Source organism: Modestobacter sp. VKM Ac-2984 (assembly GCF_026967985.1).
In the GTDB taxonomy this organism is placed as follows: Bacteria; Actinomycetota; Actinomycetes; order Mycobacteriales; family Geodermatophilaceae; genus Modestobacter.
Genome location: NZ_JAPVBJ010000001.1, coordinates 427,493 through 484,312, shown reverse-complemented (window position 1 = coordinate 484,312; position 56,820 = coordinate 427,493). Strand labels below are relative to the sequence as shown.

Sequence of the window (56,820 nt, the reverse complement as noted above, 5' to 3'; positions counted from 1 at the left end):
ACCACTGTTTTGGTTGTGGGGTCGGTGGCGACGTCATTCGGTTCGTGCAGGAGATCGACCACCTGTCCTTCGCCGAGTCCGTCGAGCTGCTCGCCGGCCGCGCCGGGGTGCAACTGCAGTACGAGGACGACGGCGGCCGGGCCACCGCCGGGCCGAGCCGGGCGCAGGCCGGGCAGCGCGCCCGGCTGGTGGCGGCAAACACCGCGGCCGCCGAGTTCTACGCCGCCCAGCTGATGACGCCGGAGGCTGGACCGGCACGCTCGTTCCTCGCCGACCGTGGCTTCGACCGGCAGGTGGCCCTGGACTTCGGCTGCGGCTACGCCCCCGGCGGCTGGGACACCCTGACCCGGCACCTGCGCGGCCTGGGGTACACCCAAGACGAGCTGGTCACCGGCGGGCTGGCCAAGGAGTCCTCCCGCGGCACGCTGATCGACCGGTTCCACCGCCGGCTGCTCTGGCCGATCCGCGACCTGACCGGCGACGTCATCGGCTTCGGCGCCCGCAAGCTGATGGACGACGACCCCGGCCCCAAGTACCTGAACACCCCGGACACCCCGCTCTACAAGAAGAGCTCGGTGCTCTACGGGGTGGAGCGGGCCAAGCGCGACATCGCCCGCAACCACCAGGCCGTCGTCGTCGAGGGCTACACCGACGTGATGGCCTGCCACGTCGCCGGCGTGACCACGGCGGTGGCCTCCTGCGGCACCGCCTTCGGGCCGGAGCACATCAACGTGCTGCGCCGGCTGCTGATGGACCAGGACGAGTTCCGCGGGGAGGTCGTCTACACCTTCGACGGTGACGCGGCCGGCCAGGCGGCGGCGATGAAGTCCTTCAAGGAGGACCAGCGCTTCGTCGCGCAGACCTTCGTCGCCGTCGAGCAGGAGGGCCGCGACCCGTGCGAGCTGCGCCAGGCCCACGGGGACGCCGCCGTCCGTGACCTGATCGGCCGGCGCACGCCGCTGATCGAGTTCGTGCTGCGGACGCACCTGGCCGACTACGACCTAGACACCGTGGAGGGCCGGCTCGCCGCGCTGGACAAGACCGCACCGTTGCTCGCCCAGATCAAGGACCACGCGCTGCGACCGGCCTACGCCCGGCGGCTGGCCGGCCTGCTCGGCCTGCCCGACGAGAGCGAGGTCGTGGCGCGGGTGCGTCAGCTGGCCGGGGAGAACGGCGGCGAGCGCCCGAGGTCGCGCCCGCGCACGCCGCAGCGGACGCCGGACGACGCGGCGATCGAGGTCGAGCGGGAGGCGGTGAAGGCGGCGCTGCAGTGCCCGGAGATCGCCGGCCCGCAGTTCGACGCGGTCGAGCCGAGCTCGTACACGCACCCGGACTACGCCGCGGTCGCCGCCGCCGTGTCGGCGGCCGGGGGAGCGGCGGGGGCGACGACGAGCGGGGCGGCGTGGTTGGAGGAGGTGACGGCGCACTGCGACCGGGACACAGCCAAGGCGATGCTGACCGCGCTGGCCGTCGAGCCGCTGCATGCGGTGGGGGAGAACGATCCGACCTACGTCAACGCGCTGATGGCCCGGCTGCACGAGATGGCCACCGTCCGGGAGATCGCCGCGCTCAAGGGCAAACTGCAGCGGACCAACCCGATCGAGGCTCAGGACGAGTACATGCGGGCGTTCAAGAAGCTGATGGACCTCGAGCAGCTGGCGATCTCGCTGCGCAAGCGCGCCGCCGGCGGGCTGACCCCGTGAGCCTGTTGGCACGGGTGCGCGCGAAGTTCGCCCGCCCGCCGGAGCCGGTGCGCGCCGCCCTCGCCGGGGACGCCGACGAGCAGGTCCTGGCGTGGGGGGAGCGGGTCGACGGCGGGTGGACCGTGGCCACCTCGCGCGGGCTGCGCGTCGTCCCCGCCGGGTCTGGCGAGGCCACGCCCCCGCTGGCCTGGCACCAGATCGGCACCGCGCGGTGGGGCGCGGCCGGCGCGGGCGGCACGTTCGTGATCACGCCGCTGGTCGAGGTCGAGCCGGGAGTCCAGGCGCGCGAGGCGCCCCAGCGGCACGTGCTGCGCGAGGCCGGGGGGCTGCCGGGCGTGCTGCGGGCCCGGGTCGACCGGACGGTGGTCACCAGCAAGCGGCACCCGCTGCCCACCGGGGGCGGGGTGCTGCTGGTGGCCCGCCGGGTGCCCGGGCAGCCGGCGCGGGAGTGGACCGTCGTGTTCGACGACGACGCCGACCGGGACGACCCGGTGGCGCGTCAGGTCGCCCGCGAACGCCTGGCCGCAGCGGTGGACGCCGAGGACCCCAGCCGCTGACCCGGGGTCAGTTGCTGCCGGTCTCGTTCCCGAGCCGGTTCTTCACCGAGTCGACGGCGGCGTCGGCGCGGGCCTGGGCCATGCCGGCCGCGGTCTGCAGGCGCGGGTCGTCCTTGGCGTGGTTGTAGAAGCGGCGGATCTGCTCGTAGCGCTCGCGACCGGCCTTGGCGCCGAGGATGTAGCCGGCGCCGAAGCCGGCGATGAAGGACAGCTTGGCCACGGGGGACCTCCTGGGTTGGGCGGAAGTGATCACGCTACCGGCACCGACCGGTTCCGACCCGTCGAGCTCAGGACGCCGGGCTCAGCGCGCGCGGGTGGCCCGGCGCGTAGGCGATCCGGTCGCGGCCGGCCCGCTTGGCCTCGTACAGCGCGCGGTCGGCGGTGCTGAGCAGGGAGAGCACGGCTGCCACCGGGTCCTGGTCGGGCGCCGGTTCCGCGGTCACGACCCCGATGCTGACGGTCACCGGAGGCAGGTCGGGAACCGACCGGTCACGCACGGCCGCGTGCAGCCGCTCGGCAGCCCGGGTGACCTCCTCCGGTCCGGGGAAGTGGGCCACCCAGCCCAGCTCCTCCCCGCCGAGGCGCACGAGCAGGTCGTCGGCGCGGGCGATCCGGGTCATCGCGTCGGCCACCCCAGTCAGCACCCGGTCGCCGACGGCGTGCCCGTGGGTGTCGTTCACCGTCTTGAAGTGGTCGAGGTCCAGCACCATCACGGTCACCTGCTCGCCCGCCGCAGCGGCGGACGCCACGATCGACCCGGCCCGGGCTTCGATGCCGCGGCGGTTGGACAGCCCGGTCAGGGGGTCGGTGACCGCCAGGGTGCGGGCAAGGTCGCGGGCGGCCTGCATGCGGCGGACCAGCAGCGTGACCACCGTGATCGGGGCCAGGACCGCGACGACCATCGTGAGCGCGGCGTACACCCGGAGCAGCGGCGGGGTGGGCAGCGTGAGGCTGATCGCGACCACACCCGCCAGCGCGACCGCCGTGGTGGCGGCGACGCCCCGGCTCCGGAGCAGCATCGCGGCGGCCACCGGCACGACGACCAGCGCTGCAGCGCACAGCCAGCGGATGGTGATCTCCTGCTGGCAGAGGCCCTCGACGATCATCACCGTGCTGGCCGCGCCGATGATGACGGCGCCGTCCCGGGGCCCCAGCCGGCGGCGGACGGCGACGTAGCCGGCCATGCACCCCCAGATGGAGGCGCCGAGAGCGGCGAGCCGGGCGTCGGCGTGCGCGCCGACCGAGCGTTGGAAGCCGCTCACAACGAACAGCGGGATGCTGCCGGTCAGGCAGATGGCGAGGAGCGTGACGGCGCGCCACTCGATGTGGCGGCCCACGCGCGCCACCGCTCGCTCGCCCAGTTCCCGCATGCAGACAGCGTCGGCACCGGCTCCGCCTGCCTTGAGCGGCTTCACCCGGGTGGGTGGCCGAGGACGCGACCCGCCGGATGCCACCCCCGGCCCATCGCCGGGTCGGGGGTGGGGTAATCTCTGTGGGCGCGCGGGCACCACCCGCCGATCCCCCGTAGCTCAATTGGCAGAGCATGCGACTGTTAATCGCAGGGTTATAGGTTCAAGTCCTATCGGGGGAGCTCTGACCAGGGCTTATGGCTCTGGAGCTTCGAAGCAGGCATCATCAACTCATCGGAAACCGATGAGGGCAGGTGCCGCATGGGACGACCACCGCTGCCGGTGGGCACGTTCGGCAGGATCGGCTTCCTGCTCATGGCCAGCGGTGAGGTCCAGGCCCGCGCCCGGTTCCGGGACTTCGACGGCCGTACCCGGCTGGTGTCCAAGACCGGCATCAGCCGCGCTGCCGCCGAGCGGGCGCTGAAGACCGAGCTGGCCGCCCGCCGCGGCCCCGGGGGAGCCGGGGTGATCACCGCGAGTTCCCGGGTGTCCGCACTGGTGGAGGCGTGGCTGGACGCCGACCACGGCTGGTCGACCGGCACCGAGCGCACCTACCGCTCGGTGATCCGCACCTCTGTGCTTCCCGCCTTCGGCCAGCTGACGCTGCAGGAGGTCACCCCCGGCCGGGTCGGCCGAGCGCTCACTGCGATCGCCAAGAGCAGTGGGCCGGGTGCTGCCAAGACCGCCCGCGCCTGTCTGTCGGGCATGTTCTCTCTCGCCATCGACGACGGCGCGATTGCTGCCAACCCCGTGCGCGACGCCACCGTCCGGATCGACACCACCGCCAAGAAGGCACCCCGGGCGCTGACCGTCGAGCAGACCACCCGGCTGGTCGAGCTGTTCCGGGGGAGTGCCCGGGCGAACGAATTGGACGTCGTGGACCTGGTCGACTGGATGCTGGCCACCGGCGCCCGGATCGGCGAGGCAGTGGCCCTGCGGACGGGGGAGACCGCAGGCCGGCCGCTGCTGGACCTGGACGCCGGCACGTGGGAGGTCAACGCCACCGCGGTGCGGGTGCCCAAGCAGGGGATGGTCGTCCAGTCGCGGACCAAGACCGCCGCCGGCTGGCGGATCATTGCGGTGCCGGAGTTCGCGGTCGACATGGTGCGTCGCAGGCTTGCGTCACCCCACCGGCCGAATACCGAGCTGGTGTTCCCGGCGCCGTTCGCCGGGACGCTGCGCGACCCGAACAGCGTCTCGGGAGACCTACGCCAGCTGCTGGACTCCTTTGAGTGCGAGGCCTGCGACGGGACCGGCCTCCAGCCGGCGACGAGGACGTCGGCGACCGGCCGTCCCGTTCGCTGCACCGAGGGCCCGTGGTCGTGGGTCACCTCGCACACCTTCCGTAAGACCGTGGCCACCCGCCTGGACGAGGCCGGCTTCACCCCGCGCCAGGTGGCCGACCAGCTCGGCCACGCCAACCCCTCGATGACCTTGGACGTCTACTTCGGCCGCCAGGTGGTCAGCGCCGAGGCCGCCCGAGTGCTCGGCCGGTGACCGGTTGCCTGCCGGGCGGGGTCTTTGGTCGACACCGACCAGTACCGCGACAGCCACCCTTGGGCCCCCGCCGCTGCAGGTCGAGCAGGGCCTCAGCGTGTCCCTAAGCAGCCCACTCAGGGACACGCGAGGTCAAAGCCCGCCGGCCTCGATACTGTCCCCACGCCTCAGTGGTACGTCGCCGTCTCGATCCGCGCCCCGGGGCCGATGACCGACTCCGTCCTGGACCGCTTCATGGAATTCGGCCGCCCGATGACGAGCAGTGCGTCTGGGTAGATGACGAAGACAAGACCGTCCTCCACGCCACGATCGATCCCCGCCCGTGACTCAAACGCTGCTGTTCACGTGGGACGTGACATGGCCCAGGCCGCCATTCTGGTCCTCGGCTCTGCCGCCGATGTGGTGGACGTAGTGACTGTGGACGTCGACGACGAGAGCTGAGCCAATTTCCGCTGGACTCCCACGGCTCCCGAGATGTAGCAGGCCCTGAATCCGCCCTCCGGGCGGTGTCCCAGAGCGGCCCCTTAGGGACAGACCTTCTGAGGCGGTCAGGAGTCATCGCGCGGTGGCGAAGGTTGACGGCTCCTCGATCAACCGGTTCGTCTTCCGATCGCCCACTCGTCCGGGTCCATTCAGCGGGGGTCCCATGTCGACCGACCGCGAGACGTAGCGCTAAGCGCCGAACCGGCTGTCGCCTGCTGCACGCAGCCTGGGATGACCGGTAAGCCGGCCGGCACGTTAGAATGTCAGACAATTGCCAACTTACCAGTAGATGGCGACAATCTCTGTGTCGAGCAGTATCTCATGCGCTGGAAGACCCGTCGGCGTGGCGCTTGGCATGCCATCCGTGCGAACGAGGATCGTCTGACCTCTACTATCAAAACCGGCCACTCCTAAGGCCGTGCGACGCATCTCGACCGCCTCCTCCGGGGTGGCGGCGGGCTGACCTTCGGCCATGAGCGAATCGACTTGTCTGAAGACTCGACGGCGCGATTCAAGTGAGCCTATCCAACCGACGGAAGTGCCGGAGATCCGGTCAATCTCCTCTGCCTCGGCAACAGAGATCTCTCGATCGCGAGCCTTCGCTAGTAGCGATGCGTAAGCCCGCAGGGCCGCTGACTCATCGGTGCCGACGCCTGCCTGTGTTCCACCAGCATGGCGAGATTGGCCCAGCGCCGCCAGAGCCACCACGGAGAAATTTTGCAACTGCTCAGCGAGCTCTGGCGCGGCCTCCCTGAGGACATCGATCAACTTGACCGGCGTCCAGGACTGCACAAATCCTGACTGGGCAACCCTGCAAAGAAGACGATATTCCGCTCCCGTGAAGGCAATCCGCCGGATATCCTTCCAGAACAAACTTTCGTCCGCAACGCCTACAATATAGAGAGGGCTTAGCCCACCTTCGGCTGACGCGTCCGGCAACTGCGCCGAGATGCTGCGATGGATAATGAAGGGCTCCCCGTTGATCGTTAGCGCCTCGTAGTCAACGACTCTGCCCTTCAAAGGCACCAGTCCGGAGAGCAACTTCTGCAGGATGCGATTCACGGTCAACGCGTCGCTGAAGGCTGTCGGACTTACCTGTGGGAAGGCATCCAGTTCGCCGTCCAACAGGTCCGAGAACGCCGACACCAGCGCGCTCAAGCGAAACAGCGGATCCGCCTGGAGTTCAACGACCGCCTCAAGCAACCGCCCTCGGACCAGGTGCGTCGAGCTGGCTGGGGTAAGCCACCCTTCATCGATGAGGGAATCCCTGTGGTCCAAAATTGCCTGCCGGGTCGCGACCGCAGGAATGATGTCCCCGAGCTCCCGCGACCCAAGAAGAAAGCCATCCCTCTCCAGTCGAAAAAGATCTCGGAAGTTGGTCTGCACCGATGCTTGGCGGAGGACTTGGTTGCCAATGGAGTCGGTGGACTCCATTCGTGAACCGAGTTCCCCCTTGATTACCTTCAAATCCCCCTTGATCCCACCGGTTAGTCCGTAGGCCCTTGTAGACGACTGTGTGTCAGTGATCTCTGAAGCCAGCGGACCTAGCCTCGACGCAAGTAGGCTGTAGACACTGACTTCGTCAACGTAGACGAACTCGCGGAGAGGAGAATCCTCATGCTCCGCCGCCCTCGCGATTCTTCGGTCGCGACGACCACGCCCAAACAAGCGACTCCATAGACTCACCGCTTTTCAACCTGCCCCTCAGAGACTCGTCGACGCTGCGCCGCAGCTTCGAAACCGGCTAAATAGTCTTCGTCAACAATCGATGCGCGCCCGTCCGCGACCGCGAAAAGTGCAGCTTCGCTCCAAATAACCGACAACTCCGCAGGGGACCATCCCTCTGTCTCGCCGGCCACCACATGGTGCGAGAGAGGTCCGCGAGTTTCGAGACGGGACGACGAGACCCTCAATATTGCTTCGCGGGCCGACTTGTCCGGAAGAGGAAAGCGCATCTCCCAGTCGAACCGCCCCGGTCTCCTGAGAGCCTCGTCGAGGTCTTGGGGCCGATTTGTGGCTGCAATGACGACCACGTTGTTCGCAGCGTTAAAGCCGTCCATAAGCGTGAGAAGCTGAGCCACCACCCGCCGAGACGCCTCATGCGCCTCGCTGGTACGCCTTCCCGCCACCGAGTCGATCTCATCAAAGAAAATGATTGCTCGCTCCTGCTTCGCTGCGTCGGCGAACAGCACGCGGAGTATGCGCTCACTCTCTCCGTACCACTTGCTGAAAACCTGTGGACCACTCACCTCGTAGAATGTCGCCTCCGCGCGACTCGCTATTATGCGCGCCAGCATAGTCTTTCCTGTTCCCGGTGAGCCGACGAACAACACTCCCTTGATGGGCCGCGCTCCGATTGTCGCAAGAGCTTCCCGGTGGAGCAGAGGAAACTCGACCAACTGGCGGGCTCGTCGAACCACGTCCGACAGTCCCCCGAAATCGTCAAAGTCCAGGTCGGAGGAGACGTCCTGCTTGAACAGTTCGACGATCACTTCGTCCGAAACCGAGTCGTCGACGATGCGGAGCGGTTCTTCGGACAGTACATCAACCACACCTGCACGGTCAGATACTTCAACAGTCTGACCGACGCGCCAGTTTCCGCCCTTGTCCTTATCGTCAATCAATTGCCAACGGCCGCCAGTGTCCAGGACCGTCTTACCTTTGGCTCGCAACTTGACAACACCGACCCATGAGTCGTTTGGCCATAATTCTGGAGGCGCGGGGCGAACTTCTACGCCACCCTCTTCGCGGGGACGAATAAAAATGACGTCACCCACTTCGTAATGTATGCCGCCAGCATCGCGCCCGAAAAAGAACGCACCCCCGCGCAAGACTCCGTGGAGTTCGCGCCTGTCGGCCGATAGGAAGCGCACCAGCCCAAGCTCACCCGGAAAAGAGAGCTCCTCCAGCGTGTCGGCGTCCTCAGTCATGAGAACACTGTCGCATCCCGCAGCGACAGATCCCGGGCCCCCGGAAGGTTCGCGCAGGAGGAGCGGCGTGGGAGGCACGGCCGTACGTCGGGGGCGGTGAGCCAGTCCCGACTCCTTCGTCTCGGAGGAGTCTCTCGAGCCGATCAGGTCGAGGTCCGCAGCTAGGTGCCGAGCGGCCTCGTTAGCGCTCGGTCGCCAGCGCAGTCGGGCACGTGACTAGCCTCCGCGTGGGCCCAACGCGCGATGGCCCGCTCGAATCACCAGAGGGGGAGACATCGGTTGCCCGACGCAGACAACACCGCCCGCGGTCAGCTGACGGACGTGCTCAAGCAGCTCAACGCCGTCATCCATCGACTGCCCGCAGCCGAGGATGCCCTTGCGGCCTACGAGCAGCGCCCAGGCCGGGACTTCGCGCTCGACGAGGTGCAGCGGTCGCTCAGCGCCCTACACGAGTCATTGCAGATGGCCTACCTCCAGGTGGAGTCCGCAGCTGTCGTCGTCGATAAGGACCAGCCCGTCGACGTCGCCTATGGCAACGGGAAGCCATGGGGTGGCCCGCAGCGACCTCACTACGTTCTTGGCCTGGCCGACCGGGCAGCCAATGGCACCGCCCGGGCCACGACGTCCTACCGGCGGCGGCTGAGGGACGGCCAACTCGCCGAGTCGATGGACCCCACCTGCCCCCATACGCGCTACGGCCAACCGTGCACCAGTGAACGGGTCAATCGTGCCGACGGCACCCGCGCCGCCGCGTGCTGGCCTCATTTGACGCCAGAGCAGAAGCAGGAAATCAGCGTTGAGCGCGATAAGGCGATAACGGCCAACGCCTGCTCGGAGTGTGGAGCCGCCGCCGGGGAGAAGTGCGTCCGGAACGGCAAACCCGCATCCATCCACCAGCGACGCCTCCACGCCCCTCAAGGAGCGAGTTCCTGACGCGACGCCGTCGAGCAGGCGGGGGAGACCATGCAGCGTGACCAGCCACGCCCTCAGTTGGACCACGCCATACTGCCGCGACAAGCATCGTCGCCCTAAAGCCGCCAGACGAATGGGCGTCTGCGCGGACGGGAAACCCCAGACCTCCGTCTCCTCAGCGGGCGCCGCGCCGCGCCCCGGCGACCTTGGTCTCCCACCACCGGTCGCACTCCGCCTCGTCGTAGAGCACCCGACGACCGATCTTGATGCCGCAAGGACCGACGCCAACGTGACGCCAGTAGCGAACCGTGGCCGGGCTGGTGCGGAACCGGGCGGCGACTTCCTCGGTGGTCAGCAGACGAACGGTCATGGCATCTCCTCGGACGACGACGAGCGGAGCTGGTCGCTTGGAGGAGGCGCTGGCGTCGTGCGGTTGCTGCCAGCAGCGTTGGGGTGACATCGGACTGGCTGGCGTCACCCCCGGCTGACTGACCACGTCACCCCGGCGGCGTGGTCAGTGCGGGCGGGATGCTGTCCGGCTGCGGATGTAGAGGCGGCGGGTCATCGAAACGCTAATCGTGGTTAGGGCGGCGGACATCTCGTCCAGGTCCCGGTTGTAGACGCGGCCGGTGTCGAGCTGGGTGAGGAGCTCACTGAGCAGGCGGGGCCAGTCGTGGCGGGTCGGCGGGATGGGCAGCGGAATCTCGACGCGTCTTTCGACGACCTGGACTGCCGAGCGTCCGGAGGCGGCGGCGCGAGTTTGCTCCCAGGCTCGCTGCCGGCAGGACGCCGAACACCACTTCGGGAGACGTCCCGTCGCCTTGACGGTGATCGGGCCTCCACACCACCCGCACGTCGACGCGGCGCGCCGCCGGGCCTGGGCGGCGGACTCGACCGGTTGCGTTGAGTCCGGTGCCCTCTCACCGGATTGTGAAGAGTTCGACCGCCGCGCCTGCAGCCTCGTTGCTCGGCGTTGCGCCTCGAACCGCATCGATGCATTCCGGCGCCTACTCATGCTGGCCACTGTCCGGATGGACGTCCCAGCCGACGTCACCCCGATGCGTCACGACGCAACAGCAGGCCTGGGTGCAGGAGGTGTGTCGGCTGGCTCGGTGTGGTCGGTCAGGTGGTGACGTCGGCCGGGGTGAGGCGTCGGTTGCCGCTGGGTCTGGGATGTCCTTGGGCGTCCACGGTCGAGCCGCTTCCGGTGCTGGAAGGGTGGCCTTCTAGGAGGAGCGATGGCGGCGGCTGGGGGGCGGATTATCCGCGCGCCGGCCGGCCCGTCAACCCGAGAGGCCCGCCGGGGCGTGGCTGCCGTGCAGCCTCTGCAAGAGACGTCGGCTTGACGGTGGGCACCGCCACTGCAATGACGACTGTCGGAGGTTGATCGCGGCATCCGCGGAGGAGCGTTGAGCGAGCCCCGCGCGGTGAGGCAGCCCGGCCACAGCGGCCATCTGACCCTCTGACTCGATGGGGTGACGGAGCGCGACATGATCCCTGTCGCTTGCGATTTTCGCAACCACCAGCGTAGAGTGCAGGCATGGAACTTGACATCACCGTCGCTCGTGTGCGTGGCGTAATCGAAGGTTCCGGTCTCACGCAGGGTGAGTTTGCAGCCCGAGCAGGCCTTGACGCCTCGAAGATGTCGAAGGCCTTGGCTGGGGTAAGAAAGTTTTCATCGCTCGACCTGGCAAATATCGCCACTGTGGCAGGAGTCTCGGTCGACTACCTGCTCGGGGTCGATAGTCCGCAGCCAGCTCTTGCAGCGCGCGCCGCAGCTCGCAGTCAGGAGATTTTGAGCAGTGCCGTGCAGGAGGCACGTCGCCTCGCCGGTTTTCGGGCGGACCTGGCGTTCATCGGGGTGCAAGCTCCCGTGCGGCGCCCTTTGAAGCAGCCGGGTGGCTGGAGTTGGTTGGCGCAGGCCATGGATCTGGCGAACGAGGCTCTTGAGCGCCTCAGCGAAGATCGACCCGAGGAGCCTGAATCGTTCGAGGCTGCGCTGGAAAGAGCCTTTGGAGTCGATGTCGCGCGTGTCAAGACTGACGACGGCTGCGACGGGCTCGCGTGGCGCGACGATCATTGCATGCTGATCGTGGTGGGAACCACAGATAGTGCAAGTCGTCAGCGATTCACTATGGCGCATGAGCTCTGCCATCTTCTTGTAGGTGACGATCAGGCACTACACGTCGACGACGACGTAATGCATGCGTCCGACGTCACGGAGAAGCGGGCAAATGCTTTTGCGGCCGCACTATTGATGCCTGAGACGCAGCTGCGGGAGTGGGCCGCGGGCTTGTCCGACAGTGAGCCATCTGATGTTGAGTTCGCCGAACTCGTCATGTCGCTTCGAGTTTCCCCTAGTGCTCTGTCCTGGCGGCTGTTGAACCTCGGCCTAGTCTCCGAAAGTCGTCGTAAGCAGCTGGCCCGATACTCCACCGCTGCGTGCGCTCAGCTGGCGGGGGCTGGCGGTTTATTGGCCCGCCTTACCGAAGAGAGCCAGCGAGAGAGAGTCCCGGCAGGGCTCATTCAGGATGTTGCCAATGCCTATTTGAATGGCAAGATGACAATGCGGCCGTTCGCCAACTTGCTGCGCACTGACGTCAACGCGCTGCGTCACATCCTCGAGCAAGTGGATGGAACAGAGGTGGAGCGAACCGCCGACGAGCCGGCGTTCGCTCCGTGAGTGACTGGCTATTTCCCGATAACACGGTCCTGTGCAACTTTGCGGCGGTCGGCGAACTAGATCTTCTCGAATCTGTGCTTCGTGGACGGGGTCGTTGGACGGAGGCAGTCGAGCAAGAGGCTCGTCAGTCCGCTGCCTGGCTGCCCTCCCTCGGGCGTCCGCTTCCTTGGCTCGGGCAGCCAGTCGAGGTAACGGAGACGACAGAGATCCGATCGATCGAAGGAATCCGTCGGGCTGTTTTCGGCGGCTCAGGTGACGAGCCGACCAAACATCTGGGTGAAGCACAGACTTGCTATCTGTTGCAGACCAGGGCCGAGTTTAGGTCGTCCTGGTGGGTTAGCGACGATCGAGAGGCCGTCCGTTATGCGCGAGCCCAGGGCATAACGACTCGCGAGACGTGCGACGTGCTTGCTGAGGCAGCTTCGATGGGCGACGTAACCGAGGATGGTGGTTACGCGATCCTTAGAGCTATGGAGGCAGCGGGACGCCACCTTCGGATTCCACTGCGTAGTCAGTTCCCGTAACGCTATCAACAGTGCGCATCGACCGCGCAGCCCACCGTTGATGCACAACATCAGCTGAAGCTTCGCGCACAGTGTGCAGCCCGTCCCTACTTTGTTGTTCTCGGAGCTTGCGGCTGACTGCTATCTTCGTGCCCGCGGCGGGCATCCGCCGACTCCGCCGGCTCGACGTATGCCCGCGTCGGGCGGCTCGTTGCGCGCTTCATTCCGTGCCCGCTACGTGCCCGTAGCGATAGCGGATGGGGGGCATGAACGGTGATCAGCGGTGAAGGCTACAACGCGCTGAGCTGTGGATTTGTTGCATCCCGCTAGTCGCGGACGAGATGCCAGCATTCTTGAAAGTTGCTAGCCATTGGGCAATGGTGCAGTCTAACGCCCTGTCGGTCATTTGCTACAGCGGACCGCTGCAGGAGAGGCAGGAGAGGGAGTAGTTGGCCGGTTAGGCCAGGTCCTCGAGAGTTACACCGCGGCAGCGCTGGTTGTGCCCGTCGCTCCGCCATCGGCTCTCTCAGTGGGAGACCGCCGGTGAGCCTCCTGCCGACCCCGACCGTCGTGACTACGAGCGGAGCCGCTCCGCCTCGTCGATCATGGCTTCAACGATCCCTAGCAGCTGCTGGGCCTCGTCCTGGTCGATCGCCAACGGTCGCTCGGCGTAACGAGCGACGTTGCGTTGCTCAGCGAGTCGATCGAAGGTGGTCAGGTATTCGGCGGGCGTATCGCCATATCGGACCTGGCCTTTCAGCCACTCGTGCCGACCCCGATGGCGCTGGCCCTGGTTCTTCGGCTGCTGCCAGCCTCCAAGCAAGGCCATGACCAGGATCGCCAGCTCGGCAGCTGCATGGAGGTCCTCGACTGCGGGCGGGAGTTGGTCCTCGTGGCCCAGGTTGAGCTGTGCTGAGCGCCAGAACTGCCGGGCTCGCTCGATGACAGCACCCACGGCCTCCCGGTTGCGCCGGAAGTCGAAGACGACGACGCGGCCCTCCTGGGCCGTGACGAAGCAGCTCCAGGCAGCGTCAGGATGGACGTTGGTGGGCCAGAGGTTGGTGATCTGGCCTACGAAGACATCGGTCGGATCAACAACCTGAGCGTCTTCGCCCGCTACTGCTACAAAGTCCACCTCGTCGTTCAGTCGCACTTCGACGTCGCCTCCCTCACTGAGGGGCAGGACGATCAGAGCCTGAGCGACCGCAGCCGGAGCAGCATCGCCGCGGGCAGAAAGCTCGGCGTCTATCCAGACACGGTGGAGCTCCCCAACGACGTTGGGGACGAACTGCGGATGATGAGCGTCCGGGTCGCCCTCGCGGACGAACCCAGTCGTCACCACATGTGCCTTGATCAACTGATCGTCGGTGCCTGCGTCGGCTGGCTCAGCGACCAACGGTGTTGCCTCCTGCGTGTTCGGCTCGCGTCCAACGGGTTGTGCTCGCATTGGGCCCTGCCCGAAGGCTAGTTCCCCCGAGCGTGACGACGTGCTCATGTTGCACCGGCCGATGTTGGCTGGAGCGAGGGCCAGGATCCGTCAGGCAACGTGGTGACGAAGCCTTCGCCAGGACCGCTGACGTCCCAGCCAGTGGGGTCTCCGCCAACGGCCCGAGCTCGCGCGACGAGGTCGGGCAGTCGTTCCAGCAGCGGACCGAAGGTGCTGAAGACGGCGGTGTCGTGGCGCTGGTCGCCCTTGGTGCGCCGCACTCGGTCTGCTGCGTCCGCGTCGGTCACGACGACGTGGCAGTAGGGGATGGCCAAGCTGAGCGCGTCGATGTCGTAGAGGTCGTTGAGCTCCCATGTCCGCTGGGCGTTGCGGAACAGGGCAGCCTTCATGTCTGCCGCAAGGCGCATCGAGGGAATGCGATCTGAGAACGCCATCATCTTGGCGCGACCGGAACCGGGGCGCTGGAGGTCGATCCCTAGCGCCCGCTCAAGAGGTAGGCGGTACTCGGCCAGTACCTCGTTGAACAGGTCGAGGTGCTCATGGCACAACTCCCGGGCCATGACTTGCACTCGCATCTCGGTGGCGCTGGTGCGCTGTCGGTCGCGCAGTAAGGAGACGTACAGCTCCTCCCAGGCGAGGCGACTAGCAGCCATTGCCTCGGTGGCCTCGGGCATGTAGCCGTTCTTGCGCAAGGTGGCGACCTCATCGTCGGCGGGGCCGGCGATCAGCAAGGTCTCTCCCAGCTGCGCGCACTTGCGTTGCAGCGCTCCTACGCCCGGGAGCTGTTTTTCGGTGGTTTTGGCTCCTGTGGTGGCGTCGCGGACCGTCATTAGGCCTTGCTTGCCAGTGAAAGCGAACGCCGCGCCGAGACCCAGCGGTTCGGGTGGCGTCGGGCGGAAGGCCGGGCGCTCGAAGGTCTCGTGCATGGCGTTGAGCATCTGGTGGCGCATCAGCTGGCGTCCGCCCCGCAGGGTCCGGAAGTACGAGACCGAGGCCATCACCCTCGCCAGGTTGTGACGCTGGGCGGGGTCTTTGATCTTGAAGGTCTCGAAATAGTGCACGGGCGAGAGTGGGAAGGCGACGCCGGCCGCGGCCGCGTCGCGCAGCGCGGCGAGCACCTTGGGGTCATCGGGTCGACGGGGCTTTCCTGCAACCGCTTTCGCCATGTCAATCCACACCCACTGATCGAGGTAGACCGACGGCCGGCTGGTGTGCAGGTTGATGGACGCCACGGCTGGCGACGTTAGAGCTCCACTACGACAACCTCGGCTGGCGCTCGCGAGGTCTCCCCGGCGGTGCACGGCAGCTAGAGCCGGGCAGGCGGGTCGATGGGCAGTCGAAGCCGACGCCTTCGGGGGTGGGGAGACCACCCGAGCTGTCGCGTCCAGCGATCCTGCCAACCACTTGCCGCAGCAGCTGCGGTGACCGAAAGACGGTCCCGGCCATCTCGTCTCCGCTCAGCGACAAGTGGGCTCCCGCTGCTCGGGAACTTCGCAGCCGATCAGCCCTGGTACGTGGTGCAGCAAAAACCCAAGGCGGGCACGCCGAGGATGTCGGTGTAACTGAGGGGTGGCGCTTGGTCCCTTCGACGGAGGCAGGCGTCCGAAAGCCACGGCGCTGAAAACGGGCAATGCCAGCAGCGCAGCCGGCATGGGGAGGTCAGCGAGTGGTGCCACGGTGGTGGCCAAAGCGCGTCGTACAGGGGCGTTCACTGATGTTCCCGGACAACCGGTCGAGCCGCTGAGCTGCGGCAACGTTCCGTAGTGGACGACCGCGGACCCCCACCAGCCGTCCTGGCAGTGTGGGGGTCAGGGGTTCGAGTCCCCTCAGCTCCACCCCGATGACCAGGCCGTTCTCCTTCTGGAGGACGGCCTGAGTCGTCTCTGGTTGCAGTTGTGGTTGTAGTTTGCCCACCCTCACCTGGCAGCAGCAGGGCGCTCATCCGGTCGGCGGCCTCGCGGGCCAGTGCCGGCAGGGCGTGGCTGTAGATGTTTATCGTGGTGCGCATCTGGCTGTGGCCGAGCAGCTCCATGACGACCCGCGGGTGGACGTTCTCGCTCAGCACCAGCGTCGCGGCGGTGTGTCGGCCGTCGTGCAGACGGACGTGGCGGACGCCGGCCTTCTGGAGCAGGCGGGTCCAGTCGTCGTAGTCGGAACTTCCTGCGATCGGCCGTTGGCCTGGGCGAAGACCAGGTCCTCGTCGTGCCCCTCGGAGCCGGCCAGCATCCGCTCGCCGAGCTGGGCGGCCTTGTGCTCCTGCAGCGCGGCGAGCAGGGGCAGCGGCAGCGCTGGCTGGGGCGGGTCTTCGGCTCCTCGTAGACCAGCCCGTCGCCGCGGACGCGGTGGATGCTGCGCCGCACGGTGAGGGTGCCGGCCAGCGGGTCGATGTCCTTCCACTGCAACGCCAGTTCCTTGGGCTGGCGCAGGCCAGGGCGAGCGCGACGGTTCAGCGGGCGGAGTTGCGCGCGGTGGCGGTCGCTTCCAGGACGGCGCGGACCTCGCCGGGGCTGAGGGCGGTGGCGATGTCGCTGGCGCGCTGGGCGGGCGGGTCGACGACGGCGGCGACGTTGCGGGGGACGTGGCCGCGCTGGACCGCGACGGTGAGCGCCCGAGACAGGATCCGGTGGTGCCGGAGCACTGAGGCGGGGGAGTAGCCGGCGTCCAGCAGGGCGGTGTAGACCTGGTCGAGGTGCTCAGGCCGCAGCCGGTCCATCCGCTGGCGTCCGATGCCGGGGATCAGGTGCTTGCGGAGGGCGGACTCGTAGCTCTCCAGCTTCCGCCGGCGCACGCGGCGCGGCGCGATGTGGTCAGCCAGTGCTCGAGCCGCATCTAGGCGTGGCCGAACACCTGTCCAGCGCGACTGGGTTCCGTTATCATATTGTGATAAATCCGGACGACCCAAGTTCTGTAGCCCTCGTAGAATGTGTCATGCCTCACGTCAACAGGTGGGGCACCCGTGCAGTGGGGCGCCTCACCGGGTCAGGCCCGCTTTCTCACCTTAGGACTGCTTGGGGTGAAGCGAGGTCTGGGGCGGGGCTACCCCCATCTCCAGTGGCAGTAGGGGGAAGCACGTGGCTCTTCTTGGTCGACTGGTCATCGTAATCGCAGTTTTCATCGCCGGATCCCTTGTTCTTGGAGGAGTCCCAGCGGGCGCGGACGGCGTAAGCCGCATCTCCGCCTCCGACTCCAGTGGGGCCAACCTCCGCCCCTGCCCGACCTCCCAACCCGCACAGGGTGCTACCGACTGCCAGGGCGCCGTTGACTTCCTGCCCAACGGCTCGCCCATCGAAATGCTCTGTTGGACGGAGGGCGTGAAGCCCTATGGCGAGACGTCCTCTTCCAGGTGGTTCTGGGTCCGGGAGCTGGAGGGTGCGCCTCATCCTGATACCGAGGCCTACGTCTGGTCGGACCTGGTTGTCAACCAGACAGAGACACCGCGGTGTACGGACGAGGAGAGTCGGTACTACGTGCGGATCACCCCGCCGGTGCTCGGCTTGGGGCAGGGAGCTCTCGCCCCGGGTGGCGGGTACCGCTACCTGGTGACGTTGAACAACATGGGCGCGGATCGGGACGTCACTATCACCTGCTACGACACGGTGTCCCCGAACGGGTTCTACACGTTCACTATGCACACCGACGCTTCTGGCTACGCCTCTGCCGGCGATCAGTGTTTCAGCGGAGACTACGGCCAGCACTGGGTGACTGCCGACGAGGGATTGGTCACCTCGAACACCGTGACCTGGTAGCCGCGCCTGGCGGCATGCGCTCCACGTCGTCACTTTGTGCTGCCGGCTAGTCACGGCGATGCCGCTCCGAGGTGTTGTCTCCCGAGTGAGGGGCGGTAGGCATGGCCTGGGTAGTCGGGCTTGGCGTCGCGTTCTTGATCGCGTGCCTTCTGGTAGCGCTCGTCGGGATGGTGGACGCTGAACCTTGGCCCGCCTTTTGGGCCGCCGTTGTCGCAGTCGCTGTACGCATCGTTCTCGTGGAGAACGGATTCGTCTTCGGCACCGGCCCGATCCGCTTCCTCGACCTCACCGTCGCCTCAGTGGTACTGCTGTACGCGGCCAGCCTGCGTGCCCTCTTCGCCGCGAAAGCCAGCGCCGAACAAGGCGTTGCGCTGATGGCGGGGGCCCTCGCGCTTCCGGTGGCGGCATACACGCTGCTTCAACTCGTATTTCCTGCTGGAACAGCTCCGGCTGGAGGGCCCCCATGCGATGGGAGTCCGGTAGCTGGAGCCGAATTCTTGGCGCAGACAGGACCCAACGGCCTCAACGGACGGGCCGGGCCAGGCACTACGTTCGCTCCAGAGGGGCGGTATGGAGCGTCCTGCGTAGTCGGTGCCGACGCATACTGCATCGGGGATGGGGTCAACGATCTCAGCGTTCCGCTCCCCGACGTCCGATGGCTTCGCCTGCACAACTCCGACATCTACGTATCAGCTGGGTCCGTGTTTCCGCTGAGTGCCGACAGCGAACTAGGGACCGGGCCTGCAGAAGACTGTCCCTTGGGTCTAGCGGACCCGTCTCTGGAAGGTGAGGTGTCGGCGACAGCCGTCGACGCAGAGACCGTGGAACTCAGTGCTCGTCCCGTCAATTCGACTCTTGTCGGATTTGGTCTCTTTTATGAACGACCGGGCAAAGAACCACTTATTCAGGCCCTTGACATCACGCCATACCTCACCGACGACGAGGGCAACGTTCGGTTTCCAGTCCGGCTGCAGACTCTACGAGACAACGAACCCGAAGCCCTTTTCGTTGACGTTGCTGTGGTGCCCTGCTTGGCCCCCATTATCCCGAGCCATGAAGGCGAACAGCTGCTCCGCATCGACTTGCAGACGGGACAAGCCTCGCCGCTGGAGTCCTCCGAGCGCGCAGACCACCTCACTCGCATGCGGCATGCCGCCTGCCGCACCGACCCTTCGAGCCTCAACGACAAAATCCTTGAGGTCGCTGGCGCTTAACCGTCCGGCCGACCTCTTTGGGCGTGATGCACAGGTTCAGAGTTCATCTGGTTGATCCGTTACGACCAGCACCTCAGCCGGCGGCCGCGTTGCCGACGTGGTTGCAGTTGCGGTTGCAGTTGACGGCGTTCGCGCCCGTGCGCCGATGTCCACCGTCGTCCGAATCCCCACGTCAGACGGCTTACGGAACTGTGGCGAATCGCCATGAACGCGATCAAGATGGCCTGGCAGTGTGGGGGTCAGGGGTTCGAGTCCCCCCAGCTCCACCCCGTTGAGCAGGCCGTTCTCCATTTGGAGGACGGCCTGATTGGTCTCTGGTTGCAGTTGGAGCGACTACGCCAGGCGTCAGCAGGGCGCCCATCCGGTCGGCGGCCTCCCTCGCGGGGGCTGGCATGACGTGGCTGAAGATGTCCATCGTCGTGCGCATCTGGTTGTGGCCCAGCAGCTTCATGACCACCCGCGGGTGCACGTTCTCGCTGAGCAGCAGCGTCGCCGCGGTGTGCCGGCCGTCGTGCAGCCGCACGCGACGGGTGCCGGCCGTTGGACTGGGCGAAGACCAGGTCTTCGTCGTGCCACTCGGAGCTGGCCAGCATTCGCTCGCCGAGCTGGGCGGCCTTCTGCGCGTGCAGTGCGGCCACCAAGGGCAGCGGCAGGGCGAGCGTGCGCTGGCTCCGGCGGGTCTTCGGCTCTCGTAGATGAGCCCACCACCACGGACGCGGTGGATGCTCCGCCGCACGGTGAGGGTGTCGGTGAGCAGGTCGATGTCCTTCCACTGCAGCGCCAACGCCTCGGACTGTCGGAGCCCGAGCGACGGTCCACCGGGCCGATTTGCGCAGCGGGGCCTGCTCGAGCACGGCACCGGCGCCCGGCGGCATCGGCCCTCGAACGGGCGTTCGGCCATGGCGCACCCCACTGGGTGGCGAGTCATGACCGGCCGTGCCGACCGGCGACGGCCTGTATTCATCGTCGCGTGACCCTCGTGGCGACGAAGGCGTTGCCGTAACGGCACCTTGGAGCGGGAGAAGGCCGTGCGTCGCGGCGCGTGGCGGCCAAAGTAGTTGGCGGCTGGCGTTGTGGCCGCGCCCGAGCGGTCCACTCTCACGGTGCTCGGGCCACAGGATTCGCCGACGAGCGCGGGCAGGGTGTGTTTCGACTAATGAGCTCGCCGCAGGGTGGCTGGCAGGGCCGGCTGTACGTCTGCCAGAGTCGGCGGGTGGGCTACGACACCTCGCTGTCTGTGGGAGACAGCATCCTGCTGATGTGGCGCAAGCACGCCAGCCACCTTCCACGTCTCCTATTTCGCCATGATCAAGTAGTCATCGAGGACCTACCCATCGTCGTGGACGACGAGGGGGTGGAGACCGGTGGCATCACTGTGCAGTATCGGACCACCGCCGCCGATGCTTTGGCCACTCTCGAAGAGGCCGGAGTCGGCTGGAACGCCACCGTTGCCGCGTATGCGGACACGCGGGTTCACGGGACGAGCGTGGGTATGCTGTGGGCTCAGCAACACTTCTCGAAAGCCGATGCGGCAACGCAGGAACGGATGATTGAGGAGTTCAAGCGATTGCCCCCCGAGGTCGACTTAGACGCACTTGGCGCGACGCTTGCCAGCTTATGGGCAGATTCGGAAGCTGAAGACCTCCCCCTCTTTGAGGAGATCAGCTACGACGGTCAGATCGAGAGTCCAACGATGACGTCGATGCCAATCTACGACCGAGCGGCAAACCTCGACGGAGTCAACCCATTCGCCGCTGTGCGGGCGACGGAGTCCTGGTCAGTCCTTTACCGCGAAGCGCCTTTGCTCGCCTGGCCAATGCTGGTTTGTGTGCTTCTTCGCCACCTCGAGCCATCCGTAAATGTCGTGCTTGACCTAACCGACGACGCCGCAGAATACGACTACGGTTCATCCGTGGCGGATGCTGCGGAGTATGCCACTGACTACTGGACATGGACGACTGAGGCGCTTGCGTCTTCGGCACGTACTATGTCACGACTCTTTAGTGTGCTGGCATCCTTCGACAGTAAACTTGCTCCTGAATTCTGGTTCGCTAGAGCCGCCGGTCTTTACGGGCAATTGAAGGATCTCGCGTCCGTGAAGGAGTCCACCACAACCAAGGCGCGTGGTGACGCTCTTGAGCTACTCGTAGACGCCCTCTTGCGTACCGAAGAGCCGCAGTTGCAGGTCATCGAACGCAACTTTCGAACCCGCGAGGAGGAGATCGACGTCCTCTTGTCGAACGGGCTCGCCGACCCATTCTGGATCGCACAAAGCAGCCCCTTGATATTGATTGAATGCAAAAACAAGGACGAAAAGGCGTCCGTTGTCGACTTGCGCGTCTTCGAATCGAAGATTGATGACCGAGGTGCCGTATGTAAGATCGGCATCTTCGTCTCAATGTCCGGGTTCGCGAAGACGTTCCTCGACCGATTGAAGACCTTTCAGGGTGAAAAAGGGATAATCTTCGCGCTCTCTGGCGATGACCTCAAGCAACTGATTGATACCAAGACGCGGATAACTGATTGGCTTCGCGGGCCAGGCCTGCTTCGTGCCATGGGCAAGTCGTGAAGGGCCGTTTAGGGCTACGTCCGTGTCCGCCTCCGTTGAACCCCTCTACCTCGAGCGCGGCCGCCCCCGTAGCTGCCTTCGGCACGTGGCGAGCCGGGGAAGGGTGAGCTGGAGGCGTATCCCTGGGGGCCCGAAGGGCCCTTCTATCAACGCGAAGCAGGTTTAGCGCAGGGGCGTTCCGTCTGGGCGGTGCGATTAATCGGCCCGGTCAGGCATCGCTTACTCATCGAAAACGCGCTAAGACAGGCTCATGCTGCCAACGTAGATCAACGACAAACCTGCTGGTTAGCGCACTGCTCCATCGACTACCAGCGTTGATCAACTAGGTCAAGATCAAATCGCAGGGTTATAGGTTCAAGTCCTATCGGGGGAGCAAGCCAAGCCCTGACCAGCATTCTTCGCTGGTCGGGGCTTTCTTGTCTCCTCCGCACGGCAGTTCGGGGCACTCGTCACCGGTGACCGGAGGTGCGCTGTGGGCCGTCCACCGCTGCCGCTGGGCGGTGACTCACGGCGGGCTCTCCGTCTCGGAGGCACTTAGGCTCGCGGCATGGCGTCCAACCGCAAGCCACTGGACGACCTCCGCGAGACCGTCGGTCGCCTGAGCGATCAACTTCCGCGGCCCGGTCTGCGGGGCGTGGACGACCTGGTGAGTGACCTCTTCGGCGGCCGCCCGGGGCCAGCTCGGCCGCTGTCCGTGGTGCAGGCGGAGCTCGATGGGCTGGTCGGCCTGGTGGCGGTGAAGGAGCAGGTGCGGGCGCTCGTCGCCTTCCTCCAGGTGCAGGCGCGCCGCAAGGCGCACGGGCTGCCCGAGGCGGCGACGTCCCAGCACCTCGTGTTCCTCGGGAACCCGGGCACGGGCAAGACCACGGTGGCGCGGCTCCTGGCCGAGATGTACCGGGCGGTCGGACTGCTGCAGAAGGGCCACCTGGTGGAGGTCGATCGGGCCGCTCTGGTCGGGCAGTACGTCGGTGCGACCGCGATCAAGACCGACCGCGTGATCCGCCGGGCGCTCGACGGCGTCCTGTTCATCGACGAGGCGTACTCGCTGTCCCCGGAGGGCGACGGCCGGCTGGACTTCGGGCCGGAGGCGATCGAGGTCCTGCTCAAGCGCATGGAGGACCACCGCCACCGCCTGGTGGTGATCGTGGCCGGCTATCCCCGGCTGATGGAGCAGTTCCTGCTCTCGAACCCCGGCCTCCGCTCACGGTTCGCCCGCGAGATCGAGTTCCCCGACTACTCGACGGACGAGCTCGAAGCGATCTTCACCAACGTCCTGGCTCAGCACGAGTACGTGCTCGAGGCTGGCGCCGAGGTGACGCTCCGCCGCACCCTCGGCGGCCTCACCTCGGATCAGGAGTCCGGTAACGCGCCCTTCGCTCGCACGCTGTTCGAGCAGGCCCTCAACCGCCAGGCGCTGCGGCTGACGAGCAAGGACGGCCGCAGTGTGGATGCGCTTGACCGTGCCGACGTGTCGACGCTCACCGCGAGCGACATCGCCGAGGCTGCGCACACGCTGGGCGAGTAGCCGACGCACGGGGCCGGAGCGCATCGGTGTCGATGCCCCGCGCGGGGCCCCAGCGGCAGCCGGCGTCAGGCTGGTGACCGTGATCGACGAGCACGGCCCTGCTGCCGTCCACCAGGCAGATCACTTCGTCCGGGTCCGCGGTGCACGCGAGCACAACCTGCGCAACGTCGACGTCGAGGTGCCCCGGGACGCGATGGTCGTCTTCACCGGCGTCTCCGGCTCCGGGAAGTCGTCGCTGGCCTTCGGCACGATCTACGCGGAGGCGCAGCGCCGGTACTTCGAGTCCGTCGCCCCGTACGCCCGCCGGCTCATCCAGCAGGTCGGAGCTCCGGCCGTCGACGAGATCAGCGGGCTGCCGCCCGCCGTGGCGCTGCAGCAGAGCCGGGGCGCGCCCAGCAGCCGCTCCACCGTCGGCACCGTGACGACGCTGTCCAACTCGCTGCGCATGCTGTTCTCCCGCGCCGGCACGTACCCGCCCGGGACGACGGAGCGGCTGGACTCCGACGCCTTCTCGCCGAACACCTCCGTAGGGGCCTGCCGGGAGTGCTCCGGCCTCGGCCGGGTCCACCTGGTCACCGAGGCCTCCCTCGTGCCCGACCCGTCGCTGAGCATCCGGGACGGCGCGATCGCCTCCTGGCCCGGCGCCTGGCACGGCAAGAACCTGCGCGACATCCTGGTCGAGCTCGGCCACGACATCGACCGGCCGTGGCGGGACCTGCCGCAGGCCGAGCGCGACTGGATCCTCTTCACCGACGAGCAGCCCGAGGTCACCGTGCACCCGGTCCGCGGGGTGGGCCAGGTGCAGCGGAACTACCAGGGCAGGTACACCGGTGCGCGGGCCCTGGTGCTGCACACCCTGGCGAACTCCAAGAGCCCCACCTTGCGCCAGCGGGTGCTGCGCTACGTCCGCACCTCGCCCTGCCCCGTGTGCGGCGGCAGCCGGCTCCGTCCCGAGTCGCTGGCCGTCACCTTCGCCGGCAAGAGCATCGCCGAGCTGGCCGGGCTGCCGCTGACCGTGCTGGTCGAGACGTTCCGGGCGGCCGCGCAGGCTCCCGGCACCACCGCCGCGTGGGCCGCGGCGGATTCGGGGGAGACCACCGACGTCGCGGTGCGCATCGCCGCCGACCTCGTCGCCCGGATCGAGGTGCTCACCCGGCTGGGCCTGGGCTACCTCAGCCTGGACCGGACCACGCCGACGCTCTCCCCGGGCGAACTGCAGCGGCTGCGGATCGCCACCCAACTGCGGTCCGGGCTGTTCGGCGTGGTCTACGTGCTGGACGAGCCGTCGGCGGGGCTGCACCCGGCCGACGCCGAGCCGCTGCTGGAGGTGCTCGACCAGCTCACCGCGGCCGGCAACTCGTTGTTCGTGATCGAGCACGACATGGCGCTGGCCCGCCTGGCGGACTGGATCGTCGACGTCGGCCCGCACGCCGGGGAGCGGGGCGGCCGGGTGCTGTACAGCGGTCCGGTCGCCGACCTGGCCGAGGTCGAGGAGTCGGTGACCCGGCGCTTCCTCTTCGATCGGACACCCGTGCCGAGCCGGCCGCGGCGGCAGCCCTCCGGGCAGCTGCGGCTGCGCGGCATCGACCGGCACAACCTGCGCGACGTGGACGCCGACGTCCCGCTGGGCGTCTTCACCGCGGTCACTGGCGTCTCCGGCTCGGGCAAGTCGACCCTGGTCAGCCAGGTGCTCACCGACGTCGTCGCTCGGCAGGTCGGCTCACCTGCGGCGGCCGACGCTGACGACTCTGCCGCCGACTCCGACGACGATGTCCAGGACACCGAGGGGGCGGCGATGCAGGCCGAGGGGCTGGACGCCGTCGACCGCCTGGTGCGGGTCGATCAGAAGCCCATCGGGCGCACGCCGCGGTCGAACCTGGCCACCTACACCGGGCTCTTCGACGCGGTGCGCAAGCTGTTCGCGGGCACCGACGAGGCGCGGGCGCGCGGCTACAGCGCCGGGCGGTTCTCCTTCAACGTGGCCGAGGGGCGCTGCCCGACCTGCCAGGGCGAGGGGTTCGTCACCGTCGAGCTGCTGTTCCTGCCCAGCACCTACTCGCCCTGCCCGACGTGCGCCGGTGCGCGGTACGACCCGGAGACCCTGCAGGTGACCCACCGCGGCAAGAACATCGCCGAGGTGCTCGACCTGACCGTCGAGGCGGCGGCGGACTTCCTCGCCGATCTGCCCTCGGTGGCCACCAGCCTGCGGGTGCTGCAGGAGGTGGGCCTGGGCTACCTGCGCCTCGGCCAGCCGGCGACGGAGCTGTCAGGTGGTGAGGCGCAGCGGGTGAAGCTGGCCAGCGAACTGCAACGGGCCCGCCGCGGGCACACCCTCTACGTCCTGGACGAGCCGACCACCGGGCTGCACCCCGCCGACGTGGAGCTGCTGGTGCGCCACCTGCACCAGCTCGTCGACGCCGGCAACACCGTGGTGGTGGTCGAGCACGACATGGACGTCGTCGCGGGCGCCGACTGGGTCATCGACCTGGGCCCCGGGGCGGGCGACCAGGGCGGTCGCATCGTGGCCGTCGGCCCTCCCGAGCGGGTCGCCGCCGCCGCGGAGAGCCGGACGGCCCGCTTCCTGGCCCCCCGGCTGCCGGGGTCCTGACCCCCGCCGTCCGCTCCTCGTCGCGCGGGCCACGACCGTCATGGCGACTCGCGGGTGAAGTGCTCCTGCTCAGGTCGGAGAACCGGGCCGGGGCCATCCCTCGTGCCGCGCCAGGACGACGCGCGAGCGCCACCGACCCCTTGTGACCCGTGGCACAGTTCCCGCCAGATCGCTGCGTCGTCCCACGATGTTGCGGTCGGCTGCCGTCCGCATCCGAGAGAGGAACTCGATGACCCTGTCAGCACCGCAGGCCTCGACCCCGTCAGAGCCCACCGTCACCACCGACGTCCTGGTGGTCGGTTCCGGCCCGGCCGGGGCGTCGGCAGCGCTGCTCCTCGCCACCTACGGGACGTCGACGCTGCTGGTCACCAAGTACAACCGGCTGTCCGACACCCCCCGAGCGCACATCACCAACCAGCGCACGATGGAGGTGATGCGGGACATGGGCCTGGAGGAGCGGCTCATGCAGGAGGCGACGCCCTGGGAGTCCATGGGCAACACGACCTTCTGCACCAGTCTCGCGGGGGAGGAGCTCGGCCGGATCCCCTCCTGGGGCACCGACACGGTGCGGCACGCCGACTACGAGCTGCAGAGCCCGACCTCGATGCTGGACGCGCCGCAGACGATCACCGAGCCGATCCTGGTCCAGGCGGCGCAGGAGCGCGGGGCGCGGGTCCGATTCGACACCAGCTACGTCTCCCACGTCCAGGACGACGACGGCGTCACCACGACGCTGCAGGACCGGCTGACCGGCGCGCAGTTCACCGTCCGGTCCAAGTACCTGATCGGGGCGGACGGCGCGCGCAGCCAGGTGGCCGCGGACCTCGACCTGCCCTTCGAGGGCCCGGGCGCGGTCGGCGGCGCCCTGAGCATCGTCTTCGAGGCCGACCTCTCCCGGTTCGTGGCCCACCGGCCCTCGGTCCTCTACTGGATGCTGCAGCCGGGGGCGGAGCGCGAGGGCGTCGGGCTGGGCGTGCTCCGCATGATCAAGCCCTGGAACGAGTGGATGCTCATGTGGGGCTACGAGGTCGCCGGCGGCCCGCCCGACCTCAGCGACGAGGTCGTCCGCGAGCTCGCCGTCGCACTCGTCGGCAGCGACGACTTCGAGATGCGGGTGAAGTCCCGTTCCCCGTGGACGGTGAACCACCACTTCGCCACCACGATCGCCCGCGGGCGGGTCTTCTGCGCCGGCGACGCGATCCACCGGCACCCGCCGACCAACGGCCTGGGCTCGAACACGTCCATCCAGGACTCCTACAACCTGGCGTGGAAGCTGGCCCACGTGGTGGCCGGGACGGCGGACCCCTCGCTGCTGGACAGCTACGACGCAGAGCGGGCACCCATCGCCCGGCAGGTCGTCGAGCGGGCCAACCAGAGCATCGCGGACACCGGGCGGATCCTCAGCGCGCTCGACCTGGAGCACACCGAGGCAGCGGCCCTGGAGCGCCAGCTCGCGCTGTGGAAGGCGCCGGGCCCGGAGGGGGAGAAGATCCGGACGGCGCTCCGGGAGGCGATCGCCTACAAGGCGCACGAGTTCGACGCCCACGGGGTCGAGCACAACCAGCGCTACGCCAGTGCGGCGGTCGTCGGCGACGGGACGCCGATGCCGGAGTACCGCCGTGACCCGGTGCTCTACGCCCAGCCGACCACCTGGCCCGGCGCCAAGCTCCCGCACACCTGGGTGACGCGGGACGGGCACCGGACCTCCACCCTCGACCTGGTCGGCCGGGGACGGTTCAGCGTGGTGACCGGCATCGGCGGGGAGGTGTGGCTGGCGGCGGCCCGGAGCCTCGGCGAGGAGCTCGGCCTGTCGATCACGACCGTGTCGATCGGGCCGGGTCAGCCCGTCGAGGACCCGTACGGCACCTGGGCCGACCTGCGGGAGATCGAGGACGGCGGCGTCCTGCTCGTCCGGCCGGACGGGTACGTGGCCGCGCGGCAGTTGTCCGCACCGGCGTCGCAGCAGGAGGCCTCCGACTGGCTGGCGGGCGCCCTGCGCGCCGTCCTCGGGCGGCACGCGAGCTGATCGGCACGGTCCCGCCCGTCCGCAGGGCAGCGAGCCTGCGGACGGGCGGGTCTGTGACCTGCCCTCAGCTCACGGGGCGCGGGACGCCGGCCCACCCGACGGTCACGGCACGAGCTCCCGCCGACCACGCCCAGACCTCGACGACCGGTCGGGAGCGAGCCAGCGGGCGAGCCCCCGGTCCGTCGCCGCAGCGGCCAGTGCGGCCGCCACCAGGGCGGCGGCCCACAGCGCCGGTGCGAGCCACGACTGGCTGGTCAGCTCGGCGGGCAGCCCGGCAACAGCGTGCAGCGCCAGTGCGGGCAACCCGGCGGCACCCACGGCCAGCACCCCCAGCGCGAGCACCGCGGCCAGCCAGCGGTCCGCCGGTGCCCGACCGGCTGCCCGGCCGGCGAGCATCCGCCGGCCGGCCCAGCCGCCGGCGACCAGGCCGATCACCCCGCTCACGACCAGGATGTCGGCACCGGCAGTGACCGCGGCGCCGCCTCGGCCGCCGGCCGCCCGGACGGCGAGCGCCGGCGCAACCAACGCCCCCGTCACCAGTGCGGCGTACCCGGCGGAGAGCGCGCGGCCCCAGGTCATCGGCCCTCCCGGGCCCGCAGCTGGAACCGGTCCAGCAGCCGACCGTCGGCGCGGACGGCCCGCCCGGTCAGCCGGTCGCCGGCGACGTCGACGTGCAGGTACTGCAGGGCGGAGGCAGCGGCCGCGGTGGTGGCACTGCGCCCCACCGGTGTGGTCTTGCACCCGCCGCCGCTGACCACGTGGGTGACCCCGTGCACCGGGCGGCTGCGCTCGTAGTGGTGGTCGTGGCCGGTGAGCACCAGGTCGACCGCCCGGCGGGCGAGGATCGGCTCGACCGCCTCCTGCGCTCCCGGCGTGGACCCGTGGGAGCCGGAGGAGTAGATCGGGTGGTGCATGCAGACGACCTTCCACTGGTTGGTCGAACTGGCCAGGGCGTCGTCGAGCCACTCCAGCTGCACGGTCGAGTCCTCGCCGAACAGCCCGGGGGCACTGGAGTCCAGGTAGAAGAAGTCGACCGGGCCGTGGCTGGTCGTGTAGTTGCGGGCCGGGGTGCCCAGCAGGCGCAGTTCGGCGTCGATCTCGGCCAGGCTGGCGTCGCTGTGGTGCAGGGCGCCGTCGTGGTTGCCGATGGCCAGTTCGAACCGGACCCCCGCGTCGATGAGCGGGCGCATCGGACGGGTGAAGACGTCGTCGAAACGGTCCTCGACGGAGCCGTAGTAGCAGAGGTCCCCGAGGTGGGTGACCAGGCCGTACGGCGCGTCCTGGTAGCCGCGGGCCATGCGCTCGGCCACCGCCATCGCCTGCCGGCCGCCGCTGCCGGTGTCACCGACCGCCGCGAAGGTCAGGTGGTCCGGGCTCTGGGTCCAGGCGGACGCGGGGAGCGTGAGCCGGGCCATGTCACCCGGGACCAGGTCCTCACGCCCGAGCGTCCCCCACAGCGAGCCGCTCAACCCCCCGCCGGCGAGCGACCCGGCGACTCCCAGGCCTGCGGCGAGCAACTGTCTGCGGCTGAGCTGGGGCACGAGGCGGTCTACCTCCAGGAGTCCGGGTGCGCGTTGCTGAGGACAACGCCCGGTCCTCGCCGCGGTGTTCCAGTTGCCGCGGGCCGCGCGCTGCCGGGCGTGTCACCGGTCGGGCGCATCCACCCCGTCGGCGGATGTGACGGTCTGCAGGTGCAGGACGTCGACCAGCAGGTGCTGGACCCGCGCGTCGGACAGGCAGCCGCGCAGCTCTCGCACGTCGAACTCGTCCAGCCCCGGCCGCAGGCGGAAGGCGAAGACGCCCGGCTCCACGGCCCGGAAGGACTCGGCCACCACGTCGGCGTTCACCAGCAGGCGGCAGGTGCTCACCAGGCCACGGGTCATCTCCTCCCGGACGGCGTCCGGGTCGTCCTCCTGCTTGACCTCCGCGGCGACGACGACGTCGGTGAACGACCCCTCTGGCGTCTCGAGCTCCACGGTCATCAACTCCGCGCGCAGCAGCAGCACCCCGACGCCCACCACCGCCGCGAGAGCCAGCCAGGCCAGCGGCCGTCTCACCGCGGCCCGCCCGCAGCCGGGGGACCCAGCAGCAACCGCACCGCCGGGTCACTGGTCGTGGCGGGAGCAGCTAGCGCCTCGGCGCGGGAGGGCACCAGCGGCTCACCGGGGAAGGCGATGTCGCGCAGCGAGGCGGCGAGCTCCTCCTCCACGCCGGCCCGGGCGGAGGCGCCGGCCAGCCGCTCGACCAGCCAGGCGATCCCGGAGACGAGCACCCCGCCCCCGAGCAGGACGGGGATGAAGATGTGCGTCCGGTCCAGGTCCTCGGGCCGCAGCCACCGGAAGGGCGGCGACTCCACCGGCGCGGCCCGCAGCCGCTGCAGCGGCTCGGGGACCCGGCCCGCGGGCTGGCGCCGGGTGCCCTCCAGTTGGCCGAGTCGGCGCAGCACGAGCGCGGCGCTGAGCCCCACCAGGAGGGCGAGGAAGAGGATGCCGACCAGCTGGGCGCGGTGCCACTCCCACCGGTACACGTAGACCAGCACGTAGCCGCCCGAGGCCAGCAACGTGACGACGGCGAGGAGCCAGCTCAGCTTCTTCACGGTGCCTCCTGCTTCGTGACCTCACCGGTGGCGCCGTCGACCCGGACCACGGTGCCGGGCGGGAACTCCTCCAGCGCGTCGGGCAGCCCCACGACGGTGGGCACCCCCGACTCGCGGGCCAGGATCGCCAGGTGCGCCAGGACGCTCCCCGTCTCGGCGACCAGGCCGGCCAGCCGGGGGAGCAGGGGCGCGAGGCCGGGGTCCAGCGTCCGGACCACGAGCACCGCGCCCTCCGGTGGGTCCTCGCCCTGGTGCACCGGGCCGGTGCCGGTGCCGCCACCCGCGCCGGTCGCGCCGGCGCCGCCGGCCACCGGCACCGGGCGGCCCGTGTCGCTCATCCGGAACCGCGCCGGCAGCGGCTCGCCGGGGACGACCGGGCGGGGGGTGAGCTCCGTCCCCTCGTCGTCCGCCGCAGCGGTGAGCTCGGCCAGCCGCACGCCGCGGACGTCCTCCGGTCGGGGCAGCCGCCCGGCGGCGGCGAGCCGCTCGCCGAGCACCCAGGCGGCCCGGGCGCCTGCCTCCTGGAGCCAGCGGGCGCGCAGCCGGAGCGCCTCCCGCAGCACGCCGGGCTCGCCGTCGTCGCCCGGTGGGGCTCCCTCGGGGGCCTGCACGCCGGGGGGGAGCGTGGGCGAGGCGGCCACCTGCGGGGCCGCCAGCGCGAGCACCACCGGGTGCTCGGCGACGATGTCCGGATCGGCGAGCCCGGCCCGGCGGGCGTTCGCCAGCACCCGGAGCGCCGTGGTCGCCCCGGTGGTCCGCGGCGCCCGAGGGTCCACGAGCAGCCCCACCAGGAGCTCGTGGGCGTGCACCGAGACCAGGGCCGGGCGCAGTCGGTACAGCAGCGCCACCAGTTGCCGGTCGTCGAGGTCGGGCAGCGCCGGGACCTCGACCAGGGCGGCGTCCGCGGCGTCCACCACGTCCCGCGCCAGCGCCGGCAGGGCCGAACGCAGCCGACCCACCCGCCAGGAGGCGTGCAGCCGCCGCAGCCGGGGCCGGGGGTCCAGCCGCTCCCGCAGGCCCGGGGACCCGCTGCGCGGCTCGAGCAGGTCCAGGTCGACGGCCACCCGGCCCGCCAGCACCGGCACCAGGGGCGAGGCGTCCACCGCGGCGGCGGTGGCCGTGCCGGCCAGGACCAGCGCACGGCCCAGCGCCTCGCGCAGCGGGTCGACCCACAGGTCGACCTCGAGGGGCTGCAGCGGCTCGGGGAAGGTCTCGGCGACCGGGCCGGGCCCCAGCACCGGCCCGGTCGGTCGGCCCCGGGACTCGGCGGTGACCGGCCGACTCTGCAGCAGTCGCAGCCGGCCGTCGTCCCCCAACCCCCACTCGACGTCCTGCGGGCCGCCGAAGAGCGCGGCCGCGCGAGCCGCCAGCCGCGCCAGCTCCCGCAGCTGCCGGCGCCGCAGTCGTGCGCCGCCGGATCCGACGGTGAACGAGATGCGTCGTCCCTCGGGGTCGAGCTCGTACCGGCTGCCCGCCACCTCTCCGCTGACCAACCGGTCCGGGCCGCCCGTCACGGCGGCCACGACGATCCGGTCCTCCCGCCCCGACACCGGGTCGATGCCGAAGAGCACCCCACCGGACGCCGCCGACAACAGCGGCTGTACCAGCACGGCCAGCGGCTCCCGCCCGGTGAGCGCATCCGAGCCGGCCGCCGCTCGCTCCCGGGAGGCGATGACCAGGTCCACGGCGTCGCGGAAAGCCTCCGCGCCGCGCACCCCGACGACCGACTCGAACCGGCCGGCCATCGAGGACTCGCCGAGGTCCTCGACGGTGGAGCTGCTGCGGACCACGAGGGAGCGGGTGCCGTCTGCGGAGACGTCGCGCCAGGCGTCCTGCAGCGTGGACGGCCACGGCTGGCCGCCGGCCAGGTGCTCGACCGCCGTGGTGGTCAGCACGAAGCCCGGGAGCACGGGCAGCCCGGCCCGAGCGGCCACCGCGAGCGCCGCGGCCTTGGCGCCGGTGAGCGCCGGGTCGCCGGCCCGCGGGTCGTCCAGCCGCAGGACCAGGGGCGGTCCCGGGGTGCCGGACTCGCCGGATCGGGGGGTGGAACGGGTCGGGTGCACGACGATCGGGTGCCCGACCTGCAGCGGAGGTAAGCATGTCGGCCGCCGGACGTCGATGCGGCAGTCCTCCCTGGTGAGGCCGCGGTCCGCGACTACAGGTGGTCGATGGGCGTCGTCACGGCCCCGAGGGGCACCCGCGCCTGACCCGGACGTGCGCCGAACAGTGGTCCGCGCACCAGCTCCACTGCTCGCGGCGTGAGGTGCACCCCGGCGATCATGCAGCGCACCGATCCGCCCGCCAGCTCGACCGTCGGCACGGCCACCGGCAGCAGCTGGGTGGTCGCCTCGATCCGCCGGCGCTGCTCGGGGGTGAGGCTGGCGGCGGCCCGGGCGGACAGCGCCAGCGCCGGCCCGTCGCGGCCGGTCAGCTCGATGGCGTTGCCGGCGAACTCGCGGACCTGGTGCTCGGAGAGCTCGATGACGTCCCGCCCCGTCGCGGTCAGCCGGTCGACCACCCGAGCTCGGTCGACGGGCGTGCTGATCATCCCGAGGCCGACGAGCGCCACCGCGCTGCCGACCGACATGAGCACGTTGGTGTGGTAGACCGCCCGGCCCTCGGCGTCGGCCGTGTCGAACAGCAGCGCCTCGTAGCCGAACGTCGCGCAGAACCGCGCCAGTGCCCGGGGGTGTGCCCGGTGGGAACGGGAGACGTAGGCGACCCGCTCCCGGTGGTCGAGCACCATGGCGCCGGTCGACTCGAGGAACAGCCCGTCCCGCTCCATGTCGGAGAAGTCCACGACCTGCGTCACGCGGTACCGGTCCTCGAGCAGCTGGAGGACGTCGGCGCGTCGTTCGCTGCGCCGGTTGACGGCGAACATCGGGTAGAGGGCCACCCGCCCGTCGGGGTGGGTCGACAGCCAGTTGTTCGGGAAGACGCTGTCCGGGCGGTCGGGCGCGTGGTCGTCGAAGAGGTGCACGACCACCCCCGCCGCCTCCAGCGTCTCGGCGAGCCGGGTCACCTCGTCCCGCGCCCGGGCGGCGACACCGGCGGCGTCCGGTCCGGCGGGCAGTGACTGGAAGGCGTTGTCGACCCGGGTCAGCTCGTTGGGCCGGAAGTGGTGCGGCCGGATGAGCACGACGGCACCCGGTGCCTGTGCCGGCACCGCCATCAGGCTCCGACCGGGACGACGACGGCGATCTGGGCGGCGGAGAGCCGGCGGATCGTGGTGCGGACGTCGACGAGCGCAGTCATCCGAGCCTTCCTGTCAGCGGTACCTCAAGGCTAGGAACGGACGATGTGCACACGCAACGAACGATCAGTGCGATCCTGTGTGCTCGGATGCGCAGGATCGACGCTGAGATTGGGCTTTCTGCATGGTTGCGCTGACCGAGCTCGATCGTCGGCTGCTCGCCGTCCTGCGCGAGGACGGCCGCGCGCCCGTCGCCGAGATCGCCCGCCGGCTCGGGATCACCCGGGCCACGGTGACCAGCCGGATGGAGCGCCTGGTGGCCGAAGGCGTCATCGTCGGGTTCACCGTGCGGGTGCGGGAGGACGCGGTCGCCGGTGAGGTCCGGGCGGTGACGCTGATCGAGGTGGAGGGCCGCTCGACGGACGCGGTGATCCGTCGGCTGCGGGGCTTCACCGAGATCGACGCGCTGCACTCCACCAACGGGGGCTGGGACCTCGTCGCGGAGGTCCGCACCCGTGACCTGATGGAGTTCGACCGGCTCCTCGGCCGCATCCGGTCGATCGACGGCGTCCTCAACAGCGAGACCAGCCTGCTGCTGTCCTCCGTGCTGCGCTGACCTCGGCCAGCAGCATCACTCCTCGGTCAGCCAGACGGCGGTGTTCGGCGGCAGGGCGATGCTGCCGGCCGAGGCGTGCACCCGGGTGGTGGAGGCGAGCAGCACCTGACCGCGGGAGCGGACCAGCACCGTGGTCGAGCCCATGTTCACCACGCAGCGCACCGTTTCCTCGTCCCCGACACAGCGGACGGTGAGGACGTCGCCGCGGGTGCTCACCGTCGCCTCGCCGGAGCCCAGTGCCGGGTGGGCCGCACGGAGGGCGAGCGCCCGCCGGTAGAGGGTCAGCATCGAGCCGCCGTCCCGGGTCTGGCCGGAGACCGCGTAGCCGTTCCACTCCGCCGGGATCGGCAGCCACGGCTGGGCCGCGCCGTCGGGGGAGAAGCCGACGCCGGCGGAGTCGTTCCACGGCATCGGGACTCGGCAGCCGTCGCGGCCGGGGCGCTCGCCGCCGCTGCGGAAGAAGATCGGGTCGGTCTTCGCCTCGTCGGGTACCACGGCCTGGGGCAGCCCCAGCTCGTCGCCCGCGTACAGGTACGCCGACCCGGGCAGCGCCAGCATCAGCAGCGCGGCGGCCCGGGCCCGGGCGGTGCCCAGGGCGCCGCCGCCGAAGCGGCTGACCTGCCGGTCCTTGTCGTGGTTCCCCAGCACCCAGGAGACCGGGGCGCCCACCTGGCCGAACGCGTCGAGCGCGGTCTGCACGCCGTCGGCGAAGGCGGCGGTGTCCCACGGGGACTTGAGCAGCCGGAAGGAGAAGGACTGGTGCATCTCGTCGGGCCGGGAGTACAGCGCGACCTCCTCCAGGTCGGCCAGGCAGACCTCGCCGACCAGCATGGTGTCGGGGTACTCGTCGCAGACCGACCGCCACTGGCGCCACACGTCGTGCACCTCGGGCTGGTTCCAGGTCATCGCCTGCTCAGGTCCGTGCCCGAACAGGGTGGGGGAGTAGGCGCCCGGGTTGTCCCGCAGCTCGGCGTCCTTGAACAGGCCGTAGGCGACGTCGACCCGGAACCCGCTGACCCCGCGGTCGAGCCAGAACCGGAGCGTCTTCTCGAAGTCGGCGGCCACCGCCGGGTCCCGCCAGTTCAGGTCCGGCTGCTCGGGGGCGAACAGGTGCAGGTACCAGCGACCGTCCGGGGTCCGCGACCAGGCGGGGCCGCCGAACAGCGAGCGCCAGTTGTTCGGCGGCTCCTCCGACGGCGGGGCGAAGTGGTACCGGGAGGCCTCGGGGGAGTCGGGGTCGGCGAGCGCGGCGGAGAACCACGGGTGCTGGTCGGAGGTGTGGTTCGGGACGACGTCGAGCACGACGCGCAGCCCGAGCTGCCGGGCGTCGGCGACCAGGGCCTCCAGGTCGGCGACGTCGCCGTAGTCGGGGTCGACCGCCCGGTAGTCACAGATGTCGTAGCCGCCGTCGGCCCCGCCGGAGGGGTAGTGCGGGTTGATCCACAGCGCGTCGACGCCGAGCCAGGACAGGTAGGGCAGCCGGGAGCGCAGGCCGGCCAGGTCGCCGATCCCGTCGCCGTTGCCGTCGGCGAAGGACCGCAGGTAGACCTGGTAGACCACGGCCGACCGCCACCAGGGCGAGGGGGACCGCTGGGCCGCGACCTGCTGCTCGGTCGAGGTCCGCATCGTTGCGAGCCGACGTGACATGTCCTCAACATCGGCACCTGACCGGGCAAACTGTGTGGCGCTCGTCACGAACGAGCAGCACAGTCTCTGGCGGATCTCGCCAAGCCGGCGCGCCGGGACCGGACGTCGCGCCGGTCAGCGGCCGGGAGAGATCAGTCCGACGGGGGGAGCAGGCGCGGGGCGAAGACCTCGTCGATCGGCCGCGGGCCGATGTACTGGCGGCAGCTGCAGGCGACCCAGGTGTGCCCGGCCCACTTGCCGCGCTTGGTGTAGGCGTCCCGGGCGATCTCGGAGTGGCAGGTGCCCTGCTCGGGGTCGTGCTGGCTCAGCGGGTGGCCGCAGGCGCACACGGCCTGGGGCACCGGCGGGCCACTCGGACGGCGACGTCCCAGCCGGCCGGCCGCGAAACCGACGGCGATCAGCAGCGCACCCACGCCCAGGCTCACCGGGTCCACCGGGACACCCCCTCCAGTCGCCGTCGACGGTAGCGCGGGAGCCGCGGTGACGGGACACCCCATGATTGGCCTCGTGTGGCGTGGGGCACAGGAAGACAGTGGACAGCTACGCCGTCGGATTCGCCCGGCCGGATCGTCGATCCTGGGCCCAGCCGGTCGACCAGCCCAAGTCCTGGCACGCCGTCGAGGCGCACCGGCCCGCCGACGAGCTCGACGGGGAGGTGGAGCTCGCCGTGTGCGGGGCGATCGTGCAGATCTGGGGCTCGCAGCAGTGGGAGCGGATGAGCAGGGGTCGTGACACCTGCGCCGAGTGCCGGCGCCGCACGGCGCCGGCACTGCGACAGGTCGGCTAGATCGACTGCGGGGTGTCCGCCGGCTTCTCCTGGGCGCGCGGGGTCCGGCGGCCGGTGATCGCCGAGATGCCGGTGATGTCCCGGCCCACGATGAGCGCCTGCACGTGGTCGGTGCCCTCGAACGTGTAGATCGCCTCGATGTCGGCGTGGTGGCGGGCGATGTGGTGCTCGAGCAGGATGCCGTCGCCGCCGAACAGGTCCCGGGCGTCCGCCACGATCTGCCTCGCCTTCTTGCAGTTGTTCATCTTCGCCATCGAGGCCATGGCCGCCGTCATCCGGCCCTCGTCGGCGAGCTTGCTCAACCGCCAGCTCAGCAGCTGCATGCTGGTGATCTCGGCCAGCATCCGGGCCAGCTTCTCCTGCACCAGCTGGTAGCCGGCGATCGGCTGGCCGAACTGCTCGCGCTGCATCGTGTGCTTCAGCGCCAGCTCGTAGGCGGCCTCGGCGATGCCCAGCGCCCGCCAGGCCACCGTGTACCGGGTGCGGTCCAGGACCACCGAGACGTCCTTGAACGACCGGCAGTTGGCCAGCTTGTTCTCCGCCGGCACCCGCACGTCCTCCAGGGTGATCTCGGCCTGCCACACCGCCCGCAGCGCGGTCTTGCCGGTCATCCGGGTGGCGGTCCAGCCGATCGACCCCTTGGGGACGACGTAGCCGCCGACCGCCCCCTCCTCGTCGCGGGCCCAGATGAGCACCAGGTCGGCGATCGTGCCGTTGCCGATCCACTTCTTGGCCCCGTTGAGCACCCACTCGTCGCCGTCCCGGCGGGCGCTGGTCTCCAGGGCGACGGCGTCCGAACCGTGCTGGGGCTCGGTCAGCCCGAACGCGCCGATCAGCTCCATCTTGGCCATCGCCGGCAGCCAGCGCTCGCGCTGCTCCTCGTCGCCGAGGAGGGCGATCGACTGCATGGCCAGGAAGCTGTGCACCCCGTAGAAGGTGCCCAGGCTGCCGTCGGCGCGGGCCCACTCGGCGGCGACCAGGCCGGCGGAGACCGCGCTCATCCCGGCCGAGCCGTACCCGGCGACCGTGCCGCCGGCCACGCCCAGCTCGGCCATCTTGGGGATGAGCTCGAACGGGAACTCCGCCCGCTCCCAGTAGTCGTTGATGATCGGCGTGACCTCGCGCGTGCAGAAGTCGCGCACCCGGTCGCGCAGCTCGATCTCCTCCGGCTCCAGGAGGTCGTCGAGGGCGTAGAAGTCAGGGGAAGCGTCGTTGCTCACCGTTCCGAAGCTACTCGCGGGTGGCACTCGGTGCCGTGTGCTCAGCGCCGCTCCAGGGAGCCGCGCAGGAGGGCTGCCTGCCCAGCGTGCTGCAGGTCGTCGGTGACCACGCTGACCAGCCGGACGCCGAGGGTGACCGGCGGGTCCCAGCGCTCGTCGACCACCCGGTCGAGGTCCGCGGCGGTGAGCGTGCCCACGAACTCGGCGGTCCGGCGGTGCACGTCGGCGTGGTAGCCGATCAGCAGCTGCGGGTCGCTGACCTCGGTGCGTGCGACGTCGCTGCTGCTGAACCCGTAGCCGGTGGCGCCCGGGTCGAACGGCAGCCCGAACCGGTCGTGCCACCCGGCGCCGGTGTAGGCCTGGGCGGTGCCGGCGACCTCGGCGACGTGGTCGTCCTGCACCCGGGTCAGGTGCCAGACCAGCCAGGCGATGGTGTTGGCCTCCGGGTCGATCCGTGCGGTCAGCAGCTCCGGGGCGATCCCCTCGACCGCCCCGCGGACGGCCTCCTCGACGTTGTCGAACGCGGTCAGCAGCAGGTCCCGGCTCTCCATGATCGCCGGGCTACCCGAGCTCCCGTCGGATCACTCGCCGGGCGGCTCGCTGGCCTCCTCCAGGTCCTCGACCTGCTCGGGGGTGGCCTGCTCCAGGGCGATGTCCCGGGGCTCGGGGAGGTCGCCGTCGGTCGGTGTCGTCATGACGACACCCTGACCCCACTCCGACGCGCACGCTAGGTTGCTCGGGACCTCGACCTGGCAGGAGACCCGTGTTCGGCTTGTTCTCGCGCTTCTCGCGGGTGGTCCAGGCGCGGCTGCGCGGCTGGCGGCTGCCGTTGGCCGTGATGGTCTTCGTCTTCGTGACCAGCTGGCCGGCGATGGCCCTGGTGGAGGGCGCCGACAGTGACATCGTCGCGCCGGCCAACTACTGGTGGTACTTCGTCGTCACCGCCGCCACCGTGGGCTACGGCGACTTCTTCCCGGCCTCGGCCGCCGGCCACGTGGTCGGCGCCTACGTGATCATCGGTGGCATCGTCACGCTGACGTTGCTGTTCACGCGGCTTGCCGACTACCTGCAGTCGGTCCGCAGTAGACGCCTGAAGGGTGTGGACGAGCTGGACCTGACCGATCACGTCGTCGTGCTGGGGTACTTCCCGGGCCGCACCGAGCGGATGCTCGCCGAGCTGGCCGCCGAGGGGCGCACCCGGGTCGCGCTGTGTGCCTGGGAGGACGTGCCGGAGGACCCCGTGCCGGAGCGGACCGAGGTCTCCTTCGTCCGCGGCGACCTCAGCCACGTCGACGTCATGACCCGGGCCAATGTGGCCGCGGCCCGGGTGGTGGTGGTCGACGGGCGGGACGACAACGAGACGCTGGCCATCGCGGTGGCGGTGCACCACGCCGCCCCGGAGGTGCACAAGGTCGCCGCGCTGCGCGACCTGGACCGCCGGGACAACCTCCGCTACGTCGACCCCCGGATCGCCTGCGTGCAGTGGCACATGCCCTTCCTGATCACCGAGGAGGCGCTGGACCCCGGGCTCACCGAGGTCTACGGCGACCTGATGAGCAGCCACGGCCACGGCAACACCTACTCCGTCCGGCTGCCCGCCGGGCACCGGCTGGGCACGTTCGGCGACTGTCAGGTGCGCTTCGGTCAGGCCTTCGGGGCGACGGTGCTGGCGCTGCGCGGGCCCGACGGCCTGACGGTCAGCCCGGCCTGGGAGACCCCGGTGGCCGACGGGACGACGCTCTACTACGTCGGCCGGCGCCGGATCGACGCCGGAGAGCTGCTCGCCACCCGCTGAACCGGCCGTTTGCGTCGGCCGAGCACCTCGTCGATGCTGGCCGCCCCGGGACCCACCACAGCGAGGAGCGGGCTCGATGCAGCAGTCGGCGCAGCGCAGCGGCAGCCGGGCGGGGCGGTGGCAGGCCCGGATGACGGCCGGCGTCGTCGGCTACCTGGTGTTCGTCGAGTTCACCAGCGGCGTCCTGCAGGGGTACTACATCCCGCTGCTCACCGACATCGCCCGGCACCTGGGCATCAACGACGCCGACGTCAACTGGCTCGAGGCCGGCCAGCTGATGCTGTCGGCGATCGCCGTCCCGGTGCTGGCCAAGCTCGGTGACCTGCACGGGCACCGCCGGATGCTGCTCTGGTCGGCGGCCGTCGTCGCGGTGGCCACCATCGTGCTCGCGTTCGCCCAGACCTTCCCGGTGTTCCTGCTGGCCTGGGCCGTGCAGGGCATCTACGCGGCCTGGCTCCCGCTGCAGGTGGCGCTGATCTACAGCCGCTCCCGCGGGCTGCCGGACACCGCGGCCCGCACCCGGCGGGCCACCGGCCTCATCGTCGCCGCGCTGCAGCTGGGCGCCATCGTGGGGGCGCTCAGCGGCGGGGTGATCGGCGACCTGCTGGGCGATGCGCTCTGGCTGGTGCTGCTGGCTCCCGGCGTGCTGGTCGTCGGGGTGGTGGTCGTCGTCTGGCGGCTGGTGCCGGAGGGGACCGACCGGATGCAGGGGGTGGTCGACTCCGGCGGCGCCGCGCTGCTGACCGCCGTCCTGCTGGTGGTCACCGGCGGCCTGACGTTCGTCCGGCTCAACGGGGCGGAGCAGGCCTGGCCGTGGCTGGTGGTCGCGGCCGGCCTCCTCCTGGTGTGGCCGTTCGTGCGCTACGAGCTGCGGCAGCCGGACCCGCTGGTCGACTTCCGGGTGCTGCGCAGCTCGGCGATGTGGCCGGTCCAGCTGACCGCGGGCCTGTTCGGGGTCAGCGTGCTGGGCGCGCAGGGGCCGTTGTCGACGTTCGCCCGCACCGACCCGGACGTCTACGGCTACGGCCTCGGCCTGTCGACCAGCTCGGTGTCGCTGGTCATCGGCGCCTACGTGATCTCGATGCTGGTCGGCGCGAGCCAGTTCGCCCGGGTCTCCCGGCTCACCACGCCACGGCTGACCCTCATCGGGGCGGCGGCGCTGGTCGCCACCGGCTACCTGCTGCTGGTGCCCTTCCACGACGAGCTCGGCCAGGTGCTGGCCGGCATGACGGTCGCCGGGGTGGGGTCGGGTGCCCTCGTCGCGGCCCTGCCCGCCGCAGCAGCCGCGGCCGCCCCGGCCGGCCGCACCGCCGTCGCCACCGGGCTCACGAACACCACCAAGGTCATCGGCGGGATGTTCGCGTCGTCGGTGTTCGCCCTCGCCCTCGCCGCCGGTGCACCCGTGCTGGCCGGCGGGGTCGAGGGCACCGCCGGGTCGCTGACCGGGTACGTGACCGTCTGGGCCATCTGCGGCAGCACGGCGCTGATCGCCGCTGTCGCGCTCGTGTTCGTCCCGCGGCTGGCCTTCGCCGACCCCGCGCAGACCGAGGACCGCACCGTCGCGGCCCGGGAGGAGACAGCTGGATGAAGCGGACACTGCTGACCACCGGAGCCGCCGTGGGAGCCGGCGCCGCCCTCACCCGGGTGCGCCGCTTCCGGCCACCGGCCCGCCCGGACGTGCCACACGCGGACGTCGGGGCGGTCGACGCCTGCCGGGCCGCCGACCACCTCGCGCAGCTGATCCGGATCCCGACGGTGTCCCGGCGCGACCCCGAGCAGGTCGACCAGTCGGTCTTCAGCACCTTCCGCGAGCGGCTGGGCGAGCTCTACCCGCTCACCCACCGGGAGCTGGAGCTGGAGCTGCTGGGCTCCGGGGCGATGCTGTTCCACTGGCGAAGCGGCAGCGACGCACCGCCCCTGGTGCTGATGGCGCACTACGACGTCGTCCCGGCCGACGGGCAGGCGTGGACCCACGACCCGTTCGCGGGGGAGGTCATCGACGGCGTCGTGCACGGCCGGGGCGCCATCGACGACAAGGGCGCCCTGGTCGCCGTCCTGGAGGCGGTGGAGTCGCTGCTGGCCGAGGGGTTCCGGCCGGCCCGGGACGTGTACCTCTCCTTCGGCAACGACGAGGAGGTGGCCGGCTCCGGGGCACGGACGGCGGCCGAGACGCTCGCCGCACGGGGCATCAGCCCCTGGGCGGTCGTCGACGAGGGCGGCGCCGTGGTCACCGGGGTCTTCCCCGGCGTCCCGGGGCCGATCGCCGTCGTCGGCATCGCCGAGAAGGGGGTCGTCGACCTCGAGCTGACCACCGAGGACGCCGGTGGGCACGCGTCGTCGCCGGTCCGCGGCGGCGCACCCGCCCGGCTGGCCCGGGCCCTGGTCCGCCTCGACGAGGAGCCCTTCCCGGCCCGGGTCAGCGACGTCGTGCTGGCGCTCGTCGACACCGTCGGCCGGCACGCCTCGGCCGGGTACCGCGCGCTGTACGCGCACGCCGCGCTGCTGCGGCCGGCGCTGGCCCCCCTGCTGTCCCGCGCCGGCCGGGAGGCCAGCGCCCTGGTCCGGACGACGGTGGCGATCACCCAGCTGGAGGGGAGCCGGGCACCCAACGTGCTCGCGACCCGGGCCCGGGCGGTGGCCAACGTCCGGGTGGTGCTCGGGGAGACGGCCGAGTCGGCGATCGAGCGGATCCGCGGGATCATCGCCGACCCGAGCGTGCGGCTGGAGGCGACCCGCGCCGACGACCCGTCACCGGTGTCCCGGACCGACAACGAGGCGTGGGCGACGCTGACCGCGGCGATCCAGGCGGCGCACCTGGGGGCCACGGTGACCCCGTACCTGATGGTGCAGGCCAGCGACGCCCGGCACTTCGCGAAGATCAGCGACAGCGTCTACCGGTTCATGCCCTTCGACCTCAGCTCGGCGCAGCTCGCGTCCCTGCACGCCGCCGATGAGCACCTCACGGTGGCGGCGCTGGCGCGCGGGGTGGCGTTCTACCGCGAGCTGCTGCAGCGGTCGTGACCTGCTCCAGCTCGGCCACGGCCAGCTCGGTTTCCACGGCGGCGACCGCGGCGGCGGGGGCGGGCAGCCGGCCGGAGGCCAGCACCGCCCCGTCGCAGATCAACGACTCCACCACGATCCCGGCCCGCACCGAGCGCCACAGCGCCGCACCCCGCAGCCCGCGGCGGCGCCCGTCGGTCAGCAGGGCCGGGACCAGCCACACCCAGTTCGTCGGCGAGACGACCTCCACGGCGACGTCGCGGGGGAGCGCCGCGCGCAGCGCCCGGTAGACCGCCCCGACGTCGTCGACCGGCGGCACGTGCCGGTGCCCGCCGCCGGAGTCGAAGGGACGGGTCGCGCCGCTGCAGCAACCGCCTCCGCCCGCGGCGGCGCGCGGCCCCCGGACGAGGACGACGCGGTGCCTCACCGCGGCTCGTCGCGCGAGGTCTGGCCCAGCTCCGTGTCGTCGGTGGGGGACGTCGGGTTGGCGCGGGCGACGGCCGGGTCGGAGGTGGGCCGTGCTTCGGCACCGGGTTGCGGACGCTCCCGGAACGCCGTGCGCAGCGCGATGGCGGCCTCCACCATCAGCCAGATCGCCAGGAGGAAGATCAGCGCGTCCAGCGGGGCGAGCACCCAGTTGTCGGCCTCGATGAAGCGCTGCAGGTTGACGATCAGGGCCCAGGAGGTCATCGCCAGCAGGAACACGAGCGGGATCAGGATGGCCAGCGGGTTGCGGCCCCGGCGGGTCACCCACACCGCGAGGACCGACAACGCCAGCCCCGCGGTGAGCTGGTTCGTCGTCCCGAACAGCTGCCAGAGGACGCCGAAGGTGTAGCCGGCCTCGCCACCGCCGGGCAGCAGCGCCATCGCCAGCGGGATGAGCACCGCGACGGTGGTGGCGAGGGTGAGGTTCCGGGCCAGCACCCGGACCTTGATGATCTCGCCGATCTCCTGCACGACGTAGCGCTGCAGCCGTACGCCGGTGTCCATCGTGGTCGCGGCGAAGCTGATCACCACGACTGCGGCGAAGATGGTGGCCAGGTCCAGCGGGACGCCGATGTTGTTGGCGAACACCGCGACGCCGTCGACGAAGTTGCCGACCGCGCCGCCGGAGGCGGTGGCGAAGTCGGGGTAGAGCGCCTGCCAGTCGGCCTGCGAGGCGGCCACGCCCGCGGTGGCGGCGAGCACGGCGCCGGTGGCCAGGGAGCCCTCGCCGACCGCGCCCATGTAGCCCACGTAGCGGGCGTCGGTCTCGGTGTCGAGCTGCTTGGACGTCGTCCCCGAGGAGACCAGGGAGTGGAACCCGGAGATGGCGCCGCAGGCGATGGTGATGAACAGGAAGGGGAAGAAGCTGGGCGACCCCTCCGGGACGTCGTTGACCACCGGGGCCTGGATGGTGTTCATCCCGACGATGACGCCGGCGGCGATGACGGCCAGGGCGATGAAGAGCTGGTGGCTGTTGATGTAGTCGCGGGGCTGCAGCAGCACCCACACCGGGATGCGCGAGGCGATCCAGGTGTAGGCGAACAGCAGCACGACCCAGACGTTGCGGGTTTGCTCGACGCCGAGGGCCTCGGCCAGGCCGTCGAGCTCGATCGGGAAGGCGTTGCCGACCAGGATCAGCGCGTACAGCACGATCACGCCGACGATCGAGGGGATCAGCGCCGAGGAGCGGGTCCGGTAGATGTACTGGCCGATCAGCATGGCCAGCGGGATCTCGACCACGATCGGGATGACCGCGCCCGGGTTGGCCACGAACAGGTTGCCGATGACCACCGCGAAGACGGCGTTCACCAGGGTCAGCAGGAAGAAGATGATCGCCAGGAACAGCATCCGGGCCCGGCCGTTGACCACCTCGCCGGCCAGCGTCCCGATGCTCTTGGCCTTGTGCCGCACCGACACCACGAGCGACCCGAAGTCGTGCACGCCGGCGGCGAAGATCGTGCCGAGCACGATCCAGGCCAGCGCCGGGCCCCAGCCCCAGAACACCGCGATCGCCGGGCCGACGATCGGTGCGGCGCCGGCGACAGAGGTGAAGTGGTGGCCGAACAGCACGTGCTTGTTGGTCGGCACGTAGTCGACGCCGTCGTTGAACTCGTGCGCCGGGGTGACGAAGGCCGGGTCGAGGACGTAGACCTTGCGGGCCAGATAGCTCGAGTAGTACCGGTAGCCGAGGAAGAACAGCACCCCGACGACGGCGGCCACGGCGAATGCGGGCACGGGCAACCCCCCACGTCCTGGGCGGCCGGGCAGCCGCCGCAGGCGAAGAGTAGACAGTTGCCGTGACCGGCACCACAACACCGAGCGCCGAGGTCCGGGCCGCCGGCGTGGCCGAGCTCCTCTGGCGGCGCGGCGACCAGCCACCCGGCGCCCTCGGGGTGGTGCCGCTGCTGCTGGGAGAGCTGCCGGCGGTCGCGTTGCCCTGGGCGCAGGTCGAGGCGGCGCGCGCGGCCGCCGCGGGGGGCGAGGCCGCGCTGGTGCTGTCGGACCCGCGGCTGGCCGGGCCGGGCTGGGAACCGCTGGTGGTCACCGGCCGGCTGACCCTGGTCGAGGACGGCGACGGCAGCCTGTTCACCGAGCAGCTGCTGGACCAGGAGCTGCGCAAGCACCCGCCGTCGCGGGCGCTCGCGGACTCGCCGATGCTGCGCCGGGAGCACTGGTGGTACCTGCCGCGGCTGGTCCTGCTGCTCGACCCGGTCGACGTCGTCCCCGGTGGGCGGCGCGACGGACCGGCCGACGCGGTGCTGGCGGTCGACGACGACGGGCTGCACGTGCGCACCGTCCGGGTCGCCGACTGGGACGCCGACCCGCTGGAGGTGGCCGGCGCACCGCCCGGCGTCCGCGGGCCCGCCGTGCTGGTCGGTCAGGAGATCTCCGTGCCCGACGCCGAGCGGTGGACCGTGCACGTGACCAGCGGCTCCTGTGCCGAGGGCCGGCTGACCGGGGTACGACCGGCGGAGCGCCGGGCGCTGGAGCCGGTGCCGGGCCTGCGTGCGCGGGTGCGGCGGCAGCGGGCGCTGGAACGCGGCTGCGTCCAGGCCCTGCGGGCGGCCGGCCACCGGTGACCGTCGGTACGGGGGTCAGCCGGTGCGGGGTCGGTCCGTGCTGGATCGGTCGCTGTTGGATCGGTCGGTCGTGGGCTCCGGCACCGGGTCGGGCAGCAGGCTGCTGAGCATCCGGGCGCTCATCTCGACCAGCGGCAGGTGCCGGGTCAGGGTGCGGGGCTGCGCGCGGGAGGCCACGCCGCAGAGGGTGCCGAACACCGCGCCGTCCCGGGTCACCAGCGGGACACCGATGTAGGCGGCGACCCTCTCGGCGTGCCCGGTCATCAGGTCGCGGTAGGCCGGGGTGGCGGCGGCGACCGTGGCGACCCGGGGGCCGACGCCGCTGACCATCGAGTGGCAGAAGCTCTGCTCCCAGGGCACCACCGTGCCCTGCGGGATGACCTCCTGGGGATGCGAGAACAGCACCACCTGCTCCGGCTCCCGGAGGTGGGTGACCATCCAGACGTCCAGGCCGACGGTGCGGTGCAGGAAGGCGAGGGAGGCGCGGACGGCCGCCGTCCAGTCGTCGAAGGGGACGACGTCGTCCACGACGAACTGGACCATGCCCCGATGATCCGCCACGTCCAGCAGGCGTCCAACGTGCACAGACGGTGTCGATCCGGTACCGGGCGATCCCGCCTCTTCGTGTTCCCTCGATCACGCCGAGCGACATTCGGAGGCGCTGTGGTGTCGGTACCGTGCAGGCCATGGCCACGAGCAGGTCCGGTGGGCCTGAGACCGCCGATGAGCCGGCGCGGCCCGGTCTGCTCCGCTGGCTCTGGTACGCGATGGGCGGCGCGCTGCCCGCGCGGCACGCCAGCTGGGTGCTGTACGACACCACGACCGCGAGCTGGGGCTGGCGGCACGTCCTCCGGGCCGGGGTGCAGATGGCGGTGCCGATCGCGCTGGTCCTCCTGTTCGTCCCCGGCCCGTTCTGGATCCGTGGCATGACCGCGCTCGGCGGGCTGCTGCTCGGGCTGATCTTCTCTCTCGCCTACATGACCGAGACGACCGAGAACCGGGTGAAGAAGGCCGGGTACCCGGTCGGCACCGCCCAGACGGTCCGCGACCGGGCGCAGGTCGGCCGGGACGCCCAGCAGGCCGCGCGGCGGCGGGCGGCCGCGGAGAAGCGGGCCGCCCGGTACCGGGAGCGTCAGGGCCGTTGAGCCCCCGGGGCGTCGAACCAGGTGACCTGCTCGGGCACCGCAGTGAACGGGTTCGCCCACTCCGAGGGGGTGCCGGTGATCGGCTGCGCGTCGGTGACCACGACGAACGGCGTCCCCGGGTAGACGGCGAGCACCCGGGTGGGGGAGGAGAGCTCCTCGGTGCGTTCGATCAGCTCGCCGCGGCGCAGCTGCTGCGTCGTCCGGCGGCCGCGCAGCTCCTCACCGACGGCGGCGACCCACTGGGCGCCGTCCTGGGTGAAGACGATCCACCGCACCCGCTGCCCGGGCGGCGCCGGCTCGCAGCCGGCGAACTCGGCCAGCGCATCGTAGAGGCGTTCGGCCTGCTCGTCGTCGCCGGCTCGCGGGAGGAAGAAGGCCACCATGGCCGCCATCCTGGTCGAGGCCGCCGACACTCCTGACCGGGGTCAGCCCAGCCGGCGGCGGAGCAGCTCGTCCTCCTTGCGCAGCACCACGGCGACCAGCTCCCGCACCGCGCCCTCCGCCTGCCGGCCGATCAGCGGCGCGTCGACCGTGGCGTCGCCGGTGACGGTCGAGCGGGTGCCCGTGCCCTCGGGGAGCAGTCGTCGTTCGCCGGTGATCTGGACGGTCCGGCCGAAGACCTCGGCCCGCACGTCCAGGTCGGTGCGGTGGCCGCCGGCGCCGTCCGGGGCCCAGTCGCTCCGCTCGACGACCGAGACCGACGAGCCGACGAAGCGGGCGAACACCGGCGGGATGCCCTCGGTGGGGGCGGCGAGCCGCGTGGTGGTGCGCGTGCCGGTCACGGTCACCTCCTGGACCTGTGCGCCCAGGGCGGCGGCACGATCGCGCAGGAACTGCTCGTCGGTGAGGAGCGCGAGGACGGCGTCCGGGGTCGCGGGGTGGGTGCTGGTGGAGTCGATGGGCACGCCCCCCATCGTCGGCGGTGCCCGCCGTCCGCGCCCTGTGACCCCCCGGTGATCGACATCTGACCAAGCACACCCTAAGTTGTGTTAGCCAAGCCTCAGTTGCTCGTCCCGTCCGGATGTCGTCGGGCGAGCACTGCACCACCACCGGAGGACCCCATGCGCCGCGCCTCGAGACTGATCGCAGTCTCCACAGCAACCCTGCTCGCCGGCGGCCTCGCCGCCTGCTCGTCGTCCTCGTCGGGCGACGAGGCCGAGGCCGCAGGCGCCGACTTCACCCCGATCACCGTCGAGCACGCCTTCGGGACGACGACGATCGACTCCGAGCCCGAGCGGGTGGCCACGGTCAACTGGGCCAACCACGAGGTGCCGCTGGCCCTGGGCGTCACCCCGGTCGGCATGGCCGCCGCCAACTTCGGTGACGACGACGGCGACGGCATGCTGCCGTGGGTCTCCGAGCGGCTCGAGGAGCTGGGTGGCGAGACCCCGGTGCTGTTCGACGAGACCGACGGCATCGACTTCGAGGCGGTCGCCGACACCGACCCCGACGTCATCCTCGCCGCCTACTCGGGGCTGACCCAGGAGGACTACGACACGCTGAGCGAGATCGCTCCGGTCGTGGCCTACCCGGAGGCCCCGTGGGCGACGCCGTGGCGGGAGATGATCGAGGTCAACGCCGCGGGGATGGGCATGGCCGAGGAGGGCGAGGAGCTCATCGCCGACATCGAGCAGGACATCGCCGACACCGTCGCCGAGCACCCCGAGCTCGAGGGCAAGTCCACGATGTTCCTCACCCACGTGGACACGTCCGACCTGAGCGAGGTCAGCTACTACACCCCGTTCGACACCCGCAGCGCCTTCTTCGAGGACCTGGGGCTGTCGACCCCGTCCAGCGTGGCGGCGGCCTCCACCGACAGTGAGCAGTTCTCCGGGACGGTCAGCGCCGAGCAGGTCGACGTCTTCGACGACGTCGACATCATCGTCACCTACGGCGGCCAGGAACTGGTCGACGCGCTGAACGCCGACCCGCTGCTGTCGCAGATCCCGGCGGTCGCGAACGGGGCGATCGTGCTGCTCCCGGACACCCCGCTGGGCACGGCGGCGAACCCGACGCCGCTGGCCATCTCCTGGGTGCTCGAGGACTACGTCGCCATGCTCGCCGAGGCTGCTGACAAGGCAGCATGACCTCGGTCCGGTCCACCCCGGCCCCGGACGCCGCCCTCGTGCGGCGCCCGGGGCCGGTCCGGTTCCTCTGGCTGCTGGTCGTGGTCGGGCTGCTGGTCGCCCTGATGGGCGCCTCCGTCGCGATCGGCTCCCGGGACGTCGGCTGGTCGGAGATCCTGGCGGCCCTCGGTGGCTCCTCGGAGACCATGGGCGAGGCCGCGGTGACCAAGCGGATCCCGCGCACCGTGCTGGCGGTCGTCGTCGGCGCCGCGCTGGGGCTCTCCGGTGCGGTGATGCAGGGCGTCACCCGCAACCCGCTGGCCGACCCCGGGGTGCTCGGGATCAACATGGGCGCCTCGCTCGCGGTGGTCGCCGGGATCGCCTGGTTCGGCCTGTTCTCCGCGACGAGCATCGTCTGGGCGGCGATCACCGGCGCCGCCGTCGCCGCGGTGTTCGTCTACGCAGTCGGCTCGCTGGGCCGGGGTGGGGCGACCCCGCTCAAGCTGGCCCTGGCGGGGGCGGCCACGTCGGCCGCGCTCACCTCCTTCATCACCGCCATCGCCCTGCCCCGCGGCGACATCGTGGAGAACGTCGTGTCCTGGGAGATCGGCGGTGTCGGTGGCGCCACCTTCACCGGCATCGGCACCGTGGCGCCGTTCCTCCTCGTGGGCTTCGCCGTCAGCCTGGTGTCCGCGCGCAGCCTGAACTCCCTGGCGCTGGGCGACGAACTCGCCGCCGGCCTGGGGGAGCGGGTGGCCCTGGCCCGGGGCGTGGCCGCGCTCGGCTCCGTCCTGCTCTGCGGCGCCGCCACCGCGGCCGCCGGGCCGATCGGGTTCGTCGGGCTCGTCGTCCCCCACCTGTGCCGGCTCCTGGTGGGCGTGGACCACCGGTGGCTGCTGCCCTTCTCCGCGATCGCCGGCGCCTGCCTGCTGACCGGCGCCGACGTGCTCGGCCGCATCGTGGCCCGCCCGACCGAGCTGGACGTCGGCATCCTCACCGCCCTCATCGGGGCCCCGTTCTTCATCGCGATCGTCCGCCGGCAGAAGGTGCGCGAACTGTGACCGCCGTCGTCTCGCCGCCTCCCACGACCGTCGACACCGTCGCCCGCGGACGGGTCCGCCGGGCCTCTCGCCGGCGGCTGGTGATCGCCGTGCTGACCCTCGCCGTCGTCGTCGCCTTCGCGGTGACGCTGATGGTGGGGCGGACCTTCTACCCGCCGGGGGACGTGCTCCGCGTCGTCCTGGGCTCCGACGTGCCCGGCGCCTCCTTCACGGTCGGGCGGCTGCGGCTGCCGCGCGCCGTACTGGCGGTGGTGGCCGGGCTCAGCTTCGGCCTGGCCGGCGTCACCTTCCAGACGATGCTGCGCAACCCGCTGGCCAGTCCCGACGTCATCGGCATCACCTCCGGCGCGAGCGCCGCGGCGGCGTTCGCCATCGTGGTCCTCGGCTGGTCGGGCACGGCGGTGTCGGTCACCGCGATCGTGGCGGCGCTCGGGGTGGCGCTGCTGATCTACACGCTGGCGTTCAAGGACGGCGTCGCCGGCACCCGGCTGATCCTGATCGGCATCGGCGTCGCCGCGATGTGCAAGAGCATCACCTCCTACGTGCTGTCCCAGGCCGGTGCGTGGGACTTCGCGGAGGCGCTGCGCTGGCTGACCGGCAGCCTCAACGGCAGCACCTGGGAGGCCACCGTGCCGACCCTGCTCGCGCTGCTGGTGTTCGGGCCGGTGCTGCTGGGGCAGACCCGGAACCTCTCCGCGCTGCAGCTCGGTGACGACACCTCCTCCGCGCTGGGGGTTCGGGTGGAGCGCACCCGGGTCATCGCGATCGTCGCCGCGGTGGGCCTGATCGCCTTCGCCACCGCCGCCTGTGGTCCGATCGCGTTCGTGTCGTTCCTGGCAGGCCCGATCGCGGCCCGGCTCGTGGGGCCGAACGGCTCGCTGCTGGTGCCGGCCGCGCTGGTCGGGGCCCTGCTCGTGCTCGTCGCCGACCTGTGCGGGCAGTACGCGTTCGGCACCCGCTACCCGGTCGGCGTCATCACCGGGGTGCTCGGGGCGCCGTACCTCATCTACCTGATCGTCCGCAGCAACCGCACCGGAGGCTCCCTGTGACCGCCACCCACTCCCTGGCAGCCGAGGACCTCACGCTCGCCTACGGCGACCGCACCGTGATCGAGGGCCTGGACCTGCTCGTGCCCCCGGGGCGGATCACCGCGGTCGTCGGGGCGAACGCCTGCGGCAAGTCGACGCTGCTGCGGTCGATGTCGCGGCTGCTGTCGCCGCGGAGCGGGCGGGTGCTGCTCGACGGCAAGGCGGTGCACCGGCTGCCGGCCAAGGAGCTGGCCCGCACGCTGGGCCTGCTGCCACAGTCGCCGATCGCGCCGGAGGGGATCACGGTCGCCGACCTCGTCGGCCGGGGACGGCACCCGCACCAGCGGGTGTTCTCCCGGTGGAGCACGGAGGACGACGCCGCGGTGGCGGCTGCCCTCGACGCCACCGAGACCACGCCGCTGGCCGACCGGGCCGTGGACGAGCTGTCCGGCGGGCAACGCCAGCGGGTGTGGATCGCGATGGCGCTGGCCCAGCAGACCGACGTGCTGCTGCTGGACGAGCCGACCACGTTCCTCGACGTGGCCCACCAGATCGAGGTGCTCGACCTGCTGACCGACCTCAACCGGGCCCGCGGGACGACGATCGTGATGGTGCTGCACGACCTGAACCTCGCCGCCCGGTACGCCGACCACCTGGTCGCCCTGTCCGGCGGCCGGATCCACGCCGCCGGGGAGCCGGCGGACGTGCTGACCGAGGAGTGCGTGCGGGCGGTGTTCGGCCTGGACAGCCAGGTGATCGTCGACCCCACCTCGGGCAAGCCGCTGATGCTGCCGATGGGCCGCCACCACACCGCGCCGCGGGCCGACGTCCTCCAGGGCACACCCGGCAGCTGACCCGCCGAGTCCGTCGGTGGGGGAGTGGGCGGCGATGGTCAGCGGTTGGTGGAGAGCACCACGTCGTCGACGTAGGTGATCCCGGTGGCGGCCTGTGAGTCGCGGTACTGCCCGATCTTCAGGTAGGACCCGGAGTCCATCATCGTGCGGCCGTACTGCCAGCCGGCCCGCTGCACCCCGTCGACCCAGGCCTCGGCCCCGCCCGTGGCCGGGTCGTTGGACATCACGAAGTGCACGTCGACGTCGAACCACTCGCCGAGCCGGAACTCGCCGGCGGGCACCAGGACCTGGCTCTTGCCCTCCATGCCGACGCGGAGCAGCAGGTCGTTGTCGTCGGACAGGCCGAGGGTGATGGCGGGGGAGGAGATCCCGGTGTGCCACTGGGTCAGGATGTAGAACCGGCCGTTCTGCTCCTGCTGCATGGACGGGTCGACCATGAGGCGCTGCTGGAACCAGCCCTCGAAGCCCTCGGTGAGGGCGGTGGCCGACCTGTCGGCGGAGGAGGGGGACAGCTCGGAGCGCTCTCCTCCGGCGGACCGATCGCCCTGGCGCAGCTCGAACCGGGCCACCCGGTTCCCGTCGATGGTGGGGAACGTCGTGCGGGTCGGCGAGCCCTCGGCCACCCACCCGGGGCACAGGCTGGACGACGCCGCGGTCTCGTGGTTCTGGATGTGCACCCACACGCCGCAGTCCAGGCCGCGCTCGAAGTCGTCGGACCAGAGCACGGTGTTCCCGGCGGGCCCACGGCCTCCGGTGGCCGGCTGCGGTTCGACGGTCGGCTCCGGCGCTGGCTCGGGGGTCGGCTCTGGTGTCGGCTCGGGGGTGGGCTCCCGAGTGGGTTCGGGAGCCGGTGTCGGCTCCGGCTCCGGTGCCGCGGTGGGTGCCGGAGACGTCGTGGCGGGAGGCGGCTCCTCCACGGGTGCGCTGGTGGTGGGCGCGGGCGGCTCCGTGGCCTTGGCCTTCTTGTTGGCTTGGCCGCGGGAGGCCGCGGTGGTGACGCGGACGTCGGACTCAGCGCTGGTGACGGCGGTCGGACGGTCCTCGCGGGCGGCGTTCGCGACGGTGGAGCCGGTGAGGAGGGTGGCCAGCGCGAGCGCGCCGGCGACGGCAGCCCGGCGGCTGGGGGAGAGCGGCATCAGTGTCCTGTTCAGGCGTGGGGGCGGGCCACACCCGTACGGGCGGCGATGGAGATATCGGCTGGGTCGGGCAGTAACCGGAGCCCCCGTCTGGGGGACGGCGAGGGATGCGGGAACCCACTCGGTGCCGATCCACGCGGTGGCGATGGTCGGGTGCCTGCAGGTGCCGGCCTCACGTTCGGCCTGCCGCCAGGGCGAGGTGCTCGCCTGGCCTGGGATGCCGCCGGTCTCATCGCGGCCCTCTGACAGACGCCGCGTCCTACAGCGGCAGGCCGGGGTGGGGCGGGCCCACGCCCGGCGTGGGCGGACCTGGCCTCGAACCCCGACTCGGCCTACACCCGGTCCCGACCGCACTCCAGCGCCGTGGCACGACAGCGCAGCCACGGCCTGGTCGACGCCAGCGGGTCACTGCGCTGCGTCGTGCGGTCCAGCAGCGGCAGCCTGGGCGCCCGAGGGAACACCCTCGCTGGGCTGCACGGCGGGCTCGAACCGTCCGACCTGACATCGCCGCTGCAATGGGTCGACCAGCATTCCTGGCGCTCGCACCGCCGATGAGAATCGTCGATCGAGAGCCGGATCGCAGAGCTCTCCGTCGAACAGCAGGACGAGCAGCACAACATCACGTCCTCCACCCTTGAGGATTGCGCGCATGGAGTTCACCAACTCGATCGAGATCGCCCTGCCGCGGGAGGGCGTGGCCCAGTTGCTCGCCGACCCGGCACACTTCCCGAAGTGGCTGCGGGGCCTGGTGCTGCACGAGCCGTTGAGTGGGGTGCACGGGCAGCTCGGCACCACGTCGCGGGTCGTGATGCAGTCGGGGCAGCGGCAGACCGAACTCACCGAGACGATCACACGCCGGGAGCCGGCAGACCTGCGAGGGATCCCCACAGCGACCGTCGTCCACTTCGACCGCGAGATCGTCGGCCCGGGCATGTGGAGCGTCGTGCGTGATCGGCTGACCGAAGCCGATCCAGGGACGACGCTCTGGGAGAGCGAGAGCGAATACCGGTTCAGCGGCCTGCTGATGCGGCTGGTGGGGCTTCTCATGCCCAGGGCTTTCCGCAAGCAGTCGCAACAGCACATGCAGGACTTCAAGGAGTTCGCCGAACAGGGGAAGGACGTCCGCGAAGGACAGAACTGACCTGCCGCGATCAGCAACGAAGATCTTCGACGGCGATCGGCGACTGCTCGGCGCGCCCGGTCACGGGAACACCAGGGCGCGATCATGATCGGGCACTGGCGTTCCCAGTACCCGCGTACTGCCTGGTGGTGGGGCGGGTGGGGCTCGAACCCACGACCCAGGGATTATGAGTCCCATGCTCTGACCGGCTGAGCTACCGCCCCAGGGCGTTCACGCTAGCGGTCGCCCTCAGTCGCTCGGCACGGTGCTGCCCAGCACGCGCCCCTCGGCGTCCAGCGCCTCGACGGCCAGGTACGCCGGGTCGCCGTCCACCGGCAGCCGGGTCTCGAACCCGGACCGGGCGACCGGTTCCCCGGCCTCGGCTGCCACCTCGTCCTCCCCGGCGACCAGGCGCCAGGAGGCGACCTCGGTCGCACCGTTCCAGCTGACGTACACAGCGTCGTCCTCCAGCACCGCATCCGGCGGGTCGGCCGGCGTCGCGCTCCACTGCGCCCGATAGGCGCGGTAGTTGTCGCCGCTGCCCAGCGCGGCGTCCCAGAGCAGCGTGCCGTCGGCGTCGAACTCCGAGTAGTACGGCCGCGACCCCCACCCGATGAACACGTTGCCGTTCGGCAGCACCTCCAGGCTGCCCTGGCTGCCGGCCAGCCGGTCGGGGTCGGGCGGCAGGTACTCGGTCACCAGCGTCGCGGTCCCAGCCTGCTCGTCGAGCGCGAGTCGCAGCCCGCGCGAGGTCGGGCCGATGTCCGGTTCGGACTGGTTGTCGAACAGCGTCAACGTGCCGTCGGCCTGTCGCTCCGCATCGTGCTGCCAAGCGAACTCCACCCCGTCACCGAGCTCGAAGTCGCTCTCCTCGCCGCCCAGGGTCCACAGCACCTCGCCGGACTCCCGGTCGAGGTCGTAGACCCCCCAGGTGTTCCGCGCCGAGACCAGCAGCGACCCGTCCGCGTCCTCGGCGACCGAGTTGACGTGGAAGTAGTCGAACGGCTCGTCTTCGGTGCCGCCGTCGTCGGAGAGCTCGCTCTTGGTCGCCTCCAGCGGCACGTGGTCCAGCGACCGCCAGGAGAACAGCACCTCACCGGTGTCGACGTCGACCTCCTGGACGACGTTGTCCCACACCCAGCCGTCCGCCGGCCCGCCGAACTCGGTGAGGTCGACCTGCTCCTTCACGTAGGCGGTGAGCAGCGCGGTGCCGTCGGGGGTCAGCCGGCCCTCGTGGATGTCGGCCTGGCCGGGGTCGACGTCGCCGCCGGTGGTGACCGTGGCGATCTGCCGGTACGAGTCGTCGACGATCACGAACTCCCCGATGCCCATGCCGACCACCGGGCTGGTGCCCTGCCACCAGGTCAGCACCGGCTCGCCGTCGAGCTCCTGCACCCGGACGTCGTAGCTGCGGCTCTCGGTCGGGTGGATCCAGATCGGCTCGCCCGCCTCGTCGACGATCAGCACCCCGGTGAGCGGCGCGCCCTCGCTCTTCGGTCCGAGCAGGACGACCGACCCGTCCGCCTCCGGTGCGGCGGCCGCCGTGGTGATCTCGATGTCGGGGGCGGTGAGGTCGGGGCGGCTGACGTACGCCGGCACCGCGGGACCGGCGGTGGCCTCTGCCCCCTCCGCCGCGCCGCCGTCCGAACCGCACCCGGCGACGAGGGCCAGTGATGAGATGCTTGCCCACAGGGTCAGTGGCAGGGACCGGGTCCGCGGCATGCGGGGATCCTCGCAGGCACCGGCGACACCATGGACATTTCTTGCCCAGATCGTCCACGTGTCGCGAGGAGTGGCGCTCTGACCTGGTGGATCATGCGTCTCGCTGGACCACTCGAGTCCCAGACGTCTCATCTGCACCGCTCCGCACTGGCGCAGCAAGGTCACGATCAGGCAAACTGTCGAGCGGTTGCTCCGGGAACCGCCGAGGTACGAACGCAGTCATCACGCGACAGGTCCGTTGGGGAAGACGAACCAGTCGAGTCGATGGAGGTGTGCCGTGCAGCGACGGTCAACCCAGGGTGTCGTCTTCGTGCACGCGTGCCCGAAGGCGCTCTGCCAGCACGTCGGTTGGGCGCTCGAACGCGTCCTCGGCGCGCCGGTGTCCTTGTCATGGGCGGACCAGCCCGTGGCGCACGGGTCCTACCGTGCCGAGATCGCCTGGACGGGCGCACCCGGCACCGGGGCCAAGCTGGTCGCTGCCCTCAAGCAGTGGCCGATGCTGCGCTTCGAGGTCACCGAAGAGGCCAGCCACGGCAACGACGGCGAGCGCATGTCCTACGTGCCCGGGCACGGCGTGCACCGGTCGCCGGTCAGTGCCAACGGCGACCTGATCATCAGCGAGCAGCAGCTGCGGCACCTCGCGGCCACCGCGACCTCGGTCGAGGCCTTCCGGCACGGCGTCGACGCCCTGCTGGGCGCTGCGTGGGACGCCGACCTCGAGGCCTACCGCTACGCCGGTGACGCCACCCCGGCCACCTGGCTGCACCAGGTCGTCTGACGCGACGGACCTGCCCCCACCCGTCGGGGGGCATGATCGCCGACCTCGCGGAACTGACGCCGTCCTCACGCTGCAGAGGGCGGTCGGCACCCACGCGGTGAGGGCGGCACGTCAGCCGGCACACGTACAGCGGCCCGGCACCCCGAGCAGGCCCAGGGGCACGTGGTGACCGCCGCCTC

The 56,820-nt window shown here is 70.6% G+C and carries 51 protein-coding genes, 3 tRNA genes and 1 pseudogene (1 of these 55 running past the window's edge); 27 read left to right on the top strand and 28 right to left on the bottom strand.

The window, feature by feature from the left end:
• Positions 1-1,703, top strand: partial view of a DNA primase gene (gene dnaG / locus O2W16_RS02295; protein ID WP_269157178.1) — the 3' portion only. Its footprint begins 184 nt before the window's first position; 1,703 of the gene's 1,887 nt are visible here — the last part of the coding sequence; the start codon falls outside the window, past its left edge; its stop codon occupies positions 1,701-1,703.
• Entirely contained in the window at positions 1,700-2,260 is a 561-nt protein-coding gene (locus tag O2W16_RS02290; RefSeq protein ID WP_269157177.1) for a hypothetical protein, read from the top strand. The genes dnaG and O2W16_RS02290 overlap by 4 nt, the downstream gene beginning before the upstream one ends.
• Before the next feature lie 7 nt (positions 2,261-2,267).
• Here the strand turns inward: O2W16_RS02290 and O2W16_RS02285 are convergent, their stop codons facing one another.
• Complete coding sequence (locus O2W16_RS02285; protein WP_269157176.1) at positions 2,268-2,480, bottom strand: hypothetical protein; 213 nt, start codon at positions 2,478-2,480, stop codon at positions 2,268-2,270.
• 67 nt (positions 2,481-2,547) lie between these two features.
• Positions 2,548-3,630 (bottom strand): GGDEF domain-containing protein, encoded by a 1,083-nt coding sequence (locus O2W16_RS02280; RefSeq protein WP_269157175.1) that lies wholly within the window; start codon positions 3,628-3,630, stop codon positions 2,548-2,550.
• Between the two features lie 148 nt (positions 3,631-3,778).
• Between O2W16_RS02280 and O2W16_RS02275 the strand changes: the two genes are divergently transcribed.
• Positions 3,779-3,851 (top strand) — tRNA-Asn (locus tag O2W16_RS02275).
• Positions 3,852-3,930: 79 nt separating this feature from the next.
• Positions 3,931-5,166 carry a site-specific integrase gene (locus O2W16_RS02270; protein ID WP_269157174.1) on the top strand — a complete coding sequence of 412 codons (1,236 nt, stop codon included), beginning with the start codon at positions 3,931-3,933 and terminating at the stop codon, positions 5,164-5,166.
• 762 nt (positions 5,167-5,928) lie between these two features.
• Here O2W16_RS02270 and O2W16_RS02265 read toward each other — a convergent pair.
• Together O2W16_RS02265 and O2W16_RS02260 are read right to left on the bottom strand one after the other, a co-directional pair.
• Positions 5,929-7,335, bottom strand: coding sequence for a DUF6414 family protein (locus O2W16_RS02265; protein ID WP_442928893.1), 1,407 nt, complete (start codon positions 7,333-7,335; stop codon positions 5,929-5,931).
• Entirely contained in the window at positions 7,332-8,579 is a 1,248-nt protein-coding gene (locus tag O2W16_RS02260; protein ID WP_269157172.1) for an ATP-binding protein, read from the bottom strand. The genes O2W16_RS02265 and O2W16_RS02260 overlap by 4 nt, the downstream gene beginning before the upstream one ends.
• A 279-nt stretch (positions 8,580-8,858) precedes the next feature.
• Between O2W16_RS02260 and O2W16_RS02255 the strand changes: the two genes are divergently transcribed.
• Positions 8,859-9,512, top strand: coding sequence for a hypothetical protein (locus O2W16_RS02255; protein WP_269157171.1), 654 nt, complete (start codon positions 8,859-8,861; stop codon positions 9,510-9,512).
• Positions 9,513-9,666: 154 nt separating this feature from the next.
• On the opposite strand, the gene O2W16_RS02250 is transcribed toward O2W16_RS02255, so the two are convergent.
• The gene (locus O2W16_RS02250; protein ID WP_269157170.1) at positions 9,667-9,861 is read right to left on the bottom strand and encodes a helix-turn-helix transcriptional regulator; all 195 of its coding nucleotides are present in this window, start codon (positions 9,859-9,861) and stop codon (positions 9,667-9,669) included.
• Between the two features lie 1,170 nt (positions 9,862-11,031).
• On the opposite strand from O2W16_RS02250, the gene O2W16_RS02245 reads away from it, so the two are divergent.
• Complete coding sequence (locus O2W16_RS02245) at positions 11,032-12,174, top strand: helix-turn-helix domain-containing protein (protein ID WP_269157169.1); 1,143 nt, start codon at positions 11,032-11,034, stop codon at positions 12,172-12,174.
• Positions 12,175-13,251: 1,077 nt separating this feature from the next.
• Here O2W16_RS02245 and O2W16_RS02240 read toward each other — a convergent pair.
• Together O2W16_RS02240 and O2W16_RS02235 are read right to left on the bottom strand one after the other, a co-directional pair.
• Entirely contained in the window at positions 13,252-14,073 is an 822-nt protein-coding gene (locus O2W16_RS02240; RefSeq protein WP_269157168.1) for a HEPN domain-containing protein, read from the bottom strand.
• A gap of 95 nt (positions 14,074-14,168) precedes the next feature.
• Positions 14,169-15,356 carry a hypothetical protein gene (locus tag O2W16_RS02235; RefSeq protein ID WP_269157167.1) on the bottom strand — a complete coding sequence of 396 codons (1,188 nt, stop codon included), beginning with the start codon at positions 15,354-15,356 and terminating at the stop codon, positions 14,169-14,171.
• A gap of 523 nt (positions 15,357-15,879) precedes the next feature.
• Here O2W16_RS02235 and O2W16_RS02230 point away from each other — a divergent pair.
• A tRNA-OTHER gene (locus tag O2W16_RS02230) sits at positions 15,880-15,959 on the top strand.
• Positions 15,960-16,108: 149 nt separating this feature from the next.
• On the opposite strand, the pseudogene O2W16_RS21635 reads toward O2W16_RS02230, so the two are convergent.
• Together O2W16_RS21635 and O2W16_RS02225 are read right to left on the bottom strand one after the other, a co-directional pair.
• Positions 16,109-16,291: pseudogene (locus O2W16_RS21635) on the bottom strand (tyrosine-type recombinase/integrase); the annotation flags it as partial.
• A gap of 279 nt (positions 16,292-16,570) precedes the next feature.
• The gene (locus O2W16_RS02225) at positions 16,571-16,912 is read right to left on the bottom strand and encodes a hypothetical protein (protein WP_269157166.1); all 342 of its coding nucleotides are present in this window, start codon (positions 16,910-16,912) and stop codon (positions 16,571-16,573) included.
• A gap of 523 nt (positions 16,913-17,435) precedes the next feature.
• On the opposite strand from O2W16_RS02225, the gene O2W16_RS02220 reads away from it, so the two are divergent.
• Complete coding sequence (locus O2W16_RS02220) at positions 17,436-17,870, top strand: hypothetical protein (protein WP_269157165.1); 435 nt, start codon at positions 17,436-17,438, stop codon at positions 17,868-17,870.
• 101 nt (positions 17,871-17,971) lie between these two features.
• Positions 17,972-19,084, top strand: a complete 1,113-nt coding sequence (locus tag O2W16_RS02215; protein WP_269157164.1) for a hypothetical protein — start codon at positions 17,972-17,974, stop codon at positions 19,082-19,084.
• A 214-nt stretch (positions 19,085-19,298) separates the two neighbouring features.
• On the opposite strand, the gene O2W16_RS21630 is transcribed toward O2W16_RS02215, so the two are convergent.
• Positions 19,299-19,607: a tyrosine-type recombinase/integrase gene (locus O2W16_RS21630; RefSeq protein ID WP_442928892.1), complete on the bottom strand. Its 309-nt coding sequence runs from the start codon at positions 19,605-19,607 to the stop codon at positions 19,299-19,301.
• On the opposite strand from O2W16_RS21630, the gene O2W16_RS02210 reads away from it, so the two are divergent.
• The 5 genes from O2W16_RS02210 (at position 19,492) to O2W16_RS02190 (ending at position 27,812) form a co-directional block, all read left to right on the top strand.
• The gene (locus O2W16_RS02210; protein ID WP_269157163.1) at positions 19,492-19,779 is read left to right on the top strand and encodes a hypothetical protein; all 288 of its coding nucleotides are present in this window, start codon (positions 19,492-19,494) and stop codon (positions 19,777-19,779) included. The genes O2W16_RS21630 and O2W16_RS02210 overlap by 116 nt on opposite strands.
• A gap of 518 nt (positions 19,780-20,297) precedes the next feature.
• Positions 20,298-21,653, top strand: coding sequence for a restriction endonuclease (locus O2W16_RS02205; protein ID WP_269157162.1), 1,356 nt, complete (start codon positions 20,298-20,300; stop codon positions 21,651-21,653).
• Between the two features lie 547 nt (positions 21,654-22,200).
• Positions 22,201-23,178 (top strand): AAA family ATPase, encoded by a 978-nt coding sequence (locus O2W16_RS02200; RefSeq protein ID WP_269157161.1) that lies wholly within the window; start codon positions 22,201-22,203, stop codon positions 23,176-23,178.
• Positions 23,179-23,257: 79 nt separating this feature from the next.
• Positions 23,258-25,786, top strand: a complete 2,529-nt coding sequence (locus O2W16_RS02195; RefSeq protein WP_269157160.1) for an excinuclease ABC subunit UvrA — start codon at positions 23,258-23,260, stop codon at positions 25,784-25,786.
• 229 nt (positions 25,787-26,015) lie between these two features.
• On the top strand, positions 26,016-27,812 hold the full coding sequence (locus O2W16_RS02190; RefSeq protein WP_269157159.1) for an FAD-dependent oxidoreductase: 1,797 nt from the start codon (positions 26,016-26,018) through the stop codon (positions 27,810-27,812).
• A 102-nt stretch (positions 27,813-27,914) separates the two neighbouring features.
• Here O2W16_RS02190 and O2W16_RS02185 read toward each other — a convergent pair whose 3' ends face one another.
• The 6 genes from O2W16_RS02185 to ctlX all read right to left on the bottom strand — a co-directional run bounded on the left by O2W16_RS02185 (position 27,915) and on the right by ctlX (position 33,574).
• Positions 27,915-28,391 carry a hypothetical protein gene (locus O2W16_RS02185; RefSeq protein ID WP_269157158.1) on the bottom strand — a complete coding sequence of 159 codons (477 nt, stop codon included), beginning with the start codon at positions 28,389-28,391 and terminating at the stop codon, positions 27,915-27,917.
• Entirely contained in the window at positions 28,388-29,353 is a 966-nt protein-coding gene (locus O2W16_RS02180) for a metallophosphoesterase family protein (protein ID WP_269157157.1), read from the bottom strand. Before O2W16_RS02180 ends, O2W16_RS02185 begins: the two co-directional genes overlap by 4 nt.
• A gap of 102 nt (positions 29,354-29,455) precedes the next feature.
• Entirely contained in the window at positions 29,456-29,869 is a 414-nt protein-coding gene (locus tag O2W16_RS02175; protein ID WP_269157156.1) for a hypothetical protein, read from the bottom strand.
• Complete coding sequence (locus O2W16_RS02170; protein ID WP_269157155.1) at positions 29,866-30,408, bottom strand: hypothetical protein; 543 nt, start codon at positions 30,406-30,408, stop codon at positions 29,866-29,868. Before O2W16_RS02170 ends, O2W16_RS02175 begins: the two co-directional genes overlap by 4 nt.
• Entirely contained in the window at positions 30,405-32,471 is a 2,067-nt protein-coding gene (locus O2W16_RS02165) for a PEP/pyruvate-binding domain-containing protein (protein ID WP_269157154.1), read from the bottom strand. The genes O2W16_RS02170 and O2W16_RS02165 overlap by 4 nt, the downstream gene beginning before the upstream one ends.
• A 92-nt stretch (positions 32,472-32,563) precedes the next feature.
• On the bottom strand, positions 32,564-33,574 hold the full coding sequence (ctlX, locus tag O2W16_RS02160) for a citrulline utilization hydrolase CtlX (RefSeq protein ID WP_269157153.1): 1,011 nt from the start codon (positions 33,572-33,574) through the stop codon (positions 32,564-32,566).
• A 211-nt stretch (positions 33,575-33,785) separates the two neighbouring features.
• Between ctlX and O2W16_RS02155 the strand changes: the two genes are divergently transcribed.
• Positions 33,786-34,217: an Lrp/AsnC family transcriptional regulator gene (locus tag O2W16_RS02155; RefSeq protein WP_269157152.1), complete on the top strand. Its 432-nt coding sequence runs from the start codon at positions 33,786-33,788 to the stop codon at positions 34,215-34,217.
• Between the two features lie 15 nt (positions 34,218-34,232).
• Here O2W16_RS02155 and O2W16_RS02150 read toward each other — a convergent pair whose 3' ends face one another.
• A complete protein-coding gene (locus O2W16_RS02150; RefSeq protein ID WP_269157151.1) occupies positions 34,233-35,843 on the bottom strand; it encodes a glycoside hydrolase family 13 protein in 1,611 nt (536 codons plus the stop codon).
• Positions 35,844-35,995: 152 nt separating this feature from the next.
• The gene (locus O2W16_RS02145; protein WP_269157150.1) at positions 35,996-36,298 is read right to left on the bottom strand and encodes a hypothetical protein; all 303 of its coding nucleotides are present in this window, start codon (positions 36,296-36,298) and stop codon (positions 35,996-35,998) included.
• Positions 36,299-36,396: 98 nt separating this feature from the next.
• Between O2W16_RS02145 and O2W16_RS02140 the strand changes: the two genes are divergently transcribed.
• Positions 36,397-36,651, top strand: coding sequence for a hypothetical protein (locus tag O2W16_RS02140; RefSeq protein ID WP_269157149.1), 255 nt, complete (start codon positions 36,397-36,399; stop codon positions 36,649-36,651).
• On the opposite strand, the gene O2W16_RS02135 is transcribed toward O2W16_RS02140, so the two are convergent.
• Complete coding sequence (locus O2W16_RS02135) at positions 36,648-37,871, bottom strand: acyl-CoA dehydrogenase family protein (protein ID WP_269157148.1); 1,224 nt, start codon at positions 37,869-37,871, stop codon at positions 36,648-36,650. The genes O2W16_RS02140 and O2W16_RS02135 overlap by 4 nt on opposite strands.
• Before the next feature lie 41 nt (positions 37,872-37,912).
• Complete coding sequence (locus O2W16_RS02130) at positions 37,913-38,422, bottom strand: mycothiol transferase (RefSeq protein WP_269157147.1); 510 nt, start codon at positions 38,420-38,422, stop codon at positions 37,913-37,915.
• 212 nt (positions 38,423-38,634) lie between these two features.
• Between O2W16_RS02130 and O2W16_RS02125 the strand changes: the two genes are divergently transcribed.
• From O2W16_RS02125 to O2W16_RS02115, 3 genes are all read left to right on the top strand, one after another.
• Positions 38,635-39,666 carry a potassium channel family protein gene (locus O2W16_RS02125; RefSeq protein ID WP_269157146.1) on the top strand — a complete coding sequence of 344 codons (1,032 nt, stop codon included), beginning with the start codon at positions 38,635-38,637 and terminating at the stop codon, positions 39,664-39,666.
• A 76-nt stretch (positions 39,667-39,742) separates the two neighbouring features.
• Positions 39,743-41,254, top strand: a complete 1,512-nt coding sequence (locus O2W16_RS02120) for an MFS transporter (RefSeq protein ID WP_269157145.1) — start codon at positions 39,743-39,745, stop codon at positions 41,252-41,254.
• Positions 41,251-42,687: a M20/M25/M40 family metallo-hydrolase gene (locus tag O2W16_RS02115; RefSeq protein WP_269157144.1), complete on the top strand. Its 1,437-nt coding sequence runs from the start codon at positions 41,251-41,253 to the stop codon at positions 42,685-42,687. Before O2W16_RS02120 ends, O2W16_RS02115 begins: the two co-directional genes overlap by 4 nt.
• On the opposite strand, the gene O2W16_RS02110 is transcribed toward O2W16_RS02115, so the two are convergent.
• Together O2W16_RS02110 and O2W16_RS02105 are read right to left on the bottom strand one after the other, a co-directional pair.
• Complete coding sequence (locus O2W16_RS02110) at positions 42,626-43,093, bottom strand: hypothetical protein (protein WP_269157143.1); 468 nt, start codon at positions 43,091-43,093, stop codon at positions 42,626-42,628. The two genes, O2W16_RS02115 and O2W16_RS02110, sit on opposite strands and share 62 nt — an antisense overlap.
• Entirely contained in the window at positions 43,090-44,886 is a 1,797-nt protein-coding gene (locus O2W16_RS02105) for a carbon starvation CstA family protein (RefSeq protein WP_269157142.1), read from the bottom strand. Before O2W16_RS02105 ends, O2W16_RS02110 begins: the two co-directional genes overlap by 4 nt.
• A gap of 62 nt (positions 44,887-44,948) precedes the next feature.
• Between O2W16_RS02105 and O2W16_RS02100 the strand changes: the two genes are divergently transcribed.
• Positions 44,949-45,731, top strand: coding sequence for a hypothetical protein (locus O2W16_RS02100; protein ID WP_269157141.1), 783 nt, complete (start codon positions 44,949-44,951; stop codon positions 45,729-45,731).
• A gap of 15 nt (positions 45,732-45,746) precedes the next feature.
• On the opposite strand, the gene O2W16_RS02095 is transcribed toward O2W16_RS02100, so the two are convergent.
• Positions 45,747-46,274 carry a GAF domain-containing protein gene (locus O2W16_RS02095; RefSeq protein WP_269157140.1) on the bottom strand — a complete coding sequence of 176 codons (528 nt, stop codon included), beginning with the start codon at positions 46,272-46,274 and terminating at the stop codon, positions 45,747-45,749.
• A gap of 143 nt (positions 46,275-46,417) precedes the next feature.
• Between O2W16_RS02095 and O2W16_RS02090 the strand changes: the two genes are divergently transcribed.
• Positions 46,418-46,876: a DUF5313 family protein gene (locus O2W16_RS02090; RefSeq protein ID WP_269157139.1), complete on the top strand. Its 459-nt coding sequence runs from the start codon at positions 46,418-46,420 to the stop codon at positions 46,874-46,876.
• Here the strand turns inward: O2W16_RS02090 and O2W16_RS02085 are convergent.
• Both O2W16_RS02085 and O2W16_RS02080 read right to left on the bottom strand, forming a co-directional pair.
• On the bottom strand, positions 46,864-47,259 hold the full coding sequence (locus tag O2W16_RS02085) for a hypothetical protein (protein ID WP_269157138.1): 396 nt from the start codon (positions 47,257-47,259) through the stop codon (positions 46,864-46,866). The two genes, O2W16_RS02090 and O2W16_RS02085, sit on opposite strands and share 13 nt — an antisense overlap.
• A 42-nt stretch (positions 47,260-47,301) precedes the next feature.
• Entirely contained in the window at positions 47,302-47,781 is a 480-nt protein-coding gene (locus O2W16_RS02080) for a DUF2505 domain-containing protein (protein ID WP_269157137.1), read from the bottom strand.
• 156 nt (positions 47,782-47,937) lie between these two features.
• Here O2W16_RS02080 and O2W16_RS02075 point away from each other — a divergent pair, with 156 nt between their 5' ends.
• The 4 genes from O2W16_RS02075 to O2W16_RS02060 are packed head-to-tail and all read left to right on the top strand — an operon-like array spanning position 47,938 to position 51,885.
• On the top strand, positions 47,938-48,963 hold the full coding sequence (locus O2W16_RS02075; protein WP_269157136.1) for an iron-siderophore ABC transporter substrate-binding protein: 1,026 nt from the start codon (positions 47,938-47,940) through the stop codon (positions 48,961-48,963).
• Positions 48,960-50,003 carry a FecCD family ABC transporter permease gene (locus O2W16_RS02070; RefSeq protein WP_269157135.1) on the top strand — a complete coding sequence of 348 codons (1,044 nt, stop codon included), beginning with the start codon at positions 48,960-48,962 and terminating at the stop codon, positions 50,001-50,003. The genes O2W16_RS02075 and O2W16_RS02070 overlap by 4 nt, the downstream gene beginning before the upstream one ends.
• Entirely contained in the window at positions 50,000-51,052 is a 1,053-nt protein-coding gene (locus tag O2W16_RS02065; RefSeq protein ID WP_269157134.1) for a FecCD family ABC transporter permease, read from the top strand. The genes O2W16_RS02070 and O2W16_RS02065 overlap by 4 nt, the downstream gene beginning before the upstream one ends.
• Positions 51,049-51,885: an ABC transporter ATP-binding protein gene (locus O2W16_RS02060; RefSeq protein ID WP_269157133.1), complete on the top strand. Its 837-nt coding sequence runs from the start codon at positions 51,049-51,051 to the stop codon at positions 51,883-51,885. The genes O2W16_RS02065 and O2W16_RS02060 overlap by 4 nt, the downstream gene beginning before the upstream one ends.
• Positions 51,886-51,923: 38 nt before the next feature.
• On the opposite strand, the gene O2W16_RS02055 is transcribed toward O2W16_RS02060, so the two are convergent.
• Complete coding sequence (locus O2W16_RS02055; RefSeq protein WP_269157132.1) at positions 51,924-53,021, bottom strand: heparin lyase I family protein; 1,098 nt, start codon at positions 53,019-53,021, stop codon at positions 51,924-51,926.
• A 649-nt stretch (positions 53,022-53,670) separates the two neighbouring features.
• Between O2W16_RS02055 and O2W16_RS02050 the strand changes: the two genes are divergently transcribed.
• Positions 53,671-54,162: an SRPBCC family protein gene (locus O2W16_RS02050; RefSeq protein ID WP_269157131.1), complete on the top strand. Its 492-nt coding sequence runs from the start codon at positions 53,671-53,673 to the stop codon at positions 54,160-54,162.
• Between the two features lie 126 nt (positions 54,163-54,288).
• Here O2W16_RS02050 and O2W16_RS02045 read toward each other — a convergent pair.
• Both O2W16_RS02045 and O2W16_RS02040 read right to left on the bottom strand, forming a co-directional pair.
• Positions 54,289-54,365, bottom strand: a tRNA-Ile gene (locus O2W16_RS02045).
• A 25-nt stretch (positions 54,366-54,390) separates the two neighbouring features.
• Positions 54,391-55,863, bottom strand: a complete 1,473-nt coding sequence (locus O2W16_RS02040; RefSeq protein ID WP_269157130.1) for an arylsulfotransferase family protein — start codon at positions 55,861-55,863, stop codon at positions 54,391-54,393.
• A gap of 277 nt (positions 55,864-56,140) precedes the next feature.
• On the opposite strand from O2W16_RS02040, the gene O2W16_RS02035 reads away from it, so the two are divergent.
• Positions 56,141-56,641 (top strand): DUF3145 domain-containing protein, encoded by a 501-nt coding sequence (locus O2W16_RS02035; RefSeq protein WP_269157129.1) that lies wholly within the window; start codon positions 56,141-56,143, stop codon positions 56,639-56,641.
• The last annotated feature ends 179 nt before the right edge of the window (positions 56,642-56,820 follow it).

Bases quoted from the DNA above. Each gene is read 5' to 3' on its own strand.
- O2W16_RS02280 (WP_269157175.1), bottom strand. From the start codon at position 3,630: ATGCGGGAACTGGGCGAGCGAGCGGTGGCGCGCGTGGGCCGCCACATC.
- O2W16_RS02270 (WP_269157174.1), top strand. From the start codon at position 3,931: ATGGGACGACCACCGCTGCCGGTGGGCACGTTCGGCAGGATCGGCTTC.
- O2W16_RS02260 (WP_269157172.1), bottom strand. From the start codon at position 8,579: ATGACTGAGGACGCCGACACGCTGGAGGAGCTCTCTTTTCCGGGTGAG.
- O2W16_RS02250 (WP_269157170.1), bottom strand. From the start codon at position 9,861: ATGACCGTTCGTCTGCTGACCACCGAGGAAGTCGCCGCCCGGTTCCGC.
- O2W16_RS02245 (WP_269157169.1), top strand. From the start codon at position 11,032: ATGGAACTTGACATCACCGTCGCTCGTGTGCGTGGCGTAATCGAAGGT.
- O2W16_RS02215 (WP_269157164.1), top strand. From the start codon at position 17,972: ATGGCCTGGGTAGTCGGGCTTGGCGTCGCGTTCTTGATCGCGTGCCTT.
- O2W16_RS02210 (WP_269157163.1), top strand. From the start codon at position 19,492: ATGTCCATCGTCGTGCGCATCTGGTTGTGGCCCAGCAGCTTCATGACC.
- O2W16_RS02200 (WP_269157161.1), top strand. From the start codon at position 22,201: ATGGCGTCCAACCGCAAGCCACTGGACGACCTCCGCGAGACCGTCGGT.
- O2W16_RS02190 (WP_269157159.1), top strand. From the start codon at position 26,016: ATGACCCTGTCAGCACCGCAGGCCTCGACCCCGTCAGAGCCCACCGTC.
- O2W16_RS02185 (WP_269157158.1), bottom strand. From the start codon at position 28,391: ATGACCTGGGGCCGCGCGCTCTCCGCCGGGTACGCCGCACTGGTGACG.
- O2W16_RS02155 (WP_269157152.1), top strand. From the start codon at position 33,786: ATGGTTGCGCTGACCGAGCTCGATCGTCGGCTGCTCGCCGTCCTGCGC.
- O2W16_RS02150 (WP_269157151.1), bottom strand. From the start codon at position 35,843: ATGCGGACCTCGACCGAGCAGCAGGTCGCGGCCCAGCGGTCCCCCTCG.
- O2W16_RS02130 (WP_269157147.1), bottom strand. From the start codon at position 38,422: ATGGAGAGCCGGGACCTGCTGCTGACCGCGTTCGACAACGTCGAGGAG.
- O2W16_RS02120 (WP_269157145.1), top strand. From the start codon at position 39,743: ATGCAGCAGTCGGCGCAGCGCAGCGGCAGCCGGGCGGGGCGGTGGCAG.
- O2W16_RS02115 (WP_269157144.1), top strand. From the start codon at position 41,251: ATGAAGCGGACACTGCTGACCACCGGAGCCGCCGTGGGAGCCGGCGCC.
- O2W16_RS02095 (WP_269157140.1), bottom strand. From the start codon at position 46,274: ATGGTCCAGTTCGTCGTGGACGACGTCGTCCCCTTCGACGACTGGACG.
- O2W16_RS02090 (WP_269157139.1), top strand. From the start codon at position 46,418: ATGGCCACGAGCAGGTCCGGTGGGCCTGAGACCGCCGATGAGCCGGCG.
- O2W16_RS02085 (WP_269157138.1), bottom strand. From the start codon at position 47,259: ATGGTGGCCTTCTTCCTCCCGCGAGCCGGCGACGACGAGCAGGCCGAA.
- O2W16_RS02075 (WP_269157136.1), top strand. From the start codon at position 47,938: ATGCGCCGCGCCTCGAGACTGATCGCAGTCTCCACAGCAACCCTGCTC.
- O2W16_RS02070 (WP_269157135.1), top strand. From the start codon at position 48,960: ATGACCTCGGTCCGGTCCACCCCGGCCCCGGACGCCGCCCTCGTGCGG.
- O2W16_RS02055 (WP_269157132.1), bottom strand. From the start codon at position 53,021: ATGCCGCTCTCCCCCAGCCGCCGGGCTGCCGTCGCCGGCGCGCTCGCG.
- O2W16_RS02050 (WP_269157131.1), top strand. From the start codon at position 53,671: ATGGAGTTCACCAACTCGATCGAGATCGCCCTGCCGCGGGAGGGCGTG.
- O2W16_RS02040 (WP_269157130.1), bottom strand. From the start codon at position 55,863: ATGCCGCGGACCCGGTCCCTGCCACTGACCCTGTGGGCAAGCATCTCA.